General features: G+C 64.0%; 60 protein-coding genes and 1 other RNA gene (1 of these 61 running past the window's edge). 28 read left to right on the forward strand and 33 right to left on the reverse strand.

Annotation, left to right across the window (positions count from 1 at the left end; genetic code table 11):
- Positions 1–239: 239 nt before the first annotated feature.
- The gene (locus tag FCS99_RS15205; RefSeq protein ID WP_138514101.1) at positions 240–1,691 is read right to left on the reverse strand and encodes a sensor histidine kinase; all 1,452 of its coding nucleotides are present in this window, start codon (positions 1,689–1,691) and stop codon (positions 240–242) included.
- 165 nt (positions 1,692–1,856) lie between these two features.
- On the opposite strand from FCS99_RS15205, the gene rpmH reads away from it, so the two are divergent.
- The 12 genes from rpmH (at position 1,857) to dapD (ending at position 12,904) form a co-directional block, all read left to right on the forward strand.
- On the forward strand, positions 1,857–1,991 hold the full coding sequence (gene rpmH, locus FCS99_RS15210; RefSeq protein WP_014283918.1) for a 50S ribosomal protein L34: 135 nt from the start codon (positions 1,857–1,859) through the stop codon (positions 1,989–1,991).
- Positions 1,992–1,996: 5 nt separating this feature from the next.
- A complete protein-coding gene (locus FCS99_RS15215) occupies positions 1,997–2,386 on the forward strand; it encodes a ribonuclease P protein component (protein ID WP_138514103.1) in 390 nt (129 codons plus the stop codon).
- Positions 2,387–2,400: 14 nt separating this feature from the next.
- Entirely contained in the window at positions 2,401–4,176 is a 1,776-nt protein-coding gene (gene yidC, locus FCS99_RS15220; RefSeq protein ID WP_138514106.1) for a membrane protein insertase YidC, read from the forward strand.
- Between the two features lie 426 nt (positions 4,177–4,602).
- Complete coding sequence (locus tag FCS99_RS16170; protein ID WP_171036407.1) at positions 4,603–4,740, forward strand: hypothetical protein; 138 nt, start codon at positions 4,603–4,605, stop codon at positions 4,738–4,740.
- 375 nt (positions 4,741–5,115) lie between these two features.
- Positions 5,116–5,808: a HEAT repeat domain-containing protein gene (locus tag FCS99_RS15225; RefSeq protein WP_138514108.1), complete on the forward strand. Its 693-nt coding sequence runs from the start codon at positions 5,116–5,118 to the stop codon at positions 5,806–5,808.
- Positions 5,809–5,818: 10 nt separating this feature from the next.
- Complete coding sequence (locus FCS99_RS15230; protein ID WP_138514110.1) at positions 5,819–6,718, forward strand: hypothetical protein; 900 nt, start codon at positions 5,819–5,821, stop codon at positions 6,716–6,718.
- A 237-nt stretch (positions 6,719–6,955) separates the two neighbouring features.
- The gene (gene yihA / locus FCS99_RS15235) at positions 6,956–7,531 is read left to right on the forward strand and encodes a ribosome biogenesis GTP-binding protein YihA/YsxC (RefSeq protein ID WP_407658298.1); all 576 of its coding nucleotides are present in this window, start codon (positions 6,956–6,958) and stop codon (positions 7,529–7,531) included.
- The gene (locus FCS99_RS15240; RefSeq protein ID WP_138514112.1) at positions 7,531–8,541 is read left to right on the forward strand and encodes a DUF1036 domain-containing protein; all 1,011 of its coding nucleotides are present in this window, start codon (positions 7,531–7,533) and stop codon (positions 8,539–8,541) included. Before yihA ends, FCS99_RS15240 begins: the two co-directional genes overlap by 1 nt.
- A gap of 3 nt (positions 8,542–8,544) precedes the next feature.
- Positions 8,545–9,249: a pyrimidine 5'-nucleotidase gene (locus tag FCS99_RS15245; RefSeq protein WP_138514114.1), complete on the forward strand. Its 705-nt coding sequence runs from the start codon at positions 8,545–8,547 to the stop codon at positions 9,247–9,249.
- A 164-nt stretch (positions 9,250–9,413) separates the two neighbouring features.
- Entirely contained in the window at positions 9,414–10,607 is a 1,194-nt protein-coding gene (locus tag FCS99_RS15250) for a hypothetical protein (protein ID WP_138514116.1), read from the forward strand.
- 123 nt (positions 10,608–10,730) lie between these two features.
- The gene (locus tag FCS99_RS15255; protein ID WP_138514118.1) at positions 10,731–11,939 is read left to right on the forward strand and encodes a hypothetical protein; all 1,209 of its coding nucleotides are present in this window, start codon (positions 10,731–10,733) and stop codon (positions 11,937–11,939) included.
- A 137-nt stretch (positions 11,940–12,076) separates the two neighbouring features.
- Positions 12,077–12,904 carry a 2,3,4,5-tetrahydropyridine-2,6-dicarboxylate N-succinyltransferase gene (dapD, locus tag FCS99_RS15260; RefSeq protein WP_138514120.1) on the forward strand — a complete coding sequence of 276 codons (828 nt, stop codon included), beginning with the start codon at positions 12,077–12,079 and terminating at the stop codon, positions 12,902–12,904.
- On the opposite strand, the gene FCS99_RS15265 is transcribed toward dapD, so the two are convergent.
- Positions 12,885–14,096, reverse strand: a complete 1,212-nt coding sequence (locus FCS99_RS15265; protein ID WP_138514122.1) for a TIGR03862 family flavoprotein — start codon at positions 14,094–14,096, stop codon at positions 12,885–12,887. The two genes, dapD and FCS99_RS15265, sit on opposite strands and share 20 nt — an antisense overlap.
- Positions 14,097–14,103: 7 nt before the next feature.
- On the reverse strand, positions 14,104–15,228 hold the full coding sequence (locus tag FCS99_RS15270) for a DmpA family aminopeptidase (protein ID WP_233352866.1): 1,125 nt from the start codon (positions 15,226–15,228) through the stop codon (positions 14,104–14,106).
- 192 nt (positions 15,229–15,420) lie between these two features.
- Here FCS99_RS15270 and FCS99_RS15275 point away from each other — a divergent pair, with 192 nt between their 5' ends.
- Positions 15,421–15,759 carry an aspartate decarboxylase gene (locus FCS99_RS15275; protein WP_138514126.1) on the forward strand — a complete coding sequence of 113 codons (339 nt, stop codon included), beginning with the start codon at positions 15,421–15,423 and terminating at the stop codon, positions 15,757–15,759.
- 1 nt (position 15,760) lies between these two features.
- Here the strand turns inward: FCS99_RS15275 and FCS99_RS15280 are convergent, their stop codons facing one another.
- Positions 15,761–16,225, reverse strand: coding sequence for a cupin domain-containing protein (locus FCS99_RS15280; RefSeq protein ID WP_138514128.1), 465 nt, complete (start codon positions 16,223–16,225; stop codon positions 15,761–15,763).
- A 369-nt stretch (positions 16,226–16,594) separates the two neighbouring features.
- Between FCS99_RS15280 and FCS99_RS15285 the strand changes: the two genes are divergently transcribed.
- The 3 genes from FCS99_RS15285 to FCS99_RS15295 are packed head-to-tail and all read left to right on the forward strand — an operon-like array spanning position 16,595 to position 18,844.
- Complete coding sequence (locus FCS99_RS15285) at positions 16,595–17,119, forward strand: hypothetical protein (RefSeq protein WP_138514130.1); 525 nt, start codon at positions 16,595–16,597, stop codon at positions 17,117–17,119.
- The gene (gene dapE / locus FCS99_RS15290; RefSeq protein ID WP_138514132.1) at positions 17,091–18,281 is read left to right on the forward strand and encodes a succinyl-diaminopimelate desuccinylase; all 1,191 of its coding nucleotides are present in this window, start codon (positions 17,091–17,093) and stop codon (positions 18,279–18,281) included. The genes FCS99_RS15285 and dapE overlap by 29 nt, the downstream gene beginning before the upstream one ends.
- A complete protein-coding gene (locus tag FCS99_RS15295; protein ID WP_138514134.1) occupies positions 18,278–18,844 on the forward strand; it encodes a hypothetical protein in 567 nt (188 codons plus the stop codon). The genes dapE and FCS99_RS15295 overlap by 4 nt, the downstream gene beginning before the upstream one ends.
- Here the strand turns inward: FCS99_RS15295 and truA are convergent.
- Positions 18,841–19,590, reverse strand: a complete 750-nt coding sequence (gene truA, locus FCS99_RS15300; protein ID WP_138514136.1) for a tRNA pseudouridine(38-40) synthase TruA — start codon at positions 19,588–19,590, stop codon at positions 18,841–18,843. The genes FCS99_RS15295 and truA overlap by 4 nt on opposite strands.
- Entirely contained in the window at positions 19,590–20,522 is a 933-nt protein-coding gene (fmt, locus tag FCS99_RS15305) for a methionyl-tRNA formyltransferase (protein ID WP_138514138.1), read from the reverse strand. Before fmt ends, truA begins: the two co-directional genes overlap by 1 nt.
- 80 nt (positions 20,523–20,602) lie before the next feature.
- Here fmt and FCS99_RS15310 point away from each other — a divergent pair, with 80 nt between their 5' ends.
- The gene (locus FCS99_RS15310) at positions 20,603–20,962 is read left to right on the forward strand and encodes a Kazal-type serine protease inhibitor family protein (protein WP_138514140.1); all 360 of its coding nucleotides are present in this window, start codon (positions 20,603–20,605) and stop codon (positions 20,960–20,962) included.
- A gap of 3 nt (positions 20,963–20,965) precedes the next feature.
- Here FCS99_RS15310 and FCS99_RS15315 read toward each other — a convergent pair whose 3' ends face one another.
- A complete protein-coding gene (locus FCS99_RS15315) occupies positions 20,966–21,544 on the reverse strand; it encodes a hypothetical protein (RefSeq protein WP_138514142.1) in 579 nt (192 codons plus the stop codon).
- A 157-nt stretch (positions 21,545–21,701) separates the two neighbouring features.
- Between FCS99_RS15315 and FCS99_RS15320 the strand changes: the two genes are divergently transcribed.
- Both FCS99_RS15320 and FCS99_RS15325 read left to right on the forward strand, forming a co-directional pair.
- Positions 21,702–22,553: a pirin family protein gene (locus FCS99_RS15320; protein ID WP_138514144.1), complete on the forward strand. Its 852-nt coding sequence runs from the start codon at positions 21,702–21,704 to the stop codon at positions 22,551–22,553.
- Between the two features lie 82 nt (positions 22,554–22,635).
- Complete coding sequence (locus tag FCS99_RS15325; protein ID WP_138514146.1) at positions 22,636–23,610, forward strand: glutathione S-transferase family protein; 975 nt, start codon at positions 22,636–22,638, stop codon at positions 23,608–23,610.
- 23 nt (positions 23,611–23,633) lie between these two features.
- On the opposite strand, the gene def is transcribed toward FCS99_RS15325, so the two are convergent.
- Positions 23,634–24,158: a peptide deformylase gene (gene def, locus FCS99_RS15330; RefSeq protein WP_138514148.1), complete on the reverse strand. Its 525-nt coding sequence runs from the start codon at positions 24,156–24,158 to the stop codon at positions 23,634–23,636.
- A 31-nt stretch (positions 24,159–24,189) separates the two neighbouring features.
- On the reverse strand, positions 24,190–25,632 hold the full coding sequence (rmuC, locus tag FCS99_RS15335) for a DNA recombination protein RmuC (RefSeq protein WP_138514150.1): 1,443 nt from the start codon (positions 25,630–25,632) through the stop codon (positions 24,190–24,192).
- 150 nt (positions 25,633–25,782) lie between these two features.
- Here rmuC and FCS99_RS15340 point away from each other — a divergent pair, with 150 nt between their 5' ends.
- Together FCS99_RS15340 and FCS99_RS15345 are read left to right on the forward strand one after the other, a co-directional pair.
- Entirely contained in the window at positions 25,783–26,901 is a 1,119-nt protein-coding gene (locus tag FCS99_RS15340) for a GNAT family N-acetyltransferase (protein ID WP_171036408.1), read from the forward strand.
- A gap of 90 nt (positions 26,902–26,991) precedes the next feature.
- A complete protein-coding gene (locus FCS99_RS15345) occupies positions 26,992–28,131 on the forward strand; it encodes a PQQ-dependent sugar dehydrogenase (RefSeq protein ID WP_138514154.1) in 1,140 nt (379 codons plus the stop codon).
- Here the strand turns inward: FCS99_RS15345 and FCS99_RS15350 are convergent.
- From FCS99_RS15350 to FCS99_RS15375, 6 genes are all read right to left on the reverse strand, one after another.
- Positions 28,128–28,847 carry a queuosine precursor transporter gene (locus FCS99_RS15350; RefSeq protein WP_138514156.1) on the reverse strand — a complete coding sequence of 240 codons (720 nt, stop codon included), beginning with the start codon at positions 28,845–28,847 and terminating at the stop codon, positions 28,128–28,130. The genes FCS99_RS15345 and FCS99_RS15350 overlap by 4 nt on opposite strands.
- Positions 28,848–28,910: 63 nt before the next feature.
- Positions 28,911–29,516, reverse strand: coding sequence for a recombination mediator RecR (gene recR / locus FCS99_RS15355; RefSeq protein ID WP_138514158.1), 606 nt, complete (start codon positions 29,514–29,516; stop codon positions 28,911–28,913).
- A 23-nt stretch (positions 29,517–29,539) separates the two neighbouring features.
- The gene (locus tag FCS99_RS15360; RefSeq protein ID WP_138514160.1) at positions 29,540–29,863 is read right to left on the reverse strand and encodes a YbaB/EbfC family nucleoid-associated protein; all 324 of its coding nucleotides are present in this window, start codon (positions 29,861–29,863) and stop codon (positions 29,540–29,542) included.
- Positions 29,860–31,701 carry a DNA polymerase III subunit gamma/tau gene (locus FCS99_RS15365; protein ID WP_138514162.1) on the reverse strand — a complete coding sequence of 614 codons (1,842 nt, stop codon included), beginning with the start codon at positions 31,699–31,701 and terminating at the stop codon, positions 29,860–29,862. The genes FCS99_RS15360 and FCS99_RS15365 overlap by 4 nt, the downstream gene beginning before the upstream one ends.
- Positions 31,702–31,816: 115 nt before the next feature.
- Positions 31,817–31,915: signal recognition particle sRNA small type (gene ffs / locus FCS99_RS15370), an RNA gene on the reverse strand.
- 44 nt (positions 31,916–31,959) lie between these two features.
- Entirely contained in the window at positions 31,960–32,181 is a 222-nt protein-coding gene (locus tag FCS99_RS15375; RefSeq protein WP_138514164.1) for a hypothetical protein, read from the reverse strand.
- A gap of 123 nt (positions 32,182–32,304) precedes the next feature.
- Between FCS99_RS15375 and FCS99_RS15380 the strand changes: the two genes are divergently transcribed.
- Together FCS99_RS15380 and nudC are read left to right on the forward strand one after the other, a co-directional pair.
- Entirely contained in the window at positions 32,305–33,669 is a 1,365-nt protein-coding gene (locus FCS99_RS15380; protein WP_138514166.1) for an MBL fold metallo-hydrolase RNA specificity domain-containing protein, read from the forward strand.
- Positions 33,670–33,762: 93 nt separating this feature from the next.
- On the forward strand, positions 33,763–34,683 hold the full coding sequence (nudC, locus tag FCS99_RS15385; RefSeq protein ID WP_138514168.1) for an NAD(+) diphosphatase: 921 nt from the start codon (positions 33,763–33,765) through the stop codon (positions 34,681–34,683).
- Between the two features lie 29 nt (positions 34,684–34,712).
- On the opposite strand, the gene FCS99_RS15390 is transcribed toward nudC, so the two are convergent.
- The gene (locus FCS99_RS15390) at positions 34,713–35,285 is read right to left on the reverse strand and encodes a carboxymuconolactone decarboxylase family protein (protein WP_138514170.1); all 573 of its coding nucleotides are present in this window, start codon (positions 35,283–35,285) and stop codon (positions 34,713–34,715) included.
- Positions 35,286–35,553: 268 nt separating this feature from the next.
- Complete coding sequence (locus tag FCS99_RS15395) at positions 35,554–36,081, reverse strand: porin family protein (protein WP_138514172.1); 528 nt, start codon at positions 36,079–36,081, stop codon at positions 35,554–35,556.
- Positions 36,082–36,435: 354 nt separating this feature from the next.
- On the opposite strand from FCS99_RS15395, the gene FCS99_RS15400 reads away from it, so the two are divergent.
- The gene (locus FCS99_RS15400) at positions 36,436–37,131 is read left to right on the forward strand and encodes a c-type cytochrome (RefSeq protein WP_138514174.1); all 696 of its coding nucleotides are present in this window, start codon (positions 36,436–36,438) and stop codon (positions 37,129–37,131) included.
- Between the two features lie 70 nt (positions 37,132–37,201).
- Here FCS99_RS15400 and FCS99_RS15405 read toward each other — a convergent pair whose 3' ends face one another.
- From FCS99_RS15405 to FCS99_RS15415, 3 genes are read right to left on the reverse strand one after another with little or no spacing between them, the layout of a single operon-like run.
- Positions 37,202–38,071 carry a C40 family peptidase gene (locus FCS99_RS15405; protein ID WP_138514176.1) on the reverse strand — a complete coding sequence of 290 codons (870 nt, stop codon included), beginning with the start codon at positions 38,069–38,071 and terminating at the stop codon, positions 37,202–37,204.
- Positions 38,011–38,412 (reverse strand): MarR family transcriptional regulator, encoded by a 402-nt coding sequence (locus FCS99_RS15410; RefSeq protein ID WP_138514178.1) that lies wholly within the window; start codon positions 38,410–38,412, stop codon positions 38,011–38,013. The genes FCS99_RS15405 and FCS99_RS15410 overlap by 61 nt, the downstream gene beginning before the upstream one ends.
- Positions 38,413–38,447: 35 nt before the next feature.
- Positions 38,448–39,806 carry a leucyl aminopeptidase family protein gene (locus FCS99_RS15415; protein WP_138514180.1) on the reverse strand — a complete coding sequence of 453 codons (1,359 nt, stop codon included), beginning with the start codon at positions 39,804–39,806 and terminating at the stop codon, positions 38,448–38,450.
- Between the two features lie 110 nt (positions 39,807–39,916).
- Between FCS99_RS15415 and FCS99_RS15420 the strand changes: the two genes are divergently transcribed.
- Positions 39,917–40,714: a tetratricopeptide repeat protein gene (locus tag FCS99_RS15420; protein WP_138514182.1), complete on the forward strand. Its 798-nt coding sequence runs from the start codon at positions 39,917–39,919 to the stop codon at positions 40,712–40,714.
- Here the strand turns inward: FCS99_RS15420 and FCS99_RS15425 are convergent.
- The 11 genes from FCS99_RS15425 to FCS99_RS15475 form a co-directional block, all read right to left on the reverse strand.
- Positions 40,708–41,181, reverse strand: a complete 474-nt coding sequence (locus tag FCS99_RS15425; protein ID WP_138514184.1) for an OsmC family protein — start codon at positions 41,179–41,181, stop codon at positions 40,708–40,710. The genes FCS99_RS15420 and FCS99_RS15425 overlap by 7 nt on opposite strands.
- Before the next feature lie 57 nt (positions 41,182–41,238).
- Positions 41,239–41,736 (reverse strand): hypothetical protein, encoded by a 498-nt coding sequence (locus tag FCS99_RS15430; protein WP_138514186.1) that lies wholly within the window; start codon positions 41,734–41,736, stop codon positions 41,239–41,241.
- Between the two features lie 61 nt (positions 41,737–41,797).
- Positions 41,798–42,793 (reverse strand): type II secretion system F family protein, encoded by a 996-nt coding sequence (locus FCS99_RS15435; protein ID WP_138514188.1) that lies wholly within the window; start codon positions 42,791–42,793, stop codon positions 41,798–41,800.
- A 7-nt stretch (positions 42,794–42,800) separates the two neighbouring features.
- The gene (locus FCS99_RS15440) at positions 42,801–43,793 is read right to left on the reverse strand and encodes a type II secretion system F family protein (RefSeq protein ID WP_233352868.1); all 993 of its coding nucleotides are present in this window, start codon (positions 43,791–43,793) and stop codon (positions 42,801–42,803) included.
- A 2-nt stretch (positions 43,794–43,795) separates the two neighbouring features.
- Complete coding sequence (locus tag FCS99_RS15445) at positions 43,796–45,349, reverse strand: CpaF family protein (RefSeq protein ID WP_138514190.1); 1,554 nt, start codon at positions 45,347–45,349, stop codon at positions 43,796–43,798.
- Positions 45,350–45,355: 6 nt separating this feature from the next.
- Positions 45,356–46,867, reverse strand: a complete 1,512-nt coding sequence (locus FCS99_RS15450; protein ID WP_171036409.1) for an AAA family ATPase — start codon at positions 46,865–46,867, stop codon at positions 45,356–45,358.
- 18 nt (positions 46,868–46,885) lie between these two features.
- Positions 46,886–47,560 (reverse strand): CpaD family pilus assembly protein, encoded by a 675-nt coding sequence (locus FCS99_RS15455; protein WP_138514192.1) that lies wholly within the window; start codon positions 47,558–47,560, stop codon positions 46,886–46,888.
- 11 nt (positions 47,561–47,571) lie between these two features.
- On the reverse strand, positions 47,572–49,035 hold the full coding sequence (locus tag FCS99_RS15460; protein ID WP_233352869.1) for a type II and III secretion system protein family protein: 1,464 nt from the start codon (positions 49,033–49,035) through the stop codon (positions 47,572–47,574).
- Positions 49,036–49,046: 11 nt separating this feature from the next.
- Positions 49,047–49,892: a Flp pilus assembly protein CpaB gene (gene cpaB / locus FCS99_RS15465; RefSeq protein WP_138514196.1), complete on the reverse strand. Its 846-nt coding sequence runs from the start codon at positions 49,890–49,892 to the stop codon at positions 49,047–49,049.
- Positions 49,893–50,030: 138 nt separating this feature from the next.
- Positions 50,031–50,528, reverse strand: coding sequence for an A24 family peptidase (locus FCS99_RS15470; RefSeq protein WP_138514198.1), 498 nt, complete (start codon positions 50,526–50,528; stop codon positions 50,031–50,033).
- A gap of 137 nt (positions 50,529–50,665) precedes the next feature.
- Positions 50,666–50,824, reverse strand: a complete 159-nt coding sequence (locus FCS99_RS15475; RefSeq protein WP_011642356.1) for a Flp family type IVb pilin — start codon at positions 50,822–50,824, stop codon at positions 50,666–50,668.
- Between the two features lie 281 nt (positions 50,825–51,105).
- Between FCS99_RS15475 and FCS99_RS15480 the strand changes: the two genes are divergently transcribed.
- From FCS99_RS15480 to FCS99_RS15490, 3 genes are read left to right on the forward strand one after another with little or no spacing between them, the layout of a single operon-like run.
- Positions 51,106–51,576, forward strand: a complete 471-nt coding sequence (locus tag FCS99_RS15480) for a pilus assembly protein N-terminal domain-containing protein (protein WP_171036410.1) — start codon at positions 51,106–51,108, stop codon at positions 51,574–51,576.
- 22 nt (positions 51,577–51,598) lie between these two features.
- Positions 51,599–52,150, forward strand: a complete 552-nt coding sequence (locus FCS99_RS15485) for a TadE/TadG family type IV pilus assembly protein (RefSeq protein WP_233352870.1) — start codon at positions 51,599–51,601, stop codon at positions 52,148–52,150.
- The gene (locus tag FCS99_RS15490; protein WP_138514204.1) at positions 52,143–52,682 is read left to right on the forward strand and encodes a TadE/TadG family type IV pilus assembly protein; all 540 of its coding nucleotides are present in this window, start codon (positions 52,143–52,145) and stop codon (positions 52,680–52,682) included. Before FCS99_RS15485 ends, FCS99_RS15490 begins: the two co-directional genes overlap by 8 nt.
- Before the next feature lie 18 nt (positions 52,683–52,700).
- On the opposite strand, the gene FCS99_RS15495 is transcribed toward FCS99_RS15490, so the two are convergent.
- Together FCS99_RS15495 and pabB are read right to left on the reverse strand one after the other, a co-directional pair.
- On the reverse strand, positions 52,701–53,507 hold the full coding sequence (locus tag FCS99_RS15495) for an aminotransferase class IV (RefSeq protein WP_138514206.1): 807 nt from the start codon (positions 53,505–53,507) through the stop codon (positions 52,701–52,703).
- Positions 53,500–54,515: the 3' portion of an aminodeoxychorismate synthase component I gene (gene pabB / locus FCS99_RS15500; protein ID WP_138514208.1), read on the reverse strand. It continues 265 nt past the right edge of the window; only the last 1,016 of its 1,281 coding nucleotides appear in the window; its start codon lies beyond the right edge, outside the window; it ends in the stop codon at positions 53,500–53,502. The genes FCS99_RS15495 and pabB overlap by 8 nt, the downstream gene beginning before the upstream one ends.

Genomic DNA, 54,515 nt, shown 5'->3' on the forward strand with positions numbered 1-54,515 from the left:
GCCGGCAAACCACCCAAACTCGTCAACGTCGCCGTCATGCGAAAGCTCATCGAGGCTGCAAACCTCGTCCTGAAACGCCAAACACCATGGCAATCAGAAATGCAAACGACATAGTTGCTTCTCCCGCAAGGGGAGAAGGAGCACGTCAGGGCTTTGCAGGAAACTCCCTCTCCCCTTGCGGGAGAGGGTGGCGCGCAGCGCCGGGTGAGGGGCGGCCGCGTCAGCGGCCCGGCAATACCCTACCCCGAAACCGGCAGTCTCACCGCAAACACGGTCCCATCCTTACCGGTCCTGACCAGTTCCACATCGCCTTCGTGGCCGCGGGCCAATTCGCGGGCGATGGAGAGGCCGAGACCGGTGCCGCCGCGGCGGGTGGAGCCGGTGAAGGCCTGGAAGAGATTGTCGCGGGCCTTGGGGGGCAGGCCGGGGCCGGTATCGATGATCTCGATCACGGCAAAACCGTCCTCGCATCGTCCGGTAACGGCGAGGCGGTGCTCGCCCTCATGCTCGTCCAGCGCCTGGACGGCATTGCGGAACAGGTTGAGGAAGATGCGGTGCACCTGGTCCGGATCGGCATCCAGCACCAGATCCGCCGACAGGTCGTTCTGCCAGCCATGCTGGTCGCCGCGCCCGGCATGCAGCGAGACCTCATCCACCAGGGCCCGGGCCGGGACCGGCTGACGGGCGGGCGGGCTTTCCTCGGCGCGCCCGAATTCCAGCGTCGCCTCGCAGAGGCGGATACCCCGGTCGATGGCCCGCACGAGGCGCTCGCCCATGCGGCGCACGCGCTCATCACTGTCCATCGCCAGCCGGTCGGAGACGAGGTGGGTCGAGGCCAGCACATTGCGCAGATCATGATTGATCTTGGCCACAGCACTGCCCAGGGCCGCCAGGCGCTCGCGCTGGGTCAGGGCGGTGCGGATATCACTCTGCATGCGCGCCAGCTCGGCCTCGGCCTGGCCGAATTCACCGCGGGCGCCGGATGGCCGGATGCTGCGTGCCGGATCGGACGGATCCTCGCGGAAACGCGTCATGGACCCGGCCAGGCGCCGCATCGGGCGGACAAAGAGCCGGAACAGGGCGGCATAGATCACCGCACCGGCGAGGATGGCACCAATGCCGGAATACAGGAGAAGCCGCCGTGAAAAGGCGTGCAATTCCTCCTGCAACGGCGTCTCGCGCACGATCACCCGGATCACCTCACCCGGTGCGCCCATGGGTTCCGCGCTGATCCGCAGCATCCGGCCCGGCGGCGCGAACATCACGTCCACCGTGTCGCGCAAATGGCCCCAGAGCCCGGTCGTACGCAGATCGCTCTCCACGAATCCGCCCTCGATCGGACCGGGGAAGAGGACGAGCTCATTCATGCCATTGCGGACCCGGGACACGGCAATGGCGTCGGCGCCCATCAACAGGGTGCGCACCTCCGCTTCGCCCAGCGCGCCCTCCGGCGCCACATCCGCGGCCAGGGCCGCCAGATGGGCCGCCTCGGCACGGTCACTCATCCATTGCAGCCGGAAACTCGCCGCCGCAGGAAAGAAGAACAGGGCAACACCGGTGAAAACCAGGCCGATCGTGACGAGGAATAGCTGCCCCGGCAGGCTGTCGACGAGACGCCCGATCCCCGGCCGCGGCGCGGCACTGTCCTGCGTGTCATCACGGGCTTTATCCGGTGGCGGTTGTGTGATCATGAGCCTGACCGGCAATAGACCAGCCCGTGGGGGGCGGCAAGCGGTCACGGCGCGCCGGTTGTGCACCTGTCATTGCCTGCGCAAATCCCCTCGCAGGTCTTGACGCGGATGGTCCAGCCGCGTATTAGCCGCCGCTCTCGAATTGAACGCCGATGGAGCGCGACCGTGAAACGCACATTTCAACCGTCCAACCTCGTCCGCAAGCGTCGGCACGGGTTCCGTGCGCGCATGGCAACGAAAAACGGCCGTCAGGTTCTGGCACGCCGCCGGGCCAAAGGTCGCAAGCGCCTGTCCGCCTAATCCCGATGGACACGCAGCCGCTGGCCGTTAAACGGCTGACAAAGCGGCGCGAATTTTTGTTCGTCGCCAAGGGCAAGAAAGCCGTCCGGTCCAGCGTCGTCATCCAGGCGCGAAGACGGGACGGCTCTTCTCATATGGGCCCCTGGGTCGGTGCCGGGTTCACTGCCACCCGCAAAATTGGCGGTGCCGTGGTCAGAAATCGTAGCAAACGGCGTTTGCGCGAGGCCGCCCGGCTGCTACTCCCCCTCCACGGACAGTCCGGGTTTGACTATGTATTCATCGCGCGTGCGTCCACGCCGGAGAAGGAATGGTCGCGCCTCGTCGGGGATGTCAAAAGCGCACTGGTAAGCCTCAAACCGTCCGAGGCACCGGACGAAGGGACACAGCAAGCCTGAAAGGCCGAGTTTTCATGGGCGAAGATCAACGCAATCTGTTTATCGCACTGGGCCTGATCGTCGTGATCATGCTGGGCTATGATGTCTTCTTCATGGGCCCGCAGCGCGAAGCGCGCGAAGCCGAGCAAGCGGCTCTGGAGGCCGCCGGTGAGCTGGCCGACCCTGATCTTCCGGTAGAGACCGGCGAGCCCGCCGCCCCGAGCTATGTCGACCGCGATGATGCGCTGACCGAAAACAGCCGGATCGCCATTGAAGGCCCGTCCGTGATCGGCTCCTTCTCGCTGACCGGCGCCCGTTTCGACGATATCCGTCTGGTCCGCCACACGACCAGCATTGATGACGACACACCGGTCGCCCTGCTCAACCCGATCGGGACCGAGCATGTCTTCTACGCCCGCGATGGCTGGCAGTCCGCCACGCCGGGCTTCAACGATCTGCCGGGCGGGTCCACGGAATGGACGCTGGTCTCCGGCGACACGCTGACCCCCGACACCCCCGTCGTGCTGGCCTATGACAGCCCGTCGGGCCTGCATTTCGAACGCACGATCTCGGTCGACGAGGATTACCTCTTCACCCTGGAAGACACGGTCACCAACAATGCCGGGTCCGAAGTGGAACTCTCCCGCTATGGCCTGGTGCGCCATGAAGGCCTGCCGGAAGACCTGGTGCGCAATATCGCCGTCTTCGAGGGCGCGCTCGCCGTTGTCGACGGCACGCTCTTCCAGAGCAAGTTCACCAAGCTTGAAGACGGTGACGGGGCCGAAGAGGAAAGCGGCGTGGGCGGCTGGGTCGGCATCACCCAGCGCTACTGGATGGCGGCCGCCATTCCCGATCAGGACCGCAGCTTCACCGCCCGTTTCCGCACCATCGACCGCGCAGGCACGGACGCATACGAAGCCTCCTATGTCGAGCAGGCCCAGGCCCTGGCCCCGGGTGAGAGCCTGAGCTCCACCACCCGCATCTTTGCCGGAGCCAAGGAGCTTGACGTCCTGCAGGCCGTGCAGGACGAGGTCGGCATCGAGAAATTCGACATGGCGATCAATTGGGGCTGGCTCTGGTTCCTGGCGCGCCCCTTCGTTTGGCTTCTGCACCTGCTGGAAGGCTTTACCGGCCAGTTCGGTCTCGCCATCCTCGCCCTGACCCTGCTGATCAAGATCCTGATGTTCCCGCTGGCCAACCGCGCCTACGCCTCGATGGCGAAGATCAAGGCCGCTCAGCCCAAAATCCAGGAAATCCGCGAGCGTTATTCGTCTGACCAGCAAAAACAGCAAAAGGCGATGATGGATTTCTATCGGACCGAGAAGATCAATCCGATGGCCGGCTGTCTTCCCATGCTGCCACAGATCCCGATCTTCTTTGCGCTCTACCAGACCCTTTTCAATGCCATTGAAATGCGCCACGCGCCCTTCTTCGGCTGGATCCGCGACCTGTCCGCGCCGGACCCGACGAATGTCTGGAACCTGTTCGGTCTGATCCCCTACGACCCGTCCGGCCTGTGGCTGATCGGCGGTGTTCTGGGCATCGGCGCCTGGCCGATCATCATGGGCATCACCATGGCCGCGCAGCAGGCACTCAACCCGCCGCCGCCGGATCCCATGCAGGCGAAAATCCTGGCTTTTCTGCCGATCATTTTCACCTTTGTGCTCGCACCGTTCGCGGCCGGTCTGGTGATTTATTGGGCGTGGAACAATACGCTCACCGTACTCCAGCAGTACGTCATCATGCGGCGGCAGGGAAATGAAACGCAATTCGACAAATTCATTGCCCACCTGCTCAAGCGTAAGAGTTAACCGCTCAACAGACCCGCACTCCGCCTAACGCATGCAGCACGCAAGGGTTTGCTCGTGCGCACGCTGAAGAGATGAGCACTGGCATGCTCCCTTCATGCCAGCCCGGCGGGTTTCGATACGGCAGGCTCGAACCAACCCCGCCGCAGGCTTGGCGCGCCCCGCAGAGACCCAAGCCACGCCATCGACGCGACCCGCGGGGCCAGCGATGCCAACACGCGGCGTTCCCGCGTTTTCCAAGCCTCCAAACCCCTGTCTGCAAAGACCCAAACGGCCGGGCGCTGGCTGATTTCGCTCGCCTAAAATGACAATCTGTAGACGTGCACCTCGAGGTTACGACTTGACCGAGCCCCAAACTGCACCCTAGCGTTATATGGCTTGTCGTTCACCGCTTTTGGTTTTTCGGCAAAGTATTAGATGGAGAATCTCATGAAAGATTTTGTTGTTCCTAAACTTGAAACCCCGGTTTCCATGCACAACTCAAAAACGGCAGAAGAGACGATTCACCCTGTACTTATTGTACCTGCGATTATTGCAATCGAAGTATGGGTTGCCACTGGAGCGTAATGCTTGGGCGCGCAAAAATTTGCGCGCCCATACTCTTTTTGTTCGCCTGGACGGGACCCAGCAATGAAATACTTGCCAGACCAAGAAATACCTCTGAATTCACCGAATTTCTCAAGCCATGTAGATACGAGCATTGAGGCGTATGATACAAACATACGCGGCACATCAGAGTATAAAGAATTATGCAAAAATTTGGAAAAACACTCTTCATACAGAAAATCAAAAAATCAAATTGATAGCTTTCGTGACTACATTGCGTCGAAATCTTTTTCCGAATGCACACTCAATTTGTGCAAAAGTTACATATCTTCAGCCGTATCATTTCCATACGCGATACCGACTTTTTCATCAAATTGGGAATCCCGACGCACGAGCGTGTCTTTGATATTCCCCAATAACATTATTCTTACACTTGAACTTTTCGACAAACTCTCTTCAGAGGCGAGCGCAGAACAAGACACGGATAGCTCCCGAATAGTCATATTTGGTGGTTGTGATATTTTCCAAACGGTTCTGAGCGAGCACACGCTCCACTACAAGAAGTGGCAGATCGACAGACCAGCATCCCCGGACACCCCTCTGTCGACCTATCGGTGCGAGGAGGTTGGCGCCGGCTCGATCGGCTGCGGCACCTCTGCATTTATCAACGGTGCCACTCAATCAATTTCCTTCACCTCGTCGAGCGGTCCTATTGTCACGGCATCGCTGTTTATCGACAATCCAGATACTGAGCTCGTGATGGATTTCGATACGAAAACCCGTAAATGCATAGCCGTCAGACCCAAAAAGACTGCACATTCGCAAGCGCAGATATTTATTGAGCTGATTGGCACACTGGATGAGATCACGCGCTCCGATATCGAGACGCTGGTATACTTTCTCAGTTCCGATCAGCACTACATTCGCTGGGATGCCATGCGCACGCTCATCCAAAGGTGCGAGCCCGACGTCTGGTTCTCCCAATTGCAAGCGTTTGCCGACCACGACCCCCACGCAGAGGTTCGCCTCGCAGCTCGGCAAACTCTGGACCTGATCGCGCAATCCCACATTCAAGCAGAACCGGCTTAGAGGCAGTAACATGGTTGAGATTGTCGAGACTTCAGAGACAGATGCGATTTCGATAGAGGAATTTTGCGACGAGTATCGCGCTCAGGGTCTGTCGAGCGCTTCGCCAGAGGGCCTGAAAGAATGTGCGCCCCTGCTGCGGCGCCTCAGCAATAACAAGCGCCTAGTTGTGGATCATATCCGGGACGCGCTGATGCAGCCCATCGATGCCAGAACGCGTTCAGTCTACAGCGCCCAAGCCATGATCATGTACCGTCAGAATGGTATATATTTGCGGTGTGCCGTCTGGCCGGGCGTAGAGGGCGACCTGTACGGCGTGTCCAGCAACAGGGCGTTCACCTACGAGTTCCCCCACGACCACAATTTTGACTTTTTGACCATTGGCCATCTAGGCCCTGGCTATGAGACCACGTGTTACGAATACGACTATGACGTTGTCGATGGTTATGTTGGTGAACAGGTCGACCTGAAACCGCTTGGCCGCTTTCGGTTGAACTTGGACGAGACCCACCTCTATCGAGGGCACCGCACGATCCATGTACAACACCCGCCTCAATCGACATCGGTTTCCCTCAACTTGATGGGCACTGGGATTATTTCCGCCCATACGGATCAATACATATTCGATCCCAGCATGCAGCACATCAGCGAAGTCGCCACGCCGAACGGTCTTGTCCATTTGCTGGCCATCTACACAGCAACCGAACACGTTGAGAGCTCCCTCGACATGATCGACACAATCGCGACGAACCACCCGAATGGTCAGGTTCGGGCGGCTGCCGTTCGGGCGATCCAGGGCATCGCCTGCTCACCCGACATCAAGGAGTCGATCTATCTGCGGGCCATGGCGCGCGGCAATCCCCTAGTAAAGCGGGCGGCCCAAACAGCACTGAACAGCCTTGCCTCTCAATAGTCACGCCGCCGCTGCCAGAGAGCGGGCCGAGCCGCCGTCACTGCACGCATGACATCATAGAACTGCAGCACGTTCTTGAGATACGGCCGCGTTTGGTCACCTTTGCGGGCGGATGGCGAATTCCTTATCGTGGATGGAATTCGCTACGCCTTCAAAGGGAGAGCCGTTCTGGCCGATAATTCCGACCTCGATATCGCCGCTGGCCGGCGATTGTTTTCCCGGCCCTGCACCTTCCTCATGGGTGCGGTTGATCTCAACCATCTGCCGCCGCCGGACCGGATCGAAGTGGCCTTTGCCGGCCGCTCCAATGTCGGCAAGTCTTCGCTGATCAATGCGCTGACGCGGCAGAACGGTCTCGCCCGCGCCTCGGGCGAGCCGGGCCGCACGCGCGAACTCAACTTTTTCAATGTCGATGAGACGGGCCTGCGCATCGTCGACCTGCCCGGCTATGGCTATGCCAAGGCGCCCAAGGATGTGGTCGAGAAATGGACCCGCCTCACCCGCGCCTTCCTGCGCGGACGGGTCAATCTGAAGCGCGTCTACCTGCTGATCGACAGCCGCCATGGTCTCAAGGCCGTGGACGAGAAGATCATGGACGTGTTCGACGAAGCGGCCGTCAGCTACCAGATCGTGCTGACCAAGACCGACAAGATCAAACCGCCGGCCGTCAAACGGGTCAGCGAGGAAATCCGCACCGCGATCATGAAGAGGCCCGCCGCTTTCCCCCGGGTTTCTGCCACCTCATCCTCCAAGACGGACGGGATCGACCTGTTGCGGGCCGAGATTGCCGAACTCTTGCCGGACTTCGCCTGATGGTGCCCCGTTTCATTAAAATAAGCGGTCTTTTCGCGCTCCTCGCCCTGGGTCTGACAGCCCGGTCCGAGGCGGCCGAGATCTGCAATGAGACCAGTTTCATCGCCGAAGTCGCCGCTGGCTGGGCGGTCGAGGGCGGCGTTGCGATCGAGGGCTGGACACGGGTCCGCCCGGGCGAATGCGAGACGATCGCCGAGGAAGTGGACCTGACGCAGGAACAGCCGATCTTCTTCTATGCCAAGTCCTCACTGGCCTATCTGGGCGGCGTGCGCGAATGGCGCGGCACCGTGCCCTTGTGCGTCGATGAAGCCGATTTCGAAGTCGTCGCCAATACGCGCTGCGCCGCACTGGGCCTGGCCTCCCGCGACTTTTTCGTCCGCGAGGGCGACGACCGGGAACGCACCGTGCTGGCGGAACCGTCGGACTATGGGCGCCGCTCCGGAACGGCCGGCATCCAGCGCCTGCTGCAATCGGCCGGTTTCCCGGTGAATGGTGTGGACGGCTATGAAGGCAGCTCCACCCGCCGCGCCATCTCGCGCTTTCTCGAGACGGCCGGGATCGGCCGCGATCCCAGCGATGCGGCCCTGATCGACGCGCTGGAAGCCCGGGCCCTGGAACGCAATGCCAGCAGCGGTCTGATCCTGTGCAATGAAGCGGATGGCGATATCTCTGCCGCGGTCGGCTACCGCACCGCCTCCATCTGGCAGTCACGCGGTTGGTGGCGCATCCATGCCGGCGAATGCGCCCGCCTGATCGGCAACCGTCTGGAAACCGCCGGCGGGGACGACGCCCCGGCCTATGTCTATGCCGAACGGGTGTCCTCGTCCGGACGCCGCGCCATGACCGGCGGCGACACCGCTTTCTGCCTTGCCCCGGCCCGTTTCGTGGCCGAAGAGCGGACCGATTGCGCCGAGCGCGGCTATTCCACCGCCCGCTTCCGCCGGGTTCCGGCGCCGCAGGATGGCGGCGTACGGGTCACGGTCGAAGAAAACGATTTCGAGGGCGGCTGACCCATGACGGACGAACGCCCCGACCTCTCGCACATCTCCCACTGGGTGTTCGACCTGGACAATACGCTCTACCCGTCCGACGCGCCGATCATGTCGCAGGTGGACCGGCGCATGACGCTCTATGTGGCGCAGCTGCTGGACCTGCCCGAGGACGAGGCCCGCAAGGTCCAGAAGGATTACTGGCGCACCTATGGCACCACGCTGAACGGGCTGATGACCCATCACGGCGTGGACCAGCGTGCCTTCATGGACTTTGTCCATGACATCGATGCCAGCGTGATCGACCCGGACCACACACTCGCCGATCGCATCGCCGCCCTGCCCGGCCAGCGCCTGGTCTACACGAACGGGTCCTTGCGCCATGCGGAGAATGTGCTCGGCCGGCTCGGCCTGGACCACCTCTTCCACGACATTTTCGATGTCGAGGCCGCCGACTTCACCCCCAAACCCCATCGCGAGGGCTTTGACCGCTTCACCAGCCGGTTCAACCTGCCCATTCCCCAATCCGTCTTCTTCGAAGACAGTGTGCGCAATCTGAAGACGGCGCATGAATTGGGCTTCACCACCGTGCTGGTTCGGGCCAAGGAAGGCGACCGCGACGAGGAAAGCGCCGGCCCGGGCGAACACCCGGATCATGTCCATTACGCCATCGACTGCCTGAGCACATTTCTCGGCACAATCACCACCAGCGCATCGAAACCGCGCTGATCCCCCATTCAAAGCCAGATCGGCGACCGCCGGCGTCGGATTATCAACTTCGCCCTGTACTTGTTGCTGGAACGATGCATAGATTGTTTCAACTCAAAGTATCAATTCAGGGAGCTGTGATCGGGGGTATCAATCGCTGCTAGCAGCCGGGGGGCGATAGCGACATGACGCATGATGACACACCCAGATATCTGGCCCTCGCGGACCGTCTCGGGCTGGACCGGGACGCCCTCGAACGGGGTGAAACGATCCGGACGACGGTGAAAATCGCTTCGTTCGAAGACTTCAGGGAGATTTTCGGCGGATCCCTGACAGAGGCACAGCGTGACGCCCATTCTGCCGCTCACAAGTCCCGCCCGACGAGCCCTGACAGTACACTGGCCCTGCTGGACGAACTGGAACGGCATGTTTACGGCCGGCACACGCTGAGCGAACAGGCGCGTGACTATGCACAGACCGCCTTCCCGATTTCGGCCAAGGTGATGAGCGCCACCGACCTGGTGATTTCCGAAGATGAGATTCTGGGGCCTGGCGGCGCGCCTGTCGTGATCAGCTGCGACACACTCACTTTTTCCGGCGGCAGCATTCAGGCCATTACAACCTCACTGCATATCACGGCCCGTGAGCTGGCGGTCAATGACCCCGGCTCAACCCATTTCCACATCGGCATTCTTGGAGAAAAGGGAGAGAATGGCCCGCGCGGTGAAGACGGAGCCCCGTACGCCGAACCGGCGAAGACGGGCAAAAAGGGAAAGACCGCCTCGCCCGGCGTCTGCAAAAGCAGCGGCGGTGACGGCGATGACGGCGCGCGCGGCCGTAACGGCACCGACGGCGAACGCGGCGATGACGGACGAGGATCCATGTCGGCGAATGTCACAATCGATAAATTTGCCGGTCCCAACCCGTTTATTGTCTTCACCGAGTCCGGCGCCGGAGGGGATGGCGGTGATGGCGGCAATGGCGGCAAGGGCCAGGATGGCGGGAGAGGCGGAAAAGGCTGCGATTCAGGATGCACAGGCACGAATGGCGGCAATGGCGGCAAGGCCGGTGAAGGCGGCGATGGCCTGAATGGCGGCGACGGAGGTCGGGCCGTCGACGCCTGGGGCGATATCTATATCCTCTTCCCCAAGGAGGCGACCGCGATGCTCCAGACCAATAAGAGCACGGTGTCGCCAGGCAAATACGGAAATGCCGGGAAGGCCGGCCTGCCTGGCGAGCCCGGCAAGGGTGGCAGTGGCGGCAAACATGCCAACAAAGGGAAGACGGGCAAGGAGAATAGTCCGGGCATGTCGGGCTCTCGCGGGGAGCACGGCAAAGGCTCCGGCATGCCCGCCAACTACCAGATTCACTACTTCTGATTCCGTCTGTGCGGTCGGCAGCGTCCGGCGCAACGCGGCATCCCTGCTTGGAATAACTGGATGCAACACCGAGATCTGAACAGGTCGGACACAGGGGCCGGATGGCCGCTGGGCGATTATTGCGTGCAAATTCCAACCTTGGAAGACGGGCGCCGGTTTCTCGGTCCTCCGTCCGAAGATGCGCGCCACGCGCGCAGCCAGGCCTATTGGCAACAAGCCCAGATGCGGTCCCGGGGGCGATTGCGTCTTGGCATGCACGACCGGGGCGAGGAATTCATGCTCGCCAACGGCTCGATCTGCGAGGCGGATCTTGATGGCCATCGCAATCACCTCCCTTTGCATGTCCGGGTCCTGCGCCAGCACGAAATCCGCATTGCCCAGGGTGAAACGCTCGACCTGACAGCGTCCCACACCTGGTGGGACGGTCTGGACAGTCGCGAGGAACTCTATGTCCTGCTCCAGGTTGACCGGCTCATTGTCGAACCCGGGGCCCGTCTGACCGTGCGCGGCAATGTCTGCGTCTGCAATATCGGACATCTCATTGCGGATCCGCCGACCGGACCGGGACAACCGCCTGTCCCGCAATTCGAGATCCATGTCCGCGGGACGGCGCATGCCGCCTACAGCGCCCTTCGCGACGCGCCGTCGGAAGACGGACGGGACGGGCTGGACGGCGTGCCGGGACGAACCGCACGAGAACGCACCCCGGAACCCAGTCTTCTCGGACCTCTTGGACAAGCCACCATTCTCGAACCGGCAACGGACGGACAGGACGGGCTGCCGGGTCAGGACGGCACTCGCGGACAGAATGGCGGGCTGGCGATGGTCGCCGATATCCGCATTGGCCGGATCAGTGGTTTTGCCCCGAAAGGTGTTCGCGTTTTCGGTCAGGCCAGTGCGGGCCAGCCCGGAGGCAATGGCGGTCGGGGCGGTCGCGGCGGTGACGGCGGAAACGGGCGCACACATGCCGCCCGGGGCGGTGACGGCGGAGCAGGCGGAGACGGCGGCCATGGCGGGAATGGAGGCCTGGCCGGAAATATTTTTGTCGAATTGCCGGCCGACGACCGGGACCGCGTCGAAACCTGTTCGAAAGACAGTCTGGGTGGCCGGGCCGGGCGGGGCGGCCGTGGCGGGGATGCGGGCCGCAACGGCATGGCACGTGATGCTGGTGCCGCGCAACCGACCGCGCCTGCACGGCCGGGCCGGGACGGGCGGGACGGGCGCCCGGGTCGTGGACGGCCGGGGCCGAATATCCATCTTCTGCTCACGCCCCCGGCTGCCCAAGCCGCGGCGGCAGACGCCTCCCAGGCCCATGAGCCGGTCGCGACCTGACGACGCACGCCTCAAGCGGATTGCCAGCGTGCAGGAAATCGCACGCGCAGGGTTTGATGCACCGCAACTTACAGACTAAACCGGCCTCTCGGTGAGACACACCGCACGTGCAACTTCGTCAGCAAGAGCGCCCCATCATGACCGACGCCACCCTCATCTCCATGATCGAAGCCGCCTGGGACAATCGCGAGACCGTGTCGACAGACACGCAGGGCGAGGTCCGCGAAGCCGTCGAGAGCGCGATTGCGCTGCTGGACAGCGGCCAGGGCCGGGTGGCCTCGAAAGAGGGCAATGGCGACTGGATCGTGCATCAATGGCTCAAGAAGGCGGTCCTGCTGGGTTTCCGCCTGAACCCGATGGGCACGATCGATGGCGGTGTCGGCTCCGGCAAATGGTGGGACAAGGTGCCCTCCAAGTTCGAGGGCTGGGGCGAAGACGAGTTCAAGGCTGCCGGATTCCGCGCCGTGCCGCCCTGCGCCGTGCGCCGAGGCGCCTATATCGCGCCGGGCACGGTTCTGATGCCCTCCTATGTGAATATCGGCGCCTATGTCGATGAAGGCACGATGGTGGACACCTGGGCCACGGTCGGTTCCTGCGCCCAGATCGGCAAGAATGTCCATATCTCCGGCGGGGTCGGGATTGGCGGCGTGCTGGAACCGCTGCAGGCCGGTCCGGTCATCATCGAGGATGATGTGTTTGTCGGTGCCCGGTCCGAAGTCGCCGAAGGCGTGATCGTCCGCCAGGGGGCCGTTATCTCCATGGGTGTCTTCCTGGGCCAGTCGACCAAGATCGTGAACCGCGAAACCGGCGAGATCACGCGTGGTGAGATCCCGGCCTATTCCGTGGTCGTGCCGGGCACGCTGCCGGATCCCAAGGGCGGCCCGTCCCTCGCCTGCGCCGTGATCGTCAAACAGGTCGACGCCCAGACGCGGTCCAAGACCTCGATCAACGAGCTGCTGCGGTAAGCCAGTCCTCGATCCCCCGCGCGGCCGCCAGGCCTGTAGCGAAACTCGCCTGCAGGAGATAACCGCCGGTGGGCGCATCCCAGTCGAGCATTTCGCCAGCCGCGAACACACCCGGCAGGGCGCTCAGCATGAAGTGCTCATCCACCGCCGTGCGGGCGATCCCGCCGGCCGAGGAAATGGCGCGATCGAGCCCGCGCTGGGCTGTGACCGTCAGCGGTACGGCCTTGATCAGGGCGGCCAGGCCCTGCGGATCGCGGGGCAGGTCCGGTACGGCATCGCGCAGGACGGAGATGGCCTGGGGTGAGAGGCCGGCCTTGCGCAGCGTGTTGGACAAGGACTGACCTTTCTTCGCCTTGGCCAGTTTCGCCGCCAGGGCGTCAGCGTCCAGATGCGGCCGCAAATCCAGGGTCAGGGTGAGCGGTCCGTTTTCCAGCGCCGTACGGATGGGTCCGGACAGGGCATAGACCGCCCCGCCTTCCAGCCCGTAACGCGCCAGGACGAGTTCCCCCTCGATCCGTTCCTCGCCCAGGCTGAGCGCGATGGTCTTCAGCGGAGTGCCGGCAAACCGGTCGCGGGTGATCTCGCTCCAGGTGATCTCGACGCCGCAATTGGAGGCCGAAAACGGCACGAGCTCGACACCTTTGCCCCGCAGGCCCTCCGCCCAGCCCCCATCGGAGCCGAGACGCGGCCAGCTCGCCCCGCCCAGGGCGAGGAGGGTGGCATCCGCCGCGGCCGTGACCTGTCCGTCCGGTGTTTCAAAGGCCAGCGCTCCGTCCGCCGTCCAACCGGTCCAGTCATGGCGCAGATGGAAGACCACGCCCTGGGCCTCCAGCCGCGCGCGCCAGGCCCGCAGGAGCGGCGAGGCCTTCATCGCCTCGGGGAAGACCCGTCCGGAGGAGCCGACGAAGGTAGGCTGGTCCAGCCCTTCGCACCAGGCGCGCAGGCCGGCCGGATCAAAGCGGGCGATGACAGGCCCCAACCAGTCCGACGCCTCGCGATAGCGACCCAGAAAGGCCGGCAAGGGTTCAGAATGGGTGAGATTGAGCCCGCCCCGGCCTGCCATCAGGAATTTGCGGCCCGGCGTGGGCATTTTCTCGTAGAGATCAACACTGTGCCCGCCGGCGGACAGATGTTCGGCCGCGATCAGTCCGGCCGGTCCGCCGCCGATAATGGCAATGCGTGGGGTCGCCATGCCGGACCTATTCGCCGTCACGGGCGGCGCTCATCTCGCGGACCTGCTCGACCGGCAGGGCCCGCACCGGCTCACCGCCATCGACGCGCGGATAAGCGATATCCTCCGCCATCAGCAGGGAATTGTAGATCGCCTCCTCCGTGGTCTCGATCACCGCCTGGAAGAGCGGCGACATCTGTCCATTGGGCAGGTCCGAGACCGCGGACACTTCGGACCGCCGCTCCGGCGTCCGCCGCACATCGGCATGGGTGGAAAAGGCGATCGCGTAATCGCCCGATCCATTGGTCATTGAGGCCCCCGTGCGCGCCAGCCCGGCAAAGGCCCGATGCGCCAATCGTTCCAGATTGCGATCGGACAGGGGGGCATCCGTGGCGATGATGATCATGATGGAGCCATCCGCCCGGTCATCGGCGACCTGGTCGGACAGGTAGAATTGCCCCAGCGTTTCGCCCACGGGCAGACCGTCCATTTGCAGCACGCCGCCATAATTGGTCTGCACCAGAACGCCCAGCGTCCAGCCGCCCAGAGCCTCGGGCATTTGGCGCGAGGACGTGCCGATCCCGCCTTTCCAGCCAAAGGCCACCGTGCCGTTTCCGGCTCCGACATTGCCCTCCGCGACCGGCCCGCCCGTCGCTGCCTCGATCGCTTGAACAGCGTGCTCGGGCTGCACGGCGCGGGCCCGGATATCGTTGAGCCGGCCATCATTGGTTTCGCCGACCACCATGTTGAGCGATCCGATGGCCTCATGCCCCGGCCGGTCCAGCGACCAGTCGAGCAGGCCATCGGCGACCCGCGGCACGGACATGGTATTGGTCAGCAGGATCGGCGTTTCGATCTCGCCGAGTTCGACGATCTGGGTCGCGCCCATCAGCTTGCCATAGCCATTGCCCACGGCGAGAGCTGCCGGGACTCGGTCCGCGTAGATATCGCCGGGGTGGGGCCGGATCGCGGTGACACCCGTGCGCAGGAAACCGGGACCGGTCAGGGTGACATGCCCGACCCGGACGCCTTCGACATCGGTGATCGCATTGAGCGGGCCGGGCGAGAGGATGCCGGGTTCCAGACCGATCTCGCGGGCGCGGACCTGGTCCTCGCCGCGTGCGCCATCCTGTGCCTGAAGCGGTGCTGTCATGATCGCCACCCCCATCATGGCGGCCGTCAGAGACCGGGCTGGGCTCATGAGGGCGTTCCTTGAATTGCTGCTGTTCGATCTGAAGATAGCAGGGGGAAACGCCGCGTCACCTGCCGCCTGCGGTGATCGGACGCTACCGCAAACCCGCCGAATCTGATGCTATGGGCGCTTCTTTGAAACAAGGGGCCCGTCATGAGCGATAACGAGACCAAGGACCGTCCGGCAGCCGACCCGGCCGCCCCCTATGGTTCGGCGAACAATCCGTCCGAATATGACGTCTATAACCGCCTGGCCAAGGACGAGCCCTATTTCATCATCCGCGGCGGCGACCCGCTGTCGGATGCGCTGGTTGAGCTGCACGCCTATATCGGGGCCGGCCAGTCCGGCGCGGCGCATGACACGCTGGAACGCATCCTGGCGCTGACCTCGCAGAAGCCGCCGCGCCCGGTGGGCTCCCCGAAATACCGCGAGACCTTCAAGATCTCCGTTTCGATGGAGCGCTACCGGGAAACCCACGGCCGCTCGCACTAGTTCAATAGTGCGAGCCGTCCTTGCGGGTGAAACCACCAACGCCGGAATAGCGTCCGGGCAGGGCTTTCAGGTCAATGTCGGGATAGTCGCAGGCGTCGGAATCCGAGCGCGACCCGACCACCAGGAAGACACAGTCCTCTTCGGACTTGTTGACCAGATGGTGGGCGTCCTCGACGCCGGCCGGGAAGCCCGCGAAATCACCCGCCTTCATGACGGTCTCGCCCTCTTCGCTCACCAGCACGGCCTCGCCGGACTGGATGATCACGAATTCGTCCTCATCGGAATGCCAGTGGCGCTGGGATGACCAGGCCCCCGGCTCCAGCCGCACCAGATTGACGCCGAACTGGTCCAGGCCGGCGGCAGTGCTGAGACGCTTGGTGTGACGCCCGGCCACCGCCCCGGCGAACTCGGCCGGATAGCCCGTCCCGCTGGCTTCCTCCACATCACTGGACGCAAACTTTTTCATCTTACTTGCCCCTCGATTTGGCTTGGCGCTGTTTGCGCCCCCTTCATAGGGGGCGTCCCCCGTCTCGGCTAGGGCCGATCCGGTCTTCTTCCGCCGCTGCATGCTTCCACCTCCCATTCACGTCACCCCATCGATCCCCTTATAAGCAGCTCAAGGCTGCTATTTTGCCGCCAACAAAGGTCCGAGCAGGCGCGATACTGGGGGAAGCAATGACTCACAACTCAGGGGACACAGTTCACTATCACGGTGGCCAAATCCTCTTGGTGCCCGACTTGGTACTCGACGCACCTTTTGAATCCACCCTTTCCTGGCCTGCTTGACTCCCAAGTCTCTTACTCTAAATATCCTTATAAGGATATGGAGATTGCCATGCCGTCCGTGATTGAATTGGATCTGGGCCTGCACAAGGCGCTGGAAGCACACCGGATATCTCTCGAGGAAAGCCAGACAGACATTCTCCGTCGGGTCCTCGACACGACGCCCAGGCCGGTGGAGCCGGCGCCGCCTTCCGCGCCCATCCCTCAGGATTGGCTGGACCAAGACGACACGACGGGGCGCCGCACAGGGCATTTTCGGGTGCGTCTGCATGACCGGGAATATTACGCGGGAAGCCAGAAGTCCGCCTATCGCCTCGCCCTGATCTGGCTTGAGAAAACCAGGCCCGGCTTGCTGGATATCCTGTCCAGGGACGGAACCGGGCGCCGGCGCGTCGTGGCCCGCAGCCCGCAGGCGCTTTATCCGCGGTCCCCGCAACTCACCAAACATGCTGAAAAACTCTGCGACGGCTGGTATGTCGATGTGAACCTGTCCCGCGAACAGAAACTCGCCCGGATCAAAACCGCCTGCCGTCTGGCCCAGCTGGACTATGACAAGGACCTCATCATTGAGCTCTGACACGATTGCCGACCTCGCCAATCCGCTGCCGATTGCGCAGGCCCTGATCCAGCGCCCTTCGATCACGCCGCGGGATGAAGGCGCGCTGGGCGTTGTGCAGGACGCGCTGGAAGCGATGGGATTCGACTGCCGGCGCTATCCGTTCGGCGAGGTCGACAATCTCTACGCCCGCCTGGGCAGGGCAGAGCCCTGCTTCCTGTTCGCCGGGCATACCGATGTCGTGCCGCCCGGTGCGGAAGCGGCCTGGCAACAACCGCCCTTCGCCGCCCGGGCAGAAGACGGCATGTTGTGGGGACGTGGCGCGGCCGACATGAAGGGCGCGATTGCCGCCATGATTGCCTCGGTGCGGCGCTTTCTGGATGCGGCAGGCACGCCGGACGGCTCCATCGCCTTCCTGATCACCGGCGATGAGGAAGGCCCGGCCGTCCACGGCACCAAGGCCGTGCTCAAGGCGCTGGAAGCGGAAGGCGAGCGCTTCAGCCATTGCCTGGTCGGCGAACCGACCAATCCGAATGCGCTGGGCGACACGATCAAGTCGGGCCGCCGGGGCTCGCTGAACTGCACGCTGACCGTGACCGGGCGCCAAGGCCATGTCGCCTATCCGGAACGGGCGGAAAACCCGATCCCGCGCCTGATGGGTCTGCTGGAACGGCTCAATGCCCGGGTGCTGGATGAGGGCGCGCCGCACTTCCAGCCCTCCAATCTGGAGATCACCTCTGTGGATGTCGGCAATCCGACCACTAATGTGATCCCGGCCGAGGCGACCGCGCGCTTCAATATCCGCTTCAACATCAAGCATACCGGCGATGAACTGACCCACTGGATCGAGGACGAGGCGGCCAAGGCGGGTCTGGGCTTCAATGGCAAGGTCCGGGCCGACATCCATGTCACGGGCGAAGCATTCCTGACACCGGCCGGCGCCTTCACCTCCCTGTTGCAGGACAGTATCGAGGCCGAGACCGGGCGACGTCCGGCCCTGACGACCGGCGGCGGAACCTCCGATGCCCGTTTCATCCAGACCTATTGCCCGGTCGCGGAATTCGGCCTGGTCGGGGCCACCATGCACCAGGTCGATGAACGCGTGCCGGTCAGCGATATCGAGACACTCACGAAGATCTATACGCGGATCCTGACCCGCTATTTCACGGACACGCCGAAATGATCCGGCTGATCGCGGAGGGTTGGGTCGGCGTTCGGGCCAGTCTCAGGCTCCTGACCTTCCGGCCGGGCTGGGAAGACGGTTTCAATACCTCGATCGCCGGCTTCTGGCGGTCCTTTGCCGCCATCCTGCCAGCCATTCCGATGGTGCTGTTGATCCAGGCAGCCACGGTCAAGGCGGGCGGCACCATGAGCTATCTGGACCAGTTCGTGGTCCAGTCCCTGTCCTGGTTCATCTTTCCGGTCGCCGCGGCAGCCGCCTGTTTCGCGACCGGCGCACGGGCGGCGTTTGTCCGCTGGGTGGTGGTGCACAACTGGGCCGTTATCTGGCTGTATTTCTACCTGTTTGTCGTCTGGATGGCCTATACGGCCGGCGTGCTGCCGACCTTCCTCACGGCGATCGCGCTCAACATCTACCCCTATATCCGGGTCCTGGTGCATTGGCGGGTGGCCTATGCCACGCTCGGCCTGCCGACCATTACATCAGCCTTGGCTGCCGCGGCGCCGATCCTCGCCATCGAGCTGGCCATGATGGCCTATCTGGGCACGCTGGAAACGCCAGCCTAGGCGTCCCCGGGATAATCCACTGCCACGAGGTAGAGCCCGTCCGACGGGGCCACCGGGCCGCAACGGGACCGGTCCGCGGCATCAAGCGCGGCCTTGAAATCCTTGGCCGACCATTTACCGACCCCGACCTCGACCAGTGATCCCACCATCGAGCGGACCTGGCGGTGCAGGAAGGAGCGGGCCGAACAGGTCAGCTGAACCTCCTCGCCATAACGCGACACGGAGATGGCATCGAGCGTCTTCACCGGGCTATCGGCCTGACATTGGGCATCGCGGAACGTCGTGAAGTCATGCTGGCCAAGCAGGGCCTGGGCGGCGTGATGCATGGCCTCGGCATCGAGCGGCCGCGGAACGCGCCAGACCTGCCCCCGGTCCAGGGTGAGTGGCGGACGCCGGTCGATCATGCGATAGAGATAATGACGCTTCGTGGCCGAGAAGCGGGCGTGGAAGTCGTCCTCCACCCGCTCGGCCTCCAATACGGCAACCGGGTCCGGCTTGAGGTGGTAGTTAATCGCGTCACGCACCTTGTCAGCGGCGAGATCCTTGACCAGGTCGATATGCGCCACCTGCCCCAGCGCATGCACGCCACTGTCCGTCCGGCCAGCCCCATAGACCAGGACCGGCGCGCCATCGAGCGCCTCGGCGGCCCGCTCCAGGCTCTCCTGCACGGACGACGCATTGTCCTGACGCTGCCAGCCGGAAAAGGGCGTGCCGTCATATTCAAGGGTCAGCTTGTAGCGCGGCATCAGTTCAGCACCGTGCCCACGGCGACGGCATTGCCGCGCTGGAAGGTCTCGGCGTCCATGGCGCCCTTGCCCTCGCGTTGCAGGCGGGTCAGGCGCAGAGCCCCTTCGCCACAGGCCACGGTGAGATCATCCGTCAGCACACTGCCCGGCTCGCCGCCACCCTCGACAGGCTCAGCCATCAGCACCTTGACCCGCACCGGGCCCTTCTCGGTCGGCAGCTCGAACCAGGCACCCGGGAAAGGCGAGAGCCCGCGGACATGGCAGGCCAGATCGGCCGCCGGGCGCGCCCAGTCGATACGGGCCTCGGCGGAGGAGATTTTCTTGGCATAGGTGACGCTGTCTTCGGACTGGGGCACGGCTTCCAGCGAGTCCCGTTCCAGGGCGGACAGGGTGCGCGGCCACATCAGGGCGCCTGTTTCCATCAGCTTGTCATGCAGACTGGCCGCAGTGTCGGTGTCGGCGATGCGCACGGTTTCCGACAGCAGGATCGGCCCGGTATCCAGACCCGCCTCCATCTGCTGGATCTGGACGCCCGTCATCTCATCCCCGGCCATGATGGCCCGCTGGATCGGCGCCGCCCCGCGCCAGCGCGGCAGGAGGGAGGCGTGCAGGTTGAGACAGCCCAGACGCGGCGCATCGAGCGCCTCCTGCGGCAGGATCTGGCCGTAGGCGACCACAGCGGCGAGATCGAGGTCCAGCGCAGCGAACTCGGCGATGACCTCCGGGTCGCGGAAACTCTCCGGCGTAGAGACCGGAATGCCCAGCACTTCGGCCAGCTGGTGGACCGGCGTCTTCTGCTCGCTCTGTCCCCGGCCCCGGCGGCGCGGTGGCTGGGTGTAGACGCGCGCGACCTCATGCCCGGCGGCAGCGATCTCGGCGAGCGAGCGGGCGGCGAAGTCCGGCGTGCCCATGAAGGCGAGGCGAAGCGTCATGTCGGTCCACATTCATCTGCGGTTGAAGTTGCAGGTGTGATAACGTCCCCAACATCCTGCCGCCAAGAGAAAGCGACATCATGAAAGCGATCTGGCTCATCCTGCCCGCCCTCCTGCTCGCCGCCTGCGCCACAGATGGAGGTCCTTCACCCGACGGTCCCCGCGACGTGATCGAGGTCGGAATCGGGGAAAGCTGCGGCGGCATGCGGATGACACCGCAAGTCTGCGCCGGCGCACCGGAAGAGACCTATTGCCGCTATGAGCCGGCCGCCATGTGCGGTGCTGCCGATGCGCCAGGCACCTGCCAGCCGCGTCCGCAAATGTGCACGCGGGAATACCGTCCGGTCTGCGGCTGTGACGGCCAGACCTATGGCAATGCCTGCACGGCCGCGGCGGCCGGCGTCAGCGTCGTGCATGACGGCCAGTGTCGCGCCGACTGATCCCTATTCAAACCCCCAGGGCGGTGGCGGCGGGGCCACCGGCTGGGTGACATTGAACGCGGCCTCGAAATGCCGGTCCGGCCGGTCGAGGGCATAGGTGAAAGTCGTGTCGGTCAGCGTGATCGACCAGACATTCGCCATCGAGGCGGGAATGCCTTCGTGTTCGAACAGGTTCCGGGAAAAGGCGTCAGCCGGGAATTCGGCGCGATTGGCCGACGCCGGACCGGCGGTGTCGCCGCCATACTGGGTCAGCACGTCCTCGCTGCCATCCTCGTGGCGATGATCATGTTTGAGGCGCAGACCGTCACCCTGGCGCGTGATCACCCAGGTCCGCGACCGGTCCTCACCGACATGCAGCGGAATGCGGATCTCCGTGTCGGAGCACTCGCGCACATGCATGGTCAGGGTCTGTGACGCCCAGTCCGCATCGCGCGGATCCTCGCTGACCACCTGTCCCTCATAGGCCTGGCCGCACAAGGCGGTGAGCTGGTCAAACAGGTCCGTTTCCGGCGCCGCCTCATCGGGGGCCGAACAGGCCATCACGGTGACGGGCAAAGCCAGGCAAAGCAGGGATCGGCGCATGTCATTTCCTCCATGGATGACAATACGCTGCCTCATCCCTTCCGATTTGGAAACAATGCCTTTCAAATCCCCGTCTGGGTTTTGGCCGGTTGCGCACCTATCTTCCTCCTCAAGACCGGCGCCCGAGCCAGGCGCCCCAGGCGAGGAGGACACAACCATGTCTGCCACCGACACACTCACCCGCACACGCCGCATCACCAAGGTGTCGCGCGGCCTGCCGACCTCGGACGGAGCCGGCGTGAAACTGACGCGCATGCTGGGCCATCAGGGTCTGATGGATCTTGATCCCTTCCTGATGCTCGACCAGATCCGCTCCGATGACAGTGCCGACTACATGGCCGGCTTCCCCAACCACCCCCACCGGGGCTTTGAGACCGTGACCATCATGCTGGACGGCAAGATGCGCCATGGCGACAATAAGGGGCATTCCGGTGTCATCGAAGGCGGCGGCATCCAGTGGATGACGGCCGGCCGCGGCATCGTCCATTCGGAGATTCCCGAACAGGAAGATGGCCGGCTCTGGGGTTTCCAGCTCTGGGTCAACCTGCCGTCGGAACTCAAGATGACAGATCCGGGCTACCAGGAATTCGCCAAGAACGAGGTTCCCGTCGAACAGCGCGAAGGCGCGAGCCTGCGCGTGCTGGCGGGTTCGACCATGAACGGTCTGGAAGGCCCGGCCAAGTCGGTCTCCATCCAGCCCACCCTGATCGATATCGTGCTGGAACCGGGTGCCACCCTGACCGAGGCGATTGATCCGGATCACACGGCCTTCATCGCCGTCTACAAGGGCTCCGTCTCCTCCGGCGAAGGCCGGGTGAACGACCCGGATCTGGGCGTTCTGGAAGATGGTGATACGATCGAGCTGAAAGCCGGACCGGAGGGCGCCAGCCTGCTCCTGGTCGCCGGCAAGCCGATCAAGGAACCGGTCGCCCGCTACGGCCCCTTCGTGATGAATACCGAAGCCGAACTGCACCAGGCCGTTCGCGACTTCCAGGCGGGTCGCTTCTAGCGCCCGCCGCGGCGGATGCCGTCCCCCTCCCCCCGGACGCGCATCCGCCCCTTCTTTTCTCCGCGACAGCAAGGACAATCCCATGGGCCTTCTCGTTGATGGTCAGTGGCAGGACCGCTGGTATGACACGTCGAAATCGGGCGGACGCTTCGAGCGCTCGGCCTCGCAATTGCGCAACTGGATCACGCCGGACGGCGAAGCCGGGCCATCGGGCCGCGGCGGCTTCAAGGCCGAGCCCGGGCGCTATCACCTCTATGTCTCCTATGCCTGTCCCTGGGCGCACCGCACCCTGATCTACCGGGCCCTGAAAGGCCTGGAGGACATGATCTCGGTCTCTGCCGTGGACTGGCTGATGAAGGAGAATGGCTGGACCTTCAAGGATCGCGGCGACGGGATCGTCGGCGATGATTTGTTCGCCAAGGACTATCTCTACCAGGTCTATCTGGAGAGCGAGCCGGACTATTCCGGACGCGTCACCGTGCCCCTCCTGTGGGACAAGCAGACCGGTCGCATCGTGTCGAATGAGAGTGCGGAAATCATCCGCATGTTCAATTCGGCCTTTGACGGGGTGGGCGCCAAGCCGGGTGACTATTACCCGAAGGACCGGCGCGCCGAGATCGATGCCCTCAATGAACGCATCTACGACACGGTCAATAACGGCGTCTACAAATCGGGCTTCGCGACCACGCAGGAGGCCTATGAAGAAGCCGTCGGCCCGCTGTTCGGCAGTCTGGACTGGCTGGAGGACATTCTGGCGCGGTCACGCTTTCTGACCGGCGATGAACCGACCGAGGCAGACTGGCGTCTCCTGCCCACCCTGCTGCGCTTCGACCTCGTCTATCACGGGCATTTCAAGTGCAATATCCGGCGCATCGCGGACTATCCCAACCTGTCGGGATACATGCGTGATCTCTACCAATGGCCTGGCATTGCCGACACCTGCAATTTCGATCACGCCAAGCGGCACTACTATGCCAGCCATGACACGGTGAACCCGACCGGCATCGTGCCGGTGGGTCCGGTCCAGGATCTGGACGCGCCGCACGGGCGCGGCTGATGATCAGGAAATGAGGGCGGAGCCTAGGCCGCGTCCTTGTCCTTGGCCTTCTCGACCTTTTTTACCTTCTGGACCGCGCGATTGCGCTTCAGACGGGAGAGATAATCGATGAAGAGCACGCCTTCGAGATGGTCCATCTCGTGCTGGATGCAGACGGCGTACATACCCTCGGCGATCTCGTCGACCTGATTGCCATCATAGTCCATGGACTGGACGCGGATACGGTCGGGGCGCTCCACCTCGTCGAACACGGTCGGCACGGACAGACAGCCCTCTTCATAGGGCTGCAGCGTGTCGGACGGATCCGACAGGACCGGATTGACGAAGAATTTCGGGGCCGGCTCTTCATCCGGCTTGGCCAGGTCCATCACGATGACGCGCTTGGGCACGCCGATCTGGATCGCCGCCAGGCCGATGCCGTCGGCGGCGTACATGGTGTCCAGCATGTCGTCCATGAGCGCACGAAGATCGTCATCAACCTTTTCAACCGGTTGGGAGACTTCCTTCAGGATCGGATCCGGGACGGTGCGAATTTCACGTATAGCCATGAGCCCTAGATAGTCCCGACGGCTTAAGGGTTCAAGAATCGACCGCTTCGGGTGCTGACAAGGCAGGGGCGTCTTCGTCGGCACTCTCGGCGCCGGCCGCATCCAGGTAATCGGACGGCAGGGATTTTCGCGCATTGGCGCCCAGCGTCTTCAGCATCTCGGTCTGACGCACCAGATTGCCCCGTCCTTCAACCAGCTTGCCTTTGGCATCGCTCCAAGCCTGTTTCGCACTGTCGATCCGGCTTCCGACCTTTTCCAGGTCCGTCACGAAGCCTTCGAACTTGTCGTAGAGCGCGCCAGCCCGGTCGGCGATATCGATCGCGTGACGGTTCTGGCGGTCAATGGTCCACAGATTGCCCACCGTGCGCATCGCCATCATCAGCGTGGTGGGCGTGGCGATCATCACATTGCGATCCCAGGCATAGGCCGACAATTCCGGATCATTTTGCAGGGCCAGCGAGGCGGCCCCTTCCAGCGGGATGAACATCAAGGTGAAGTTCACGCCCTCATAGAGCCGGGCATAATCCTTCTCGCCGAGCGCCTTGATATGGGCCCGGACCGAGGCGAGATGCTGCTTCAAGGCGGCCTTCTGGGCTGTGTCGTCCTCGGCATTCACACAGCGCTCGAAAGCGGTCAGCGAGACCTTGGAATCGATCACCAGGCGGTGCTCGCCCGGCATTTCCACGATCACGTCGGGGCGCAGAAGCGCCCCTTCATCATTCCGCTCGGTCTGCTGGGTGAAGTAATGCTCATTCTCACGCAGGCCGGCGCGTTCCAGGATGGTGGTGAGCACCATTTCCCCCCAATCGCCCTGCACCTTGGAGGAAGACCGCAGCGCATTCGCGAGGTTCTGGGCGTCCTCGGACATGCGCGCGGCATCCTTGCGCACCGTCTCCATCAGCATCTTGATCTCGCCGCCATGCTGGGAGCGTTCCTTGGCGTCGGTCTCCACCTTGGTCCGGAATTCGCTGAGCTGGTCCCGCAGCGGCTTAAGCAGGACTTGCAGGTTTTCCGTGCTCTGCTTGTTCAGCTCGGCACCGGAGGATTTGAGGATTTCATTGGCGGTCAGCTTGAACTGTTCGGTCAGGCGCTCGCGTGCCTTCTCCAGCTCGGCCAGCTTGTCGGTATGGTGTTCCATCGTGGCGCGATGCTCGGCCTTGAGGCTGGCATGTTCGCGCGCCAGGGCATCCTTTTCCTGCTCCAGCGCTTCCAGCTTGATGCGCAGCCGGTCGCGCTCCTCCACCGCCCCGTCCAGGCGGGCCAGTTGTTCGCGCACCTGAGCCGCAGCTTCGGTCGATGCTTCGGCGCGCTGGCGCCAGTCATCGCGTTCCGCGCGCAGGCGTTCGGCCTCGTCGGCCGCAAAGCCATCCTCGGCCCGCGGCCGGCGCAGGAGCAGTACGGCCATCAATCCGCCCACCAGGGCGATGGCGGCCAGGATCAGCCAGGTTTCAAGGGCGATTTCGGTCAAGGTCATGCGTGGGTCCTGCGTTTGTCCGTATTCTGCGTGAGTCGGTGATCAGCGACCAGCATGGCAGATGCGCGCGACAAAACCTGACACCCCCTGTCAGGCGAATCCGGCCCGGCTCTTGCTTCACACAGGGGCAAGGGACGCAGGAGGATGGCGATGCGCACGCGGATCGTTTCAATTGAGGACATCACAGCGGGCGAAATCGTCCAGTGGAATGCCTGGGCGTGCCAGGACGGCCAGTTGGTCAGCCCCTATCTGCGGTTCGAATTTGCCGAAACCATTGCCCGGACCCGTAATGATGTCCGCGTCGCGATCCTGGAAGATGAGAACGGCCTGGCCGGCTTCTTCCCGCACCACGCGCCCTGCGGCGGCATCATCCGCCCGGTCGGCGCGCCGATGAGCGACTATCAGGGGATCATCGCCCGCCCCGGTGCCAGCTTCGACCTCGCCCACGTGGTCCGCGCCTGCGGCACGTCCGCCTTGGTCTTCGACAATTGGCACACGGCGGACGGCCTGTCGCCGGCAGCCCGGCGGGAACGCGATGGCAGTGTGATCGTCGATCTGGCGGACGGGGCCGAGGCCTATTTCGCCGACCGGCGCGCGCTCCACAAGGATCACTTCAAGAAGACCGCGCGCCGCCTGCGGGGCGCCGAGCGGGATTTCGGGGCCGTACGGGTCGAATTGGGGGACCCCAAAGGCGCGGCCTTTGCGCAGCTCCGGGCCTGGAAGTCGAAGCAGTACACCACAACCGGCAAGCTGGATGTCTTCTCCATCAACTGGGTGCAGGACGTGCTTCGCGACCTGCGCCGCCGTGAAGGCCAGGAGTTTTCCGGCCTGACCGCCTCGCTCTGGTTCGGCGACCGGCTCGCCGCGGTCGAATTCGGCCTGGTCGCCGGCGATGTCTATCATTCCTGGTTCCCGGCCTATGACCCGGACTTGGCCAAATACTCGCCCGGCCTCCTCTTGCTGCACGGCCTGTTCGAACAGGCCCATGAGCGCGGTCTGTCGCGGATCGATCTGGGCCGGGGCGGGGTTCACTACAAGAAATACTATGCCAGTTACGAAGTTCCGCTCGACCAGGGCCGTCTGCTGGTGCCGGGTCTGGCCGCGGCGGGAATCCGCAGCTGGGAAATGGCCGAAAGCCTGGCCGGCCTGATGCCCGAGCGGCTCGCCAACCTGCCGGTCCGGCTGCGTCGACGCTGGTCTCAGGTCAGCGCCTTCCAGCCGCGCCTGGCCCCGCGCCTCGCGAGCTTCACGACCTCCATCTCGCTATAAACAGATAAGCGTAACCTTCAGCGCAACACCCCCTTCATTCCGCCACATCCCGCCCCTAAAATCGCGGTGAGTTGCAGGAGTGATCCGCGTATGCGCGCCATGGCGAGCACATTGGCCCTTTTGGTCCTGTCCGGGATGATGCCCGCGACAGCCGGGGCCCAGACCGAGATTTTCGAGACAGAGCAGGCCGATTTCACCCTGGTGACCGTTGCGGAGGGGCTCGACCATCCCTGGTCCCTGGCCGCCCTGCCCGGTGGGAATTTTCTGGTGTCCGAACGGGCCGGCGCGTTGCGCTATGTCGAACAGGGCACGCTGCGCCCCGAGGCCGTGACCGGTCTGCCGCGCGTGATGAACGACAATCAGGGCGGCCTGCTGGGCCTGGCCCTGCATCCCGATTTCGAGACGACGCGCTGGGTCTATTTCGCCTATTCGGAAGGCTCGTCCAGCGCCAACCATACCGCGCTCGGCCGCGGACGGCTCAGCGAGGACGGACGTGCACTGCATGAGGTTGAGACCCTGTTTCGGGTCAATATCGACAAGGCGCGCGGCTATCATTTCGGGGGACGCATCGTCTTCCAGCCCGATGGCACCCTGGTGCTGACCCTGGGTGATGGTGGTCTCTACCGGGATGAGGCCCAGAATCTGGGCAATCACCTGGGCAGCGTGGTCCGGCTCAATGATGACGGCACCGTCCCTTTCGACAATCCCTATGCCTCGGCCCGCGGGGCCCAGCCGGAGATCTACACCTGGGGCCACCGCAATGTGCAGGGCATTGCGTTCAACCCGCAGACCGGCAGCCTTTGGGCCCATGAACACGGGCCGCGCGGCGGGGACGAGATCAACATTCTGGAGCCCGGTCGCAATTATGGATGGCCGGCGATTTCCTATGGCATCAATTACGACGGGACCCCGGTCTCCGATGCCACGCATGCAGACGGCATGGAGCAACCGGTCTGGTTCTGGGATCCCTCCATCGCGCCTTCCGCCATGGCGTTCTACCAGGGCGAGGAATTCCCGGACTGGCAGGGTGATCTCTTCATCGGTGCCCTGGCCGGAGAACATCTGGTCCGCTTCGAGATCGAGGGCGACCGGATCATCTCCACAGAAGAGCTCCTGTCCGGCCTGGGCGAACGCATCCGCGACGTCGCAGTGGCCCCGGACGGGCATCTCTACCTGCTAACGGATTCCCGCGATGGCCGGATGCTGCGCCTGGACCGGGTCATTCCCTAGCCGCGCATGTCCGTCAGCCGCCGGCCTTCCGCGAAATTGCGCAGGAGATAAACTGCCGGTGTATCCAGCACGGCGACGGTGATCTTGAAGATCACCTGGCCCAGGATGAGATTGCCGATCTCGGCCCAGCTGAAAACCCCGGCAAAGGCGACCGAGATGAAGATCGTCGAATTGAGGATCTGCGAGACGATGGTGGAGATGTTGTTGCGCAGCCAGAGCCGGTTCTTGCCCTGATCGCGCAGACGCAAATGGTGGAAGATCAGCACATCGGCCAGGGCACTGACCCCGAAGGCCACCAGTCCCGCGAAATTGGTCCGGTTGCCCGAGGAAAACACTGACACGAATTCCGACTGCCGGTCCGGCGTCCAGCTGTCCGCTGCGGACATGAAGGGCAGCACGGCCTCGACATGCATGGCGTAAATCAAGAGCAGGGCGACGAGAAAGCGCATCGCCACGCCGGTCAGGACGACGCAGAGCGCATAGCCCCGCCCCCAGACCTCGCTGATCACATCCGTCGCCAGATAGGTCAGGCCGAAAGCCAGGGTTCCCGCCGGTACCAGGACCACGAGCGGGCCTAGCTGGACTTCATGTACCTTGATGGCGGTCAGGGCGGCCAAAACGAGCGACACCATGAACAGCCCGGTGCAGAAGAACAGCACGAAGGCTTTCCGGGTGACTTTTTCCGGATGCATGGCGGCATCAACTGACGGATCCAAGGACGCCCCTCCCTTATCTCGTGGGCAAAGGATAGGCCGATTTGGTTTCGAGAAAAGGCGGAACTAGACCGAGGACCGGCTTCGGAAGGCCGCCGCCAGGGTCCCGTCGTCCAGATAATCCAGTTCCCCCCCGACCGGCACACCCCGGGCCAGCGAGGTCACGGAGACACCGCAGGGCTCCAGCTTGTCAGCCAGGTAGTGGGCGGTGGTCTGTCCGTCCACCGTGGCATTGAGCGCCAGGACGATCTCGGTCACATCCGCCTCGGAGGCGCGCTCCACCAGGCGGGCGATATTGAGGTCCTCCGGCCGGACGCCGTCCAGCGCCGAGAGGACACCGCCAAGCACGTGGTAGCGGCCCTTGAAAGCGCCGGCCCTCTCCAACGCCCACAAATCGCCCACGGTCTCGACGACACAGATGGCGCCATCCTGACGATTGGGCGCCGCGCACACAGCGCAGGGATCGGTGACGTCGAGATTGCCGCAGGTCGAACAGGCCTGGATCTTGTCCGCGGCATCGGCCAGCGCATCGGCCAGCGGCCGCATCAGCACATCGCGCTTGCCGAGCAGCTGCAGGGCGGCCCGGCGCGCCGAGCGCGGGCCCAGCCCCGGCAGTTTCGCCAGCAGGGTGATCAGGCGTTCAATCTCCGGCCCGGCGGACGCACTGCGCATGGATATTGTTCCCTGAAAGCGGCTCAGAACGGCATCTGCATGCCGGGCGGAAGCTCGAGCCCGCCGGCGGCGTCTTTCAGGATTTCCTGCTGACGCTGTTCCGCCTTGCGGCGCGCATCATTGTGCGCGGCCAGGATCAGGTCTTCGAGGATTTCCGGTTCTTCCGGATCGATCAGCGACTTGTCGATATTGACGCCTTTCAGGTCGCCCTTGGCGGTCATGCTCACGCTGATCATGCCGGCCCCGGCTTCACCCGTGACCACTTCCTCATCGAGCTTGGCCTGGGCGTCAGCCATTTTCTGCTGCATGGCCTGCGCCTGCTTCATCAGGCCCATCAGGTCCTTCATGCCCGTTTCTCCGTCGTTCGGGTTTCATCCTTGCCGTCATCCGCCGAGACGGCGTCACGGACGGCCAAAATCTCTGCTCCGGGGAAGAGGCGCAAGGCCTCGGCGACAGCCGGATCGCGGCGCGCCTGCTCCAGCCGTTCCGCCTCCAGCCGTTTGCGCCGCTCCGCCCAGGTCTCCCCGCCCTGCGCATCACCGCTGGCCAGGATGGCCCAGCGGGCCCCCGTCCATTCCAGCAGGCGCTTGGCCAGACGCTGGCCCAGATCGGCCGGACAATCCGGCTCGGGCTGATAGGTGAAGGAGCCCGGCTTGAAGCCGGCCGGGCGGACATAGCGTTCCACATCAGTCTGCAGGGCGATATCGCGCTTTTCCCGCAGGAGTTCGATCAGGGCCTCGAACGTCTCCGGCCCGTCTACCGGCACTTCGCCCTCCGGACGGGTCCGATCGGGCGGGCTGACCGGTTCGAAGACGGTCTGGGGCGCCGGTGCCGGTTCGGGTCTGGCCTCCGGCATCCTGTCCGCCGGCGCCATGGACGCCGGCTCAGGCTTTCCCGGCGCCTCCCCGCCAGAGGCGGGTGCCGGAGCGGGGGCGGGCGAAGCCGGATGCCCTGCCAGAATGCGCGCCGCCTCTTCCGGTCCCGGCAGCGAAGCCGCCGCTGCAAGGCGCAGTACGGTCATGTCGGCCGCGGCCAGCGGATCCGGCGCATTGCGCACATCATCCAGCCCGGTCAGCAGGATTTTCCAGAGCCGGGTCAACTGCCCCAGCGACTGGGCATCCGCCAGTTTGGACAGGCGTTCCACGGTATCAGCGGCTTCACCCAGATCTGCTCCGGCGCCAGCCGCCTTCACCCGAGACAGGGCGTGGACGAAATCGAGCAGGTCCCGGGTGATCACCACCGGATCCCCGCCGGCATCATAGAGCGAGGCCAGTTCGGCGAGGGCTTCGGAGGTCTGGCCGGTCAGGGCTTCTTCCAGAAGATCCAGGACACGCGCCCGGTCGGCCAGGCCCAGCATGTCTCGGATTTGCGGCGCGGAGACCGGGCCGTCCTCTTCACTGCCCTGGACAATCGCCTGGTCGAGCAGGGAGAGCGCATCGCGCACGGAACCTTCCGCGGCGCGGGCGATCAGGGACAGGCCCTCACGCTCGACATGGGCATTTTCCAGGCGACAGATGCGCTCGAGATGATCGGTGAGAACCTCGCGATCGATCCGCTTGAGATCGAAACGCTGGCAGCGCGACAGCACGGTCACCGGCACCTTGCGGATCTCCGTGGTCGCGAAAATGAATTTGGCGTGCTCCGGCGGTTCCTCGAGTGTCTTCAACAGGGCGTTGAAGGCCGAGGTGGAGAGCATGTGCACCTCGTCAATGATGTAGACCTTGTAGCGGGCCGACACCGGCGCATAGCGCACGCCTTCCAGGATTTCCCGGATATCGCCGACACCGGTGCGCGAGGCGGCGTCCATTTCCATCACATCGACATGGGCCGAGCGGGCAATGGCTTCGCAATGCGCACCCGGGAAATTGAGATCCATGGACGGACCATCGACCTCGTCGGACACGTAGTTCAGGGCGCGGGCAATCAGGCGGGCCGTCGTGGTCTTGCCGATCCCGCGCACGCCGGTGAGCATGTAGGCATGGGCGATCCGGCCGGCCGCAAAGGCATTGGTCAGGGTGCGCACCATGGCGTCCTGACCGATCAGATCCTCGAATTTCGACGGGCGGTATTTTCGCGCCAGCACCTGATAACCCGGATCGGGCGTCGTGGCGGGCAGGTCGAGTCCCGGCATCAGGACGTCGTCGCTCGCTCCGGTATCGTCGGTGGAGAGCGGGGTGTCGTCCATGGGATCCTGTCAGATGGCTAGAGGGCGGCGCGATACGGCTCGCCGGGCAACCGGGGAGCCGGTCTTGAGCCTAGAGCAAGATTCGCGTTTCACGAAACGCCTGACGCTGAATTGAAGTGGAAGACCGGACAGCGACCCGAGTAAAAACTCGTTACGGCTGCTTCCTTCCGGACCTGACCGGGTTGGCGAGGCACTCGTCCACCGCCGGCCTTCCGCGCCCTATATCGCGTGCCGATGCCCGTAACGCAAGGCGCGCCTTCATTGCGTGGGGTAGAATTCTGCACCGCCCAGATGCGCCGCCGCTGCCAGGAAACTGGCATGCTCGTCCAGGGCGGCGATCAGATCCTCATTGCCGCCACCGGAAATCAGCAGGTCGCGCCAGTATCCCGTTACCCGGGACTGGGTTTCCAGCCAGTCCCTGACAGCCATCTGGGCATGATCGGCCTGGTGCATCGCCAAGCGTTCGGATTTCAGGTCCATGGGTCACCTCCTGACCGCGATTATCTGCGAGTCATTCTCAATTGCAAGATGGGCGTGACATTTTTCCGCAAGGCAATCGCGGATTTCTGTCGCAGAATGCGGGCGAGGCAATGGAAGCGATCCATGGAAAGTTTGACCCTGACCTGTCTGGGCGCCGCAGGAACCGTCACCGGTTCGCGGCACCTTCTGGAAGCGGACGGCACCCGCCTCCTGCTGGATTGCGGCATGTTCCAAGGCCGCCGGGATATACGCACCCGCAACTGGGCCGCCTTCGGTGTCGATCCCTCCAGCCTCGACGCCATCCTGCTCTCGCATGCACATCTGGATCATTCCGGCTATCTGCCGCGCCTGATCCGGGAGGGTTTTGACGGCGACATCCTGTGCACGCCGCCGACCGAGGATTTGTGCCGCATCCTGCTCAGTGACAGCGGCTATCTGCAGGAACGGGACGCGGAATATGCCAACCGCAAGCGCTTTTCCCGTCATGAACCCGCCCTGCCCCTCTACACGCAGAAGGATGCCGAAGAGGCGATGGACTATTTCAGCGCCCGCCCCTTCGACACGGATTTCGACCTGCCCGGCCAGGCCCGGGCCCGCTTCAACCGGGCCGGCCACATTCTGGGTGCTGCCACGATCTCGCTCGACTGGAAGGGCCGGCGCATCGCCTTCTCCGGTGACCTGGGGCGTTTCGGGGATCCGATCATGTGCGAACCGGCGCCCATTCCCGAGGCGGACTATCTCCTTCTGGAGACCACCTATGGCGACCGCCTGCACGAAACCCGTGATGCCGGCGAAGTCCTGGCCGGCATCGTCAAGCGGACCGTGAGACGCGGCGGCACGCTGATCATCCCCGCTTTCGCCGTCGGCCGCTCGCAATTGATGATCTATTTCCTCTGGAAGCTGCGCCAGGCCGGACAATTGCCGCCGGTGCACGTCTATCTGGACAGTCCGATGGCGATCAATGCGAGCCATCTGCTCACGCGTCATATCGGGGAGCACAAGCTCTCCCGCGAAGACGCCGAGGCGATGAGCCGCTCGGTGGAATATGTCCGCGAGGCGGAACGGTCCAAGGAGATCACCGCCGATCCCATGCCCAAGATCATCATCGCGGCCAGCGGCATGGTGACGGGCGGACGGGTGCAGCACCATCTCAAATCCTACGCCCCGGACCGGCGCAACACGATCCTGTTCAGCGGCTTCCAGGCCCCGGGTACGCCGGGTGCCGCCATCGTCGCCGGGGCCGACGAGGTGCGCATCCATGGCCGAACGGTCGACATCGAGGCGGAAGTGGCCGATCTGCCCATGCTGTCCGCCCATGCGGATGCCAACGGGATCATCGCCTGGCTGCGCCATTTCAAACGCCCGCCCCGGCGCACCTTCCTGGTGCATGGCGAACCCCATGCCTCGCGGGCGCTGCGCGACCGGATCGAGAGTGAGCTGGGCTGGGACTGCGTCATCCCGGAACATCGCGAGCGCTTTGACCTGTAACCGGTGCCCCGGTGTTGAAGCCCTCCGGCGAACGGCCTAAATCTCGGGTCTCTCCTGCGCCTTGCGGCGCACCCTGCTGCACAGGCCTGCCCCATGAATGACCGCACCCTGCTCGCCGGCGACCGCCCGATGGTTTTCGCGGGCTCGCCGCTCGACCGTGGCGATGCCCTACGCCGGGACGAGGACCGGGTTTCCGCCCTGATGGACGGGGATGAAGGCTGGTGGATGATCCTGGCGGACGGTGAGGCCTTGCTGCAGCCGGATGGCAATCTTTTCTGGTTCCATCCCAGCGAAGCCCGGGCCCTGGACCTCATGCCGACGCGCATCTTCTTGGGCCATTATCGCGGCTCGCCCTGTTTTGCGGCACAATTGACGGAGGAGGCCCCTGTTCCGGACGGTGTGGAACCGGTCGATCCGCGCCGCGCCGCCATGGGGATGAGCCCGGACGAGGCGGCGCTCTACGGCTATGCGCGCTCCATCCTGCTCTGGCACGAGCATCACCGTTTCTGCGCCAATTGCGGGACGGCCACGACCGTGAAAGGCGGCGGCACGCGGCGGCAATGCCCCGGCTGCCACAAGGAGCATTTCCCGCGGGTCGATCCGGTGGTGATCATGTTGGCGACGAATGGTGATGAATGCCTGCTCGGGCGCCAGTCTTCCTGGCCGGAAGGCATGTGGTCCGCCCTCGCCGGCTTCACGGAACCCGGCGAGACGCTGGAAGAGGCCTGTGCCCGCGAACTCAATGAGGAAGCCGGCGTCACCGCCGACATTCCCGCCATTCGCTATGTGATGGGCCAGCCCTGGCCGTTTCCGTCATCCTTGATGATCGGACTGGTCGCGCCGGTCAGCGACGCCACGATCACGGTGGATACGCATGAGCTGGAGTCCGCGCGCTGGTTCCACCGTGACGAGGTCGCCGCCATGCTGGCAGGTACGCATCCGGAGGCCGCCATGCCGCCCTCCATCGCCATCGCCCGCCGCTTGGCGGAATTATGGGTGGCCGGACGGATCTGACCCGCCCGGCCCCGGGCCGTCCCGCCGGATCAGTGCGCGTGGGACAGGATCGGCTTGGACCAGGCCATGGACTGGAAGGCCTCGTCCAGCGGTGTCTCCGCGATATGATTGAGGTAGTTGGTCATTGTCTTGACCGTCACCCCCTGGATCACGTCCAGCACATTCGCCTTGGTGAAGCCGGCTTTCAGGAAGGCATCCACATCGGACCGCTCCACCAGGCCGCGCTCGCGGACGATGGCGAGGGTGAACTGGCGCAACGCTTCCAACCGCGTGTCCTGGCGGATCGCCTCGCCATCGCGGATCGTCATGATGATATCCCGGTCCAGCCCGACTTCGAGGGCCAGGGTGGAGTGCACGGCGACGCAGTATTCGCAGTTGTTGGCGAAACTCGTGGTCAGCAGGACGATCTGCTGCTCGATCGCGGTCAGACCGCTCTGCGCGAAGGTCTGGCTCATCGACATGTAGCCGCCCAGCGCACTCGGTGACCCGGCCAGCTCGCCCAGGACATTCGGCACGAAACCGTATTTCGCCTTGGCCTTGTTGAGCAGGGGGCGGGACGCGGCCGGAGCCTGGTTCTCGTCGAAAATGGTCAGTTGAGTCATCGGTTACCCTTTCATGCGTTGACTGATGAAGTCCGCTAAACAGGGGCGCCGGAGGCAGAGGGGAGCAGCCGGCGCACGGGCTCAGGGAGCGCCGCGGCGGCAGGGCGGGTGGCCGGGCCGGACACGCGGCGGCACACACGGATGGCGGGTTTCTGCACCCCACCAGCCGGACCGGAACTCTAGCACATCCGGTCTCCCGAGACGACTCAAAGCAAAAAGGCCGCACCCGAAAGCGCGGCCTTTTCTTCATCCAAACCGGATGGAGGGATCAGCCACCGAAACGGCGGACATAGGCAATGCCGAACGCGTCTGCGTCGGAGCCTTCGTCAAACTCGTAGCGGGTGTAGTCGACGCGGACGCCATTATTGCCCGAGAAGAACCACTCGCCGCCCACGCCATAGGCCCAGGCATTGTCATCATCGCTGACATTGTAGCCAGCAGCGGAGGCTTCGGCGTCGGCCACGGTGTAGCCGGCCCGCAGGAAGACATTGGCCTGGTCATTGGACCACGGACGCACGACGCCGAACACGCCGGCGGCATAGTTCAGCTCGACGTCCACATCGGTGCCAAGCACGTCCACCGTGTCGTCGCCAACGCCGATGTTCAGCTGGCCTTCAACGCCGAAATACTGGTTGAAGTCATAGCCGCCACGCAGGGCCAGGCTGTCGAGATCGACACCGTCGAGGTCGAAACGCTCATAACCGGCACCGAGGGTGAATTGCGGCGCATCCTGGGCCGAAGCGGTGGCGGTCAGGGCCAGAACGGAGAGGGAGGCTGCAATAAGGGAACGGTACATTGTCTGAAGACCTTTTTTGAGTTGGCGTGGTTGTCGCCACGCACGTGTGAAACCCCAGCGAGGCGGCGAGATGGGTGTCGCCCAAGGCGGATTCAAGGCGCAAAAATGGCCGAACTGCGGAGGCGTCACACACGGGTGGAAACAAACGCGTGATGACAGGCCTCGGCACCATTGCAGCGGCAGGCTCCCGCGTCCGGTGACAGGCTCCGGTCGCTCGCCCGGATGAAATTTCACTCATTTTCCGGACATGCGGCGTGTTAACGCATGCACAAGAGCGCGCTGGAGTGTTGCTTGCGGCCCCGCCTCATGCCAAACACGGGGCCGATTGTGACCTGACTGATTTTGGGGGCGTCCATGGGCGATCTCTTCTTTAACAAGATTGCCGGTGTAGTCATCGGAGCCGTTCTGGCCGTGATGGGCATCACCGAGCTGGGCCATATGCTGGTGCCGTCGCATGGCGCACACGAGCTGACGGCTGAAAACACCAGCTATCCGGTCGACTGGGCTTCGATCGAATCCGGTGCCGGCGGCGCGGCCGTCGAAGAGGACACCGGTCCGACCGACTATGGCGCACTTCTGGCCGCCGCCGATATCGCCAGCGGTGAGCGGGCTGCCCGCCGTTGTGCCTCCTGTCACACGTTCGAGCAGGGCGGCGCCAATGGCGTGGGTCCGAACCTCTGGGGTGTGGTCGGTGCCGAAATCGCCTCCCATGACGGCTTCTCCTATTCCGACGCGCTGACCAGCCTGGAAGGCAATTGGGACTTTGAACGCCTGAGCCACTTCATCGAGAACCCGAGCGCCTTCGCACCGGGTACGGCGATGTCCTTCCGCGGTCTGCGTGACGAGGCCACCCGCATGGATCTCCTGGTCTATCTGCGCAGCCTGTCCGACAATCCGCTGCCGCTGCCGGCGGCTGACGAGGTGGCCGAGGACGTGACCGAGATGGCCGAGGACGCCGCTGACGCCATGGGCGACATGGCCGACGAAGCGACCGAGACGGCGGCTGAAATGGCGCCTGAAACGAACGACGAGCCGAACGGCGACCACTAGACTCCGCCTCCCGCATCAAAAATCAGAAGGCCCGGCTGGTTTCAGCCGGGCCTTTTGCTTTGGGAATCAGTCAGCCGGCGGTGGGGTCGAGCGGCACGCGCACAATCGTCCGCACCGGATTCTCCGCGTCCCGGATACGGGCCTCCGCCTCGGCAAACGGCTCCAGCGTCGTGTCCATCGTGTGGCCGTTGGCGTGCAGGAAAAACTCGCTGTCGGTCATGATGCCGACATGGCCGGGCCAGAAGACGACATCGCCGCGCTGGCGGTCCGGATCGGCCGTCACATCCGGCCAGCGCGCCTTCAGGGCCGCTTCCTGCTGGTCGGCATCGCGCGGGGCATCAAAGCCCGCCGCCCGCATCGCCATCTGCAGCAGGCCGGAACAATCCAGACCCAGGCTTTCCTTGCCGCCCCACAAATAGGGCGTGCCGAGAAAGGCTTCCGCGACCGCCACGAAGTCCGGCGCCGTCACATCCAGGGCCGCCGTATGGGCCTCGATCACCCAACCCAACCCCTTGGCTTCAACGAACCGTCCCTGGCGCTCACCGGCATCAAAACAGGCATTGAGGCTGAGCAGGCATTCCGGCGCTGTCTTGATGTCCGGCTCGGAGAAGGCATAGGTGCGCAGCACGCTGATCTTGCGGCTGACCGGCAGGACGGCATGGGTGAAGCCGCTCAGATCGACCCAGCCGACATAACCGCCAGCCCGGGAAAAACCCCAGGCCCAGCCGTCCACCTCTTCCAGAACTGCGAAAACCTCGCCGCACAAAACCTGGTCATCCATGGCACCGGTCGGTGACGGCGTCCGGCGGATCGGCGCGGCCGGGACATGGCATTGCCGGTCGACCGGCTCAACAAAGCGCTCGGCCTCGACCTGTCCCTTCAGATGCGCGGCTGCGAGATCGGGACGGGCGGGTGTGAGACGGGGATCCAGTTGGGGCATGTCCGGGTTTCCTCGGCGCGTAGAGCGACACGTTCGCCGTAATCGTACAGAAACACGGCCCCTTTGACAGTCCGGTGTACCGAGACGTCCCGCTTGTCGGCCTGGTCCTTCTTGCGCCGGACGAAGCCCTGGCGTTCCAGCACATCCAGGGCCCGTGTCACGGCCGGTTTGGGCAGGTCAAGCTGTTTGGACAAGTCCCGCACGGCATGCGGGCCGGGCCGCATGAAGATGGCGAGTAGGAGCGCAAACTGGCGCGCCGTCAGGTCCGCGGTCGCCCCGCGGACACTGTCAGCCGACACTCGTCGCATCATCTCAAGCGAAGTCATCGCCTGCGACGCCATGGATACGCTCCCGAAGAAAAAGCCGTCTATCGGCCCTAATCTTGGAACCGCTCCTTGAGCATTTGGTAAACGGCGCGCGCGGCATGCATGTCGCCCCCCTTGGGACGGCCCGGACGCTCCTTGGGATTCCAGGCGAAAATGTCGAAATGCATCCAGGCGGCATCGCCGACGAAGCGCCGCAGGAAAAGCGCCGCCGTGATCGATCCGGCCATCGGCATTGCCGTGGAATTGACGATGTCGGAAATCTCGCCGTCGATATCGGCCTCATAGCCATCCCAGAGCGGCATGCGCCAGACCGGATCGGCGACCTTGAGCGCTGAAGCGGACAGGTCTGCGGCCAGCATGTCGTCATCGGTATAGAAAGGCGCCACTTCCGGCCCCAGCGCGACGCGGGCGGCGCCGGTCAGCGTGGCAAAATCAAGCAGGAGGTCGACATCATGCTCGGTCGCCTTTGCCAAAGCATCGGCCAGGACGAGACGCCCCTCGGCATCGGTATTGTCCACCTCGACCGTGAGCCCCTTGCGGGAATCCAGCACATCGCCCGGGCGGAAAGCACCGGCCCCGACCGCATTCTCCACCGCCGGCACCAGCAGATGCAGGCGCACCGGCAAGCGGGCCGCCATGATCATCTTGGCCAGGCCCATCGCATTGGCGGCTCCGCCCATATCCTTCTTCATCAGGCGCATGAATTGCGCGGCCTTGAGATCCAGACCGCCCGTGTCGAAGCAGACCCCCTTGCCGACCAGGGCCAGGCGGGGGTGGTTCTCGTCACCCCATTCCAGCTCCAGCAGACGCGGCGCTTCCGCCGCTGCCCGCCCGACCGCATGGATCATGGGATAGTTCTGGGCCAGCAGATCATCACCGCGCACCACCGAGACCTGGGCGCCATAGGCATCGGCCAGTTCGCGGAAGGCCGCTTCCAGCCCCTCCGGTCCCATCCGGTCGGCCGGCGTGTTGACCAGGTCCCGGGTCAGCGTGACAGACGCCACGATGGCGGCCGCCTCGTCCGCATCGGCCCCCTTGGGCGGCACCAGGCGGGCCGGTTTGCGATCAGCCTTCTTGAACGCTGTGAAGCCGTAACCGCCCAGCCCCCAGGCCGTCATGGCCAGAGTCTCATCCCAATCTTCCGGCAATGCCTCGATCGCCCAATCGCCTTCCGGCAGCTTGCGGGCCGCCGCTCCGAGCGCGAACACATCCTTGCCCTCGCCAATCCCGAGCCAGGCCGCGCTGTCGGAGTCGGACGGCCAGAGAACAATCTGGCCCGCCTGCCCCGTGAAGCCCGCCGCCAGGGGCTTCAACCCGGCCGGGAGTGCGTCCACCAGGCGCGCGGCATCGGCCTTGCTGACAAGCTTGAGGGCCAACCCCTCGCCTGTAGGTGCAAAAATATCGCTCATTGCCTCTTCGCCTTTTTTGCCGGGTTTGAAATCAACCCATCGTGATTAACCCATTTTTGACCGGGTCAGCGCAGTTTCAAGGCACGCTCACAGTAAACCGGCCGAAAACCATGCGCCTGATCCATGCTCTGCTCCCGCTGACTGCCCTCACGCTCGCCGCCTGCGCCACCACGGCTGCAACGGAAGAGGAACAGGCTGTCATCGACACGATGAACGCGAACACGATCGTTCCGGCCTCGACAGCCGAACGCCAGGCGATTCGCAGCCAGGACATGCTGACCCAGGCAGCGTTCTGGGCCGAAGCCTATGAACTCAACCCGTCCGACCGGGAAGCCGCGCTGGAATTGTCGCTGGCCCTCCGCCAGCTGGGCAATCACCGCCGCGCCGCAGAAGTCGCCCAGCAGACGCTGGCGCTTTATCCTGACGACACCGACATCCTGCTCGCCCATGGCAGCGCGCTCGCCGCCGCCGGCCGCGGAGCCGCCGGGCTGGACAGTCTGCGCCGCGCCAACCAGCTCGCTCCGGGCAATTGGCGGGTTCTGAACGCGCTGGGCGTGGCCCAGGAACAGGCCGGCCAGGCCGAGGCCGCCCGCCTCTCCTTCCGCCAGGCCATGGAGCTGGATCCGGGCAATCCGTCCATCCTGTCCAATCTGGCGCTGTCCTATGCCGCCGCCGGTGAAGCCGAGACCGCCGAACGCATGCTGCGCGAAGCCATGATCCGCCCCGGCGCCGATGCCACCATTCGCCAGAACCTGGCCCTGGTGATCGCCCTGCAGGGCCGTTTCGACGAAGCCGAGACCATGGCCCGCGTCGATGTCACGCCGGAAATGGCCGAAGCCAACATGGCCTATATCCGCGCCATGCTGACCTCGCGCCGCCGCTATGACACGGTGACGGCCGGCTACTGATCCGCCACGCGGTAATCCGCCTCGCAGGTCACCGGAAACCGTACAGACCGGGCAATAAAGCAGTATTTGTGTATCTCTGCATGGATCGAATCGGCCCTGGCCGCGTCCATGCCCGGCGCCAGCGTGATCACTGGCCGCAGGGTCGCCCGCACGAACTGGCCCGCCCCGTCCGGCGCGGTTTCGCCAATTCCCTCGGGACAATCCTCATATCCCGTCACCACAATCCCCGCCACGCTGGCCAGGTGGAGATACCAGAGCATGTGACAGGCCGAGAGGGCCGAGAGAAGCATGTCTTCAGGATTGTGCAGGCCGGAATCGCCGCCCAGAAGCGGGTCATTGGAACACAGGACCACGGGTTTCCCCGGTGTTTCGACCTGCCAGGTCCGGTCATAGGCCTTGTAAGCGGAGGTGCCGGTGCCGCGATTGCCGGTCCAGGCGATACGGGCCGTGCAGGCGTGTTCGGTCATGTTCGTCTCCCGTTTGCGCCGGGAGATAGACCCGGTTGCTCGGGTCCGGCAAGCGGCTCAGGACACGCCGACCGGAGGCGGGGGCGGGGGCGGAGGCGGCGGCGGTCCGTCAGCCTCGTCCAGCGCCTTCAGGGGGAAGTCCTTGCGCAGCAACGGTGTCACCATGGTGTGGTCAAAGCGGAAATCCTCGACGAGCTCCCGCAATTCCGCCGGGGCCCGACCGTCCTTGGACTGTTCCGAACCGCGATAGAGCGCGTAGAGACGCAGATAATTCTTGTCGTCGAGCGAGAGCGAGGTGTCATCCAGACGGGAACACACCGTCACAAGACGCTGCACGGCCTGGCGTCTTCGGCCTGCCTTCATTTCGACCATGGCCGTCGCCAGACCCACTTTCCAGCCCATGTCGGCATAGTGGGTCTTGGGCGCCTCCGCGAGGCGTTGCCGGGCGGAATCAATGTCGTCCAGGCTGAGCGCATGCATGGCCTCGCCGACCGCCTGGTCAGCCAGACGGATGTCTTCGCGGCGTTTCTCGGCCGATTTGCGCCCGGAAAACATGGGCTGTGTCCACCTGTGCAACATGTCTGACGCCATACAAATAACGCGCCAGCGCGATTTGTTACATACTATTGAAGCGGATAATTGCCGGTCCGAGAATGACGACGAACAGAACCGGCAGGAAAAACACGATCATGGGCACGGTCAGCTTGGCCGGCAGGGAGGCAGCTTTCTTCTCCGCCGCGGCCAGGCGCATGTCCCGGTTTTCCTTCGCCATGACACGCAGGGCCTGCCCCAGGGGTGTACCATAACGCTCCGCCTGGATCAGGGAGGTACACACGGCCTTCACGCCCGGATGGTTGGTCCGCTTGGCCAGGTTCTCATAGGCCGTGCGACGGTCCTGCAGGTAGGACAGCTCAGCCGTCGTCAGCGACAATTCCTCGGCCAGCTCGATCGATTGCGATCCGACCTCGGTGGACACCTTGTGGAAGGCCGCCTCGATCGACATGCCCGATTCCACACAGATCAGCAGGAGGTCCAGCGCATCCGGGAAGGCCGCCATGATCGATTGCTGGCGCTTGGCGGCCAGATTGGAAAGGTAGAGGTTCGGCGCGTAATAGCCGAGCAGACCGAGGCCGAAGGAGAAACAGATCCGCGTGATCTGCGGCAGGCCGAAATCATTGACCACGAACACGTAGAACAACGCCCCGAGGAAGAGAATGATCGGCGACGCCAGGCGGAAGAAGTAGAAGGCGACCGCCGGCCGGTTGCCGCGCATGCCGGCCTGCTGCAGCTTTTCCTGAAGCGCCGGGTCCTCGAACGCCTTTTGCAGGTTGAGCGAGTCCACGACCTTGCGCATCACACCCTTGGCTTCGGCGCCGCGGATGGATCCGCCTCGGCCGCGCGAAGCCTCTTCCATGGCTTCGCGGCTCTTGCGGCGCAATTCCTCGCGGCGGTTGTTCACCGACTTGATGCGCTTGTCGAGCTTGTCCGTGCTCAGCATCGGCGCGCTCAACGTCACGATCGTGGCGAACACCAGAATCCCGCTGACCAGCATGATCAGGGATTCCGGGCTCGTCAGGAAATCGCGAATGTCGTTGAAGCCGATACCGAACATGCCTGCCTCAGATCTTGAAATTGATCATGCCGCGCATGACCATGATGCCGATGAACATCCAGGTCGCCCCGCCCAGCAGCATCAGCTGACCGGTCGGATGGACGAACATCTGGCCCATGTAGGACGGCGTGGTGGCATAGACGATGCCCAGAACGCCCGGCGGCAGCGAGCCGATGATCGCGGCCGAGGACTTCGCTTCCGACGACAACGCGCCGATTTTCTCGCGCATCATCTTGCGCGAGCGCAGCACGGTGGACAGGTTGGACAGGGTCTCGGCCAGATTGCCGCCCGTCTTCTGCTGGATGACCAGAACGGTCCGGAAGAAGTTCAGCTCAGGCAGCGGCATGCGTTCACACATCCGGTCCAGACCGTCCGGCAGGGACACACCGACAGCGATCCCCTCGACCAAGAGCTGGAACTCACCACGCACCGGGTCCGGACTTTCCGCCGCGATGATCTTGAGACATTCATTCAGCGGCAGACCGGATTTCACACCGCGCGTGATCACGTCCAGCGCATTGGCGAATTCCGAAGTGAATTGCTTCTGGCGGCGACCGCGCAGGAATCCCAGCCACCAACGCGGAAAGCCGAAGGTGCAGATCAGGGCCGCCATGCCGGTCACGACCAGGTTCTGGCCCGTGATGAAGGCAATCAGTGTGCCGGCCACGCCAGTGCCCGCGGAAATCATCCAGAAGGTCGTCGGCGTGAAGGACATGCCGGCCTGCTGGATTCGCGCCTTGATGGTCAGGGTCTTCTTGCGCTGGTCACGCTGGCGCTGTTCCAGATCCTTCAGGGATTCCTGGACCTGGCGCTTTCGTTGGGCGGCCTGGTCGAGCGCCGAGGTCTGGCGCTTGCCCCGCTGGAGGCCGCTTCCGACCGCACGATTGACGCGTTTTTTCGACTGGGCATCGCCCGCCGCACCGGCAGCGACCCAACCGATGCCGCCGACGGCGACGAAGGCCGCGAGGGCGGCCAGCATGAACATCATGTCCGGATTCATTCTCAGGCCTCCGCAGCGTCGAGCGCGTTCGCGAGTTCTCGCTCGAGACCGAAATAGCGCGCCCGGTCCCAGAACTTCGGACGGGCGATGCCGGTGGACACGTGGCGACCGGAAATCCGGCCATGCTCGTCCTCGCCCTGGATCTCGTACAGAAAGAGGTCCTGGGTCACGACGACGTCGCCTTCCATGCCGATCACTTCGGTGATGTGGGTGATCTTCCGTGAACCGTCGCGCAAGCGGGCGGCCTGGATCACGACATCGATCGAGCCGACGATCATTTCTCGGATCGTCTTGGCCGGCAGGTTGTAACCGCCCATCGTGATCATGGATTCGATACGGGACAGGCCTTCGCGCGGCGAGTTGGCGTGCAGCGTGCCCATCGAGCCGTCGTGACCGGTGTTCATGGCCTGCAGGAGGTCGAACGCCTCCGGGCCACGCACCTCACCCACGATGATCCGTTCCGGACGCATACGCAGACAGTTCTTGACCAGATCGCGCATGGTGACCTGACCGGACCCTTCCAGGTTCGGCGGACGCGTTTCCAGGCGGACCACGTGCGGCTGCTGCAGCTGCAGTTCGGCGGCGTCTTCGCAGGTGACCACGCGCTCATCTTCCTCGATGAAGCCGGTCATGCAGTTCAGCAGGGTCGTCTTACCGGAACCCGTACCGCCCGAGATCAGCACGTTACAGCGCGAGGCGCCGATGATTTCCAGAACCTTAGCGCCTTCAGGCGAGATGGAGTTGAACTCCACCAGGTTCCGCATCGTCAGCTTGTCTTTCTTGAACTTACGAATGGTCAGGGTCGGACCATCCAGCGCCAGCGGCGGTGCGATCACGTTGACACGCGAACCGTCCATCAGGCGGGCGTCACAGATCGGCGAGCTTTCATCGACCCGGCGGCCGACCTGGCTCACGATCCGCTGACAGATATTCATCAGCTGGGCATTGTCCCGGAAGCGGATATTGGTCTTCTCGACCTTGCCGTTCACTTCGATGAAGACGTCATCGGCGCCGTTGACCATGATGTCGGCGATGTCATCGCGCGCCAGCAGGGGCTCCAGCGGACCGAAGCCCAGCACGTCGTTGCAGATATCCTGGAGCAGTTGTTCCTGCTCCGCGATCGACATGGCGACATTCTTGATCGAGATGATCTCGGTGACGATGTCGCGGATCTCTTCGGCCGCCGTCTCATTGTCGAGACGCGCCAGCTGGCCCAGATCGATCGTGTCGATCAGCGCGTTGAAGATCGTCGTCTTGATCGCATAGTATTCTTCGGACCGTCCGCCGGGATCCGCGGCGGCGCGGGCGGCCGTCCGGGCCGCCGGTTTCGGCGCAGGTTTCGGGGCCGGCTTGGCCGACTGGAAACCCTGGGGCTTGGGAGCCGGTTTCGGCGCAGGTTTGGGGGCCGGTTTCGGCGCCGGCGCAGGGGCGGGAGCCGCCGACTGGGCCGGCGGTTCGGTTCGGGTTTCGGCATGCGAATCCGCCGACGGCGCCGCGGGCGGCGGCGCCGATGGGGCTGGACGTGATGTAGGACCTCCGGCGCGCTTGCCGAACATGGCGCACTAGCCTCCGAACAGATTTCCGAACAGGCCCCGCTTGCGCGGCGGGGCAGCGACACGACCCGTCACCAGGCCGGCCAGATGACCGAAGCCTTCCGCCGCTTTCGACTTGGCATCCAGCTCGGTGATCATCTGACCATTATTCGCTGCTTTGCCAAACAGTTGCGGTTCGAACGGCAGGACCAGGGCCGGCTGCACCCCCAGGGCTTCGGCGAAATCCTTCACCGGGATCTCCGGGCGTTTGGGCATGCCGGCCATATTGATCACCACGCGGGGCGCCTCGTCATTGGGACGCGCACTGGTGACCAGGTCGAACAGGTTTTTCGCATTGCGCAGCGAGGCCAGGTCCGGCGTCACGGTGACAACGACCTGATCGGCGCTCAACAGGGTCTGGCGCACCCAGGGCGACCACACATGCGGCAGGTCCAGGGTGACGAAGGGGGCCTGGCGGCGCACCTTGTCGAGGACCATTTCGTATTCCTGCGGCGCGAAATCCCAGTCCTTGTCCAGCGTGGCCGGGGCCGAGAACAGGCTCAAACGATCCGTGCAGCGAACCAGGAGACGATCCAGCAGGGCGTCATCGAGACGATCCGGGTCGCTCAGCGCGTCACCCAGCGTCTGGGCCGGATCCTGGTTGAAATCGAGACCCGCCGTCCCGAAGGACAGGTCGAGATCCATCAGCACCGCATCCGATTGCAGACCTTCGGTCAGCGCCCAGGTGCAATTGTGCGCCACGGTCGAGGAACCGACGCCGCCCTTGGAACCGATGAAGGCAATCGACTTGCCGGCAAAGGGCTGTTCCGGATCGAGAAAGAGTTCCGAAATCGTGCGGATCAGATGGATCGGCGTCATGGGCGGCACGATGTATTCGGACACGCCGCGCTTCATCAGCTCGCGATACAGGCCGATATCATTGGTCGCCCCGATGATGACCACCTTGGTATCGGGATCACAGACACCGGCGAGCTCTTCCAGCTGGTCGAACAGGCCACGGCCGCGCATGCCGCTCTCGATCACCAGAAGATTCGGCGTGGATTCATCGTGATAGCGCTCGATCGCAGCCGGCAATCCGCCCATCTCGATATCGACATGGGCCTTGGCCAGACGGCGGTCATTGGCGGAGTTCTCGATCAGGGCCGCGGTTTCCGGGCGCTCGCAGAAAGCGCCGATCGTGATACGCGGCACAGGCTGGTCGAGGAAATCATCGTCATCGACCTCGCCATACAGGGCGTCACCGGACGGCATGGCAGCCAGTTCTTCGCGCACGGCGTCAAAGTCCGGCATCTCCGGACGGATGGCCGGGCGTTCGGGCATTTCCGCTGCCTGCGGGGCCTCGAACTCGGTCTCGGCCTCGGCCATGAAGGGGTCTTCATCCTCCATGCCCTCACCGAACAGGCCGGCATCGCTGTCCTCGGTTTCACCCAGCAGGAGACGCTCTACGTCAGCGGCCTCCAGAAAGGGGTCGTCACCATCCAGGAAGTCATCATTCTTCAGGGCTCGATTGGCGTCGCTCATGTTCCGCATGCCCCCTTCTTAATCGTTGTTCACGTTGGAGACCGCACCGCTCTCGTGTTCGGAGCGATTGCTGGCTGTGGATTCACCGGCCCGGTAGAGGTCGATGACGGTCTGACGGCGACCCGTATCCGGATCCCCCATCGTGCGCGGCGCGACCAGGTCCCGGGGGTCCGCCACCATGGCCGCCAGATTGGCCGCCATCGCACAGCCGAAATTGGCATGGCGCTGATTGTCGTATTCCATCGCCAGATTGTCCCAGCTGGAACCGCATTCCGGCGCCACGGCAGCATAGCGGGTGAAGGAGAAGATCAGCTCCCCGCTCTGCGCGCCGCGGGCGTCATAGGCTCCGCCGGCGATCTGGCGCCAATTGATACCCTGTTCGTAGAAAAAGGTGCGCGCTTCGGAGATCGCGCCGATGGCGGCGTCCTCATTGGCCGCGCCCTGCGGGTAGGAAATCACCAGCGGGCCATGGCCCCGTGCCTGGTATTCCGCGGCAATCGCGGCCAGCTGGCTTTGCTGGGCCCAGGTCAGGCCATTGTCGCGCGGGTCGATCGCCATGGACGAGCGGAAGGTCTCCGCCACGGCCGTGGCCTGGTGCTGACCCAGATCTGCGGTCGGCGTCGTACAGGCCGGAAGCCAGGCGGCGAGCGCCAGGGTCGCCAGGGCTGCGTATGTCTTTTTATTCGCCACCATCACCCACTCCATCAATCGAACAGGAAGCCGACCGGGCCGGTCCAGCCGCGATCACCCGTGTCCGATCCGGGAACCGAATAGACCTGGTTGATGCGGTTGAAGAACAGGCTGGAGGCTTCGCTCGCCGTGCGGAAACCGTCTGCCGGGGTCGACAGATTGTTCGGATTGGTCGGGTCCACCAGATACGGGGTGACCAACACGACCAGTTCGGTTTCCTGGTTTTCGAAATCGCGCGACCGGAACAGGGAGCCCAGAACCGGCAGGTTCTGCACGCCCGGCACACCGTCGAGATTCTGACGCGTCTCTTCCTGGATCAGGCCCGCCAGGACCAGGGATCCACCTGACGGCAATTCCACCGTCGTCTCGGCGCGGTTCACATTCAGGGCCGGGATCGTCAGACCCGGGACCTGGCCGATGATATTGCCCTCATCATCCGTGACGGCGCTGGACTGGTAGGTCAGCGAGCCCTGATTGGTCAGCTCGGACACTTCAGTGGAAATGCGCAGGCTGATGCGGCCTTCCGACAGGACCACCGGCGTGAAGCCGAGGCCGACACCGAAGGGCTTGTACTCGATGATGATATTGCCATCGCGGTCACGGCCCACCGGGACCGGGAATTCACCGCCGGCCAGGAAGTTGGCGCTCTCGCCCGTGATCGCGGTCAGGTTCGGCTCGGCCAGGGTGCGGACCAGGCCCACGCGTTCCATCGCCTGCAGGAGGGACTGGACATTGCCGATCCCGTCGCCGGAATTGCCGCTCACCCAGTCGATCACGGCACTGGTGCCGCCCAGGAAACGGCCGACGCGGGAGAAGTCCGGCTGGCTGGCCACGGAGAAACCGAATTCGCCCGACGTGCCGCCGGCCGTCAGATTGACGCCCAGCTGGCGCACGATCGTGCGCTGCATTTCCACGATCCGGACCTTGAGCATGACCTGCTCGCGGGCCTGCACCGTGACCATGTTGAGAATATTGTCAGGCTCGTCCACCCAGCGCTCCGCGATACGCAGGGCAGCATCGGCGTCCGAGGCGCTCGGCACAGAGCCGGACAGGACGATATGGTCATTCATGGCTTCGGCGTTCACCCGCGCATTCGGCAGAAAGCGTTGCAGCGCGTCACGCAGCGGTGCCAGATCCCGCTCGACCCGCAGGTCCAGATCGAGGATCAGCTGACCATCGGCATCAAAGAAGAAGGCATTCGTCTGGCCGATCCCCATGCCCATCAGATAGGCGCGGCGCGGCGTGCGCACGACGGCATCGACGACTTCCGGATTGGTGACCAGGACATCGGCCACATCCACCGGCAGGTGAACCACGGCGGCCTTGTCGAGCGGCAAATCGAGGCTTTCCGAGACCGGGCCATTGCCCGGTTCACGGATATAGACCTGCATCGTGTTGCCACGTTCACTGCCGGGCGCCTGGGCCAGGGCCGGGGCCGACATCGCCAGGGCGGCGAGAAGGATCAGGGGGCGGATCATCGCGTCAGTCCTCACTCGTCTCCGGCCAGCGCGACCTGTTGGGCGCGGCCATAGCGGATCAGGGTTACATGGCTGGAGCGGCCTTCACGCGGCTGTTCCAGGCTCGAAGGTTGCGGCACCGGATCGCCGCCGCTGACCAGTTGCGGACCACCGGTCGCATTGTCGGTCAGGCTGCGCAGGACGAGAGAGACCTCGCCGCGGGCCACGGCCAGCGACACGGCGCGAGCCTGTTCGGGGGTCAGTTCCAGCGTGGCGGTTTCACCCAGCACGACATCCTCGCCTTCGCCATCTCCGAAAGTCTGGTCGATCGCGAGGACTCGGGTGTTCTCGACGATCGTGCGAGCCACGAAATTGCGGCCACCGCGACGGCTTTCGCTTTCCTCTTCAAAGGAGACGATCACATCAACGCGGTCATTGGGCAGAATGAAGCCGCCCGCGCCCGTCTCGGCCGAGATCGGCACGGCGACAGCGCGCATGCCCGGCGTCAGGACAGCGGCCATGAAGCCGGCATCGCCAGGCTGCACCAGCCGGCGGCCGGTGATCGGTTCGCTCTGGCTGATCGGGGCGCGAACCACCGAGCCGGCAAAGTCCTCAATGCCCTGGCCGCGGCCTTCCACGATATAGCCCGGCGCAATGGCTTCATCCGGCCAGGCCTGCCAGTAAAGGTCGGAGGCGGAAATGCGCGCGCCAATGGTCAGGTCACTGCGGGCTGCCAGAATACGGACCGCCGGACGTTCCTCCTGTACCTGAACCACTTGTGGGGCTTCCGGGCCGGACATGGCCTGGCGGACAAAAAAGGCGACCGCGACGGCCGCGACGGCGGCAGCAGCGAGAATAGCGATACGGACAGCGTTCATGGGACGCTCAAACCTCTCGGACGCACGAATACGTCAGACAGGAGACGTTGAATTCCTCAAAGTCGCGTTAATGCTATTGAGACAATGCGTTTGAAGGGCCGGTTTTTTGTAATCGCCTGCAGCGCCTAGCTGATTCGACTAAAAAGCGCTGAAAATTGGCGTCGCCGGAAGGGTCCAGAAAACCCCTGCTGCGATCGCGATTCCGTAGGGGACAGGAGCCCCTTTTTCCAGGGCCGTTTCGGACGTCCAACCGCTTGGAATCCGCATCAAAGGGGCACCATGACGCAACAAGAGCAGCACCAGGACCAGCACACCGCCGGCCACCACGGTGTGCAAGAGGAAGGGGAATAAGGAATCCCAGCCCATCCAGACCGCGACAGCGGCAAACATTTTGGCATCACCGCCGCCGATCCAGCCCGGGGCAAACAGGGCAAACCCGATCAACAATCCCAGAAAACCGGCCAGGATGTGGAATCCGAAGAGCGGCCAGCTGAACCCGGCGGCAAAAGCCGCAACGGGAAAGGCCAGGGCGATGATGCCGCACAACCAGTTCGGAATGATGAAGCGCACCGCATCCGACAGGGCCGCCGCCGCGACGAGACCCACAAAGATCACGATCAGTATTTCGATGGCCATCCCGGTCCCCTCTTCCTGCGCGCGAAGAAAAGCACAGAGGTTTTAAAATCCGGTTGGCAGGGTAGAGCTCCCCCAAAACGAAGAAGGCCGCTCCGTTGGGAGCGGCCCTCGCCGTCTTTACACGATGTGCGGTTCGCTTAGAGCGCGCCGGCAACCGTGTTGAAGTTGTCGCTGACGCCCGTACCAAGGGCAGTCACGGCACCGATGATGACCACGGCGATGAGGGCGGCAATCAGGCCGTACTCGATAGCGGTGGCGCCGGATTCGTCTTTGAAGAAGCGAGAAATCATTTTCATTTTTAAACTCCCGTGTAGGTACCCATCCATCAGGAGCTGATCCGTCCCGACCCCTCCTGAACGATGCCCATCAAACACGAGAACAATTTCGGTCTAGTAAAAATACGTGGTTACCAAAATCTGTACGCTGCACTTTGTGCGCTATAGTTAAAAATCGGATAACGATATTGCCCAACTGAAAAACAAATTACCAAACAAATAAATGCGCCCCCGTTTATAAAAGATTCAGACGCGCGCGCGAGACTGGGGACATGTTCAGTCGACCGGGACGGAGTGCCCCCATGATCAAACGGATAGCTGCCGCGTTCACCTTGGCCCTCGCTTTCATGGCGCCCGCCGCCGCCAGCGATATCGACATCGCCGTCGAGCACGCCCAGGTCATCCGCCTTCCCGGTGATGCCTCGGCCGTGGTGGTGGGCAATCCCTCGATCGCCGACGCCATGGTCCATGACGGTCGCACCCTGATCCTGACCGGCCGCCTGCAGGGGCGCACCAATGTCATCGCGCTCGATCGCATCGGTCGTGTCATCTATTCGCGCGACATCGTCGTCAGCAATCCGGTGGACAATCAGGTCGCCCTCTTCCGCGGCCCCGACCGGTCCACCCTGTCCTGCGGCGATGTGTGCGAGGACATCCCGCGCGTCGGCGATGAGCAGACCCGCGTGGAAGGCCTGACCGACCAACAGCGCAACCGTCTCTCCATTGCCGACCAGGCCATGGCAGGCGATGACTCCGGCGGCATGCCGCAATAAGTCGCGCCCGAGGGGGATGATCATGCGTCTTGCGGGTCTCAAGCCCAGCTTCAAGCCGGCACCCTGGCGCCGGCTTCGACGTGACCAGAAAGGGGCCACGGCGGTGGAATTCGCCATGATCGCCGCCCCCTTCTTCTTTCTCCTCTTTGCGATGATCGAGATTGCGGCCGTGTTCTTCACCGGCACGGTGCTGGAAAACGCCGTGCTGGAAGCGGCCCGGCAGATCCGTACCGGCCAGGCCCAGTCCGGCGGCATGTCCCAGGCCGGTTTCCGCCAGGAAGTCTGCGACCGGATCGGCGTGGTCGGCGATTGCGACCGGCTGGAGATCGATGTCCAGGTGTTCGAGGACTTCAATGATGTCGACCAGTCCAGCCCGATCGATGGCGGTGGACAGATGGACACGTCCGGCTTCGGCTGGGATCCGGGGGATGCCGGCGACATCGTCCTGGTCCGCGTCTTCTATCGCTGGACGCTGATGACGCCGAATTTCGGCGGCGCCCTGTCGAACATGGAAGGCAATCAGCGCCTGATCACGGCGGCCACGGTTTTCCGGAACGAGCCCTTCGATGATTAAGGCCCTGACCTCTCTCCTGCGCCGTTTCCGGCGCGAAACCGCCGGCGTCTCCGCCGTCGAATTCGCCCTGATCGCGCCCTTCATGATCCTGCTCTATCTTGGCGCGGTCGAGGTCAGTCTCGCCCTGTCGATCGACCGCAAGATCACCAGCGTGTCCTCGGCCCTGGCCGACCTGGTCGCCCAGGATGACATCATCACCGATGACGAGATGAATGACATCCTCAATGCCGGTGCCGTGATCGTGGCGCCCTTCTCGACCGAACCGCTGCAGATCCGCATTTCCAGCGTCTTCATGAATCCGGATGAGAGCGTGGAAGTGACCTGGAGCGACGCCTTGAACACCTCGCCCTTGGCCGAAGGCGGGTCCGTCGCCGTGCCCCAGGGCGTGCTCGACCGGAACCGGTCGATCATCATGGTGGAAGTGGATTATCGCTACGACACCATGTTCGACCAGCTGGGCGTCAACGGGTTCGACATTTCCGAAGTCTTCTACCTCCGCCCGCGCCGTTCCATCGTGGTCTCGCGGAATTAGGGAAGGCGGACCTTTCCTCTAATCCAACAGATCCGCGATCGGACCCGGAATGCCGGATCCCGTGGCAACGGCTTTGCCGTCCAGGGCGGAGACCGGGATGGCCCCCATCAGGGCATTGGTGACAAAGACACACTCCGCACCAGTCAGGGCCTCGCGGCCGAAGGCCCCGGTCTCCACGGGAATGGCATCAAGAATGGCGGCTCGGGCCGTGCCCGGCAGGACGGCACATTCCAGACCGGGCGTGAACAACGTGCCCGAGCGCATCCAGAACAGATTGGCGCAGTCGGCACCGGACAAATAGCCGCCGGTATCCAGAAGCAGCGCCATGCCGGCCCCGGCATTGCGGGCCTCCCGGCGCGCGGCGAGATTGTCAGTATAGCCCAGCGTCTTGTGCGCAGCGGCCAGACTGGTCGGCGAACGGCGGATCAGACTGGTTTTCAAGGCAATGGAATTGGGCGGCGCCGTGCGGCGGGCCGCCGTCAACAAGACGGCCGGCTGCCCCTTCGGGTCGCGATCCAGGCCGCGCGGACCGATCCCGGCGGTGACCGTCAGGCGCAGGGCCGCATCCTCCAATCCGTTACGCTCGCAGATTTCCGCCGCCAGATCGCCCAACTCATTCCCGGTCAGGGGCGAGCACAGGCCCAGCGCCGTACAGGCAGACTCCAGCCGCGCGACATGCCGCTCCAAGCGTTCCACCGCCTGGTTGCGCCAGCGCAGGGTTTCAAACACGCCATCGCCGAGCAGGGCACCGCGGTCGGCGGCCGGCCAGCTGGCCGCGCCGGCCGTCAGCCATTCCCCGTCCAGCCAGACCACGGCCTCACTCATGCCCGCCTCCCAGCGCCCGGCGCAGCGCCGAGGCCTTGGTCAGGGTTTCGGCATATTCCGCCTCCGGCTCGGAGTCGGCGACGATCCCGCCGCCCGACCGGACGCTGGCCCGCCAATGCCCGTCAGCCTGCCGGCGCAGGGATGCCGTTCGGATCATCACATTCAGGTCCATGGCCCGCTTCCCGTCGATCCAGCCCAGAGCTCCACAATAGGGCCCCCGGGGCTCGGCTTCGAGCTCGGAAATGATTTCCATGGCGCGAACCTTGGGGGCGCCGGTGATTGAACCGGGCGGAAAGGCCGCTTCCAGCACGTCATAAACATCGCGCCCGGGTGCCAGCGCGCCGGTCACCACAGAGACCAGATGGTGCACATTCGTGTAGGTCTCGACATCGCAAAGCCGGGGGACTTTCACACTGCCCGCCGCGCAGACCCGGGACAAATCATTGCGCATCAGGTCGACGATCATCAGGTTTTCCGCGCGATCCTTGGCACTGGCGGTCAATTCCGCGGCCAAATCGGCATCACGGGCGGGATCGGCATGACGCGGCCGCGTCCCCTTGATCGGACGTGCCTCCACAACGCCGTCGGCCACCTCGACGAAACGTTCCGGCGAATTCGTCATCACCACGCGATCATCATCCAGGCGGAAATAGGCTGCATGCGGGGCCGGCGACTGGGCGCACAAACGGGAAAAGACACCGAAGGGCGTCTCCTCCGGGGCCAGATCCGCATCAAAGCCTTGCGAGAGATTGACCTGGAAGACATCGCCGGCGCGGATATAGGCCTTGGCCTGGCGCGCGGCCGCCAGATAGGTCTCCAACGACCAGCGGGGTGACCAACTGGCCGGCGCGGCGGGCCTGGCGTCCGGCGGTTCCAGACCGTCGCCCAGCTGGTCCACAAAGGCTTCGGCGGCCGCCCGGTCCGGCGCGAAGACGTCCAGACCATCCGTTTCGCGATCGAAACGAGCCCAGACCGGATAGCGCCCCACGACCTGGGGCGGCCAGCGCG

It is taken from the genome of Maricaulis alexandrii (assembly GCF_005871165.1).
Lineage (GTDB): Bacteria > Pseudomonadota > Alphaproteobacteria > Caulobacterales > Maricaulaceae > Maricaulis > Maricaulis alexandrii.

Bases quoted from the DNA above. Each gene is read 5' to 3' on its own strand.
- FCS99_RS15430 (WP_138514186.1), bottom strand. From the start codon at position 41,736: ATGTTTTCCGGGCGCAAATCGGCCGAGAAACGCCGCGAAGACATCCGT.
- FCS99_RS15205 (WP_138514101.1), bottom strand. From the start codon at position 1,691: ATGATCACACAACCGCCACCGGATAAAGCCCGTGATGACACGCAGGAC.
- FCS99_RS15420 (WP_138514182.1), top strand. From the start codon at position 39,917: ATGCGCCTGATCCATGCTCTGCTCCCGCTGACTGCCCTCACGCTCGCC.
- FCS99_RS15295 (WP_138514134.1), top strand. From the start codon at position 18,278: ATGATCCGGCTGATCGCGGAGGGTTGGGTCGGCGTTCGGGCCAGTCTC.
- def (WP_138514148.1), bottom strand. From the start codon at position 24,158: ATGGCTATACGTGAAATTCGCACCGTCCCGGATCCGATCCTGAAGGAA.
- FCS99_RS15470 (WP_138514198.1), bottom strand. From the start codon at position 50,528: ATGGCCATCGAAATACTGATCGTGATCTTTGTGGGTCTCGTCGCGGCG.
- FCS99_RS15485 (WP_233352870.1), top strand. From the start codon at position 51,599: ATGCGTCTTGCGGGTCTCAAGCCCAGCTTCAAGCCGGCACCCTGGCGC.
- FCS99_RS15450 (WP_171036409.1), bottom strand. From the start codon at position 46,867: ATGAGCGACGCCAATCGAGCCCTGAAGAATGATGACTTCCTGGATGGT.
- FCS99_RS15375 (WP_138514164.1), bottom strand. From the start codon at position 32,181: ATGGACCTGAAATCCGAACGCTTGGCGATGCACCAGGCCGATCATGCC.
- FCS99_RS15480 (WP_171036410.1), top strand. From the start codon at position 51,106: ATGATCAAACGGATAGCTGCCGCGTTCACCTTGGCCCTCGCTTTCATG.
- FCS99_RS15400 (WP_138514174.1), top strand. From the start codon at position 36,436: ATGGGCGATCTCTTCTTTAACAAGATTGCCGGTGTAGTCATCGGAGCC.
- FCS99_RS15435 (WP_138514188.1), bottom strand. From the start codon at position 42,793: ATGTTCGGTATCGGCTTCAACGACATTCGCGATTTCCTGACGAGCCCG.
- dapD (WP_138514120.1), top strand. From the start codon at position 12,077: ATGACCGACGCCACCCTCATCTCCATGATCGAAGCCGCCTGGGACAAT.
- FCS99_RS15325 (WP_138514146.1), top strand. From the start codon at position 22,636: ATGGGCCTTCTCGTTGATGGTCAGTGGCAGGACCGCTGGTATGACACG.
- truA (WP_138514136.1), bottom strand. From the start codon at position 19,590: ATGCCGCGCTACAAGCTGACCCTTGAATATGACGGCACGCCCTTTTCC.
- nudC (WP_138514168.1), top strand. From the start codon at position 33,763: ATGAATGACCGCACCCTGCTCGCCGGCGACCGCCCGATGGTTTTCGCG.
- FCS99_RS15495 (WP_138514206.1), bottom strand. From the start codon at position 53,507: ATGAGTGAGGCCGTGGTCTGGCTGGACGGGGAATGGCTGACGGCCGGC.
- FCS99_RS15405 (WP_138514176.1), bottom strand. From the start codon at position 38,071: ATGCCCCAACTGGATCCCCGTCTCACACCCGCCCGTCCCGATCTCGCA.
- yihA (WP_407658298.1), top strand. From the start codon at position 6,956: ATGGGTGCGGTTGATCTCAACCATCTGCCGCCGCCGGACCGGATCGAA.
- FCS99_RS15285 (WP_138514130.1), top strand. From the start codon at position 16,595: ATGCCGTCCGTGATTGAATTGGATCTGGGCCTGCACAAGGCGCTGGAA.
- FCS99_RS15340 (WP_171036408.1), top strand. From the start codon at position 25,783: ATGCGCACGCGGATCGTTTCAATTGAGGACATCACAGCGGGCGAAATC.
- FCS99_RS15240 (WP_138514112.1), top strand. From the start codon at position 7,531: ATGGTGCCCCGTTTCATTAAAATAAGCGGTCTTTTCGCGCTCCTCGCC.
- FCS99_RS15425 (WP_138514184.1), bottom strand. From the start codon at position 41,181: ATGACCGAACACGCCTGCACGGCCCGTATCGCCTGGACCGGCAATCGC.
- yidC (WP_138514106.1), top strand. From the start codon at position 2,401: ATGGGCGAAGATCAACGCAATCTGTTTATCGCACTGGGCCTGATCGTC.
- FCS99_RS16170 (WP_171036407.1), top strand. From the start codon at position 4,603: ATGAAAGATTTTGTTGTTCCTAAACTTGAAACCCCGGTTTCCATGCAC.
- FCS99_RS15415 (WP_138514180.1), bottom strand. From the start codon at position 39,806: ATGAGCGATATTTTTGCACCTACAGGCGAGGGGTTGGCCCTCAAGCTT.
- FCS99_RS15275 (WP_138514126.1), top strand. From the start codon at position 15,421: ATGAGCGATAACGAGACCAAGGACCGTCCGGCAGCCGACCCGGCCGCC.
- FCS99_RS15380 (WP_138514166.1), top strand. From the start codon at position 32,305: ATGGAAAGTTTGACCCTGACCTGTCTGGGCGCCGCAGGAACCGTCACC.
- FCS99_RS15310 (WP_138514140.1), top strand. From the start codon at position 20,603: ATGAAAGCGATCTGGCTCATCCTGCCCGCCCTCCTGCTCGCCGCCTGC.
- FCS99_RS15455 (WP_138514192.1), bottom strand. From the start codon at position 47,560: ATGGTGGCGAATAAAAAGACATACGCAGCCCTGGCGACCCTGGCGCTC.
- cpaB (WP_138514196.1), bottom strand. From the start codon at position 49,892: ATGAACGCTGTCCGTATCGCTATTCTCGCTGCTGCCGCCGTCGCGGCC.
- recR (WP_138514158.1), bottom strand. From the start codon at position 29,516: ATGCGCAGTGCGTCCGCCGGGCCGGAGATTGAACGCCTGATCACCCTG.
- FCS99_RS15360 (WP_138514160.1), bottom strand. From the start codon at position 29,863: ATGAAGGACCTGATGGGCCTGATGAAGCAGGCGCAGGCCATGCAGCAG.
- FCS99_RS15265 (WP_138514122.1), bottom strand. From the start codon at position 14,096: ATGGCGACCCCACGCATTGCCATTATCGGCGGCGGACCGGCCGGACTG.
- FCS99_RS15345 (WP_138514154.1), top strand. From the start codon at position 26,992: ATGCGCGCCATGGCGAGCACATTGGCCCTTTTGGTCCTGTCCGGGATG.
- dapE (WP_138514132.1), top strand. From the start codon at position 17,091: ATGACAAGGACCTCATCATTGAGCTCTGACACGATTGCCGACCTCGCC.
- FCS99_RS15445 (WP_138514190.1), bottom strand. From the start codon at position 45,349: ATGTTCGGCAAGCGCGCCGGAGGTCCTACATCACGTCCAGCCCCATCG.
- FCS99_RS15280 (WP_138514128.1), bottom strand. From the start codon at position 16,225: ATGAAAAAGTTTGCGTCCAGTGATGTGGAGGAAGCCAGCGGGACGGGC.
- FCS99_RS15230 (WP_138514110.1), top strand. From the start codon at position 5,819: ATGGTTGAGATTGTCGAGACTTCAGAGACAGATGCGATTTCGATAGAG.
- FCS99_RS15460 (WP_233352869.1), bottom strand. From the start codon at position 49,035: ATGATCCGCCCCCTGATCCTTCTCGCCGCCCTGGCGATGTCGGCCCCG.
- rmuC (WP_138514150.1), bottom strand. From the start codon at position 25,632: ATGACCTTGACCGAAATCGCCCTTGAAACCTGGCTGATCCTGGCCGCC.
- FCS99_RS15245 (WP_138514114.1), top strand. From the start codon at position 8,545: ATGACGGACGAACGCCCCGACCTCTCGCACATCTCCCACTGGGTGTTC.
- FCS99_RS15475 (WP_011642356.1), bottom strand. From the start codon at position 50,824: ATGAAAATGATTTCTCGCTTCTTCAAAGACGAATCCGGCGCCACCGCT.
- FCS99_RS15395 (WP_138514172.1), bottom strand. From the start codon at position 36,081: ATGTACCGTTCCCTTATTGCAGCCTCCCTCTCCGTTCTGGCCCTGACC.
- FCS99_RS15320 (WP_138514144.1), top strand. From the start codon at position 21,702: ATGTCTGCCACCGACACACTCACCCGCACACGCCGCATCACCAAGGTG.
- FCS99_RS15215 (WP_138514103.1), top strand. From the start codon at position 1,997: ATGGACACGCAGCCGCTGGCCGTTAAACGGCTGACAAAGCGGCGCGAA.
- FCS99_RS15440 (WP_233352868.1), bottom strand. From the start codon at position 43,793: ATGAATCCGGACATGATGTTCATGCTGGCCGCCCTCGCGGCCTTCGTC.
- FCS99_RS15315 (WP_138514142.1), bottom strand. From the start codon at position 21,544: ATGCGCCGATCCCTGCTTTGCCTGGCTTTGCCCGTCACCGTGATGGCC.
- FCS99_RS15490 (WP_138514204.1), top strand. From the start codon at position 52,143: ATGATTAAGGCCCTGACCTCTCTCCTGCGCCGTTTCCGGCGCGAAACC.
- FCS99_RS15390 (WP_138514170.1), bottom strand. From the start codon at position 35,285: ATGACTCAACTGACCATTTTCGACGAGAACCAGGCTCCGGCCGCGTCC.
- FCS99_RS15365 (WP_138514162.1), bottom strand. From the start codon at position 31,701: ATGGACGACACCCCGCTCTCCACCGACGATACCGGAGCGAGCGACGAC.
- FCS99_RS15270 (WP_233352866.1), bottom strand. From the start codon at position 15,228: ATGACAGCACCGCTTCAGGCACAGGATGGCGCACGCGGCGAGGACCAG.
- FCS99_RS15250 (WP_138514116.1), top strand. From the start codon at position 9,414: ATGACGCATGATGACACACCCAGATATCTGGCCCTCGCGGACCGTCTC.
- fmt (WP_138514138.1), bottom strand. From the start codon at position 20,522: ATGACGCTTCGCCTCGCCTTCATGGGCACGCCGGACTTCGCCGCCCGC.
- FCS99_RS15410 (WP_138514178.1), bottom strand. From the start codon at position 38,412: ATGGCGTCGCAGGCGATGACTTCGCTTGAGATGATGCGACGAGTGTCG.